This window comes from Clostridium sp. NSJ-145, assembly GCF_021044725.1.
Taxonomy (GTDB): domain Bacteria; phylum Bacillota; class Clostridia; order Clostridiales; family Clostridiaceae; genus Clostridium; species Clostridium disporicum_B.
This window is the reverse complement of record NZ_JAJNOS010000001.1, coordinates 461,370-517,957: the sequence shown is the minus strand read 5'-3', so window position 1 is coordinate 517,957 and position 56,588 is coordinate 461,370. Positions and strand designations below refer to the sequence as shown.

Genomic DNA, 56,588 nt, shown 5'->3' with positions numbered 1-56,588 from the left:
ACCTCCTATTTGTCGTGTCAAAAAACTTGTTCATTTAGAAATAATTTCATATAAATATATGAATAAAAAATAAAAAGACCGTCTACTGAAATGATTTTAAAAATCATTTCAGAGACAGCCCCTTTTTTTATTTGAATTCCGAGTATATTTAAATAAAATTATTTTTTCAATTATATAAAGCATAAAATTTGTAAAATAGATAGTTAATAACTAGAAAATAGTAACAATTAGTAGATATTTAGGCATACAATGTAGTAAATAATGTTTGAAAAACAATAAATATATAACAAGGAGAAAGATAGTGGGATCAGATAAAAATAGGATACAAGAATCTAAAGGTTACGGAAGAGAATGTGATGAAGAATACTATATGAAAGAGTGTTATCATCAAGACTATGATTGTAAATGTGATGATAAAGAATATGATAGAGACTGCTATGATTATGATAAGAAGTATGACCATAAGGAATATGATAAGAAGTGCGATGATCATGATTATGACAAAAAGTGCGAACATGATTACGATGATAGAAAGTGTGAACACCATGACTATGATAAAAAGCATGATGTAAAAGTAATTCAAACAAAAGTAATAAAAGGAACAGGTTGTAAGGACTTCTTTTTAGAAGCTGATTTTGATTTTCCACAAGGAACACCATTGTATTTAATTGAATCTATAGACACCTGGGTAGATGTATATGATACTAAAGTAATTTGTGAAGATAAGGTTATATTTAATGCATGGGTATATAAAAATATTATTTATAAGGTTGTAAGCGGAAGTCCAGTACAAGATGATGGAGTAACTGTAACAGGAGGCGTAGATCATATTACTAAAGCCATTCCATTAGCAGGATGTATTAATATAGATACAAAAAAATGTGGAAAGCTTGATCCATGTAGAGATTTTGCGGAAGTAATAAAAGCTAAAGTTATAGGACATGTAGAAGATAAGCTAGAGAAAGTAGAAATTAAGCAAGGTAATGGTGAATCATTTAACCCACCAGTATTTGTTTATGGAAGTCTTCATGAAAAAATGTGTGTAAGAATTGATTTAAAGGTTGTAAGATGGGAACACGTATCTGTTGAAATTGAAGATAAATGTTAGTACCATTTAATAAGGGGGGAATTGATTATTCCCCCCTTGAATTATATATAAATATTTACAGTTCTTGTAACTAAAACAGTAACTTGTACGATAAATTGTCCTTTAAACTCATTATAAATAGTTTCATTATCAAGAGTAGTAGGCCTACTTAAGTTATGAACTTCAGATACATAAATGCTGCTTACTTTACAGTCATCAGAGTCTTTAATTTTATCATTATACTCTGTAACTAAGTCGATACATAGTGAAAATGGAATTGATAAGTGAATATATTGAATAGTTCCATTAATAGCATCCATATCTAATGAAAGATAAGTTTTATAATTAATATCTATATAAACAAATCCATTGGCAAAGGCTTTTTCACCACTTATGTCTATTTTAGTAATATCAGCTTTAGCCATTACTTTAGTAATCTTCCAAATTGGTTTTATTGGATCTGATAAATCTATGATTTTTTCTAAGAAAAGTTCAGAATGACCTTTTCCTAAAATAACGTCTGTTTCTATTAATTTTCTCATAGAAAGCTTACTTATATTATGATAAAGATTAATAGATGATGATGGATGGTCTTCAGCATTATTATTTATAATTAATGGATTACCTTTAGGTACAAATATATTATTATCTAAATAGTTATGGTTATTTGATGGAGATGAAGTTATGTTTAAGCATTTATCATAGTTTAAAGATGAATTATCACTGTTTAAATTTATATTATTATTATTATTATTATTATTAGCACTTGAGTAATCATTAGCGATATTAGAATTAATATCATTATAATTGAAAAGATGGTTATCATTATATGTTGCTATTGAAATAGATAGAAATAATGTTACTTCACATAAGTTAACGTCTAAGAAAAGAGGACAAGGAAATTTTTTAAGAGAGTATATTGGAAGCGGCCTAGATAATAAATTTATTTTAGTATTTAAGGAGTTAACTAAACCTAATTTAGAAATATTACAATATAATGGTTTATGGAAAAATACTTTCTTATATTTAATTAATTGTTTACTAGTATAGTGGCTATATATTATATTTTTATAATTTATAACTATATCATAATTCCCATAGACTAAAATATTATTTTTAGATATAATTTTTGAAAATATCTTTAAGTTAGTGATTTTAATGCCATTAATAATTGAGTATTTAGGATATTTAAAACTATTAACATCATATATCTTAAATTTAATTTCTTTTAAAGAACTTTCAGACAAAAGGTGTACCTCCAATGGAAGGATTAGTATTAATACTAGTTTATGATTTTAAATGTTAAGAGTTACAATTTAGAAAATTTAATAGATATTATATAGATGGAGTACAACTTATTATTAAATAAAGTTTCTGTAGAAATTGTTAAATAAAAAAGCTTGTTTTATATAATACTAATGTTATACAAAAGACAAAATAGTATAACTGGAGGTTAAGTTATGGAAGAGCGCATTAATAATCAAGAAGAGCATAACAATAAAAAGAAGAAGAGCATTGTACACTCCGAAGCATTTCCGGGAATTCTTTTAGTTATTGCAACGGTATTAGCTTTAATTTTAGCAAATACTCCATTAGATAAATATTATGAATACATTTTAAAGGATATAGGCTTTGGTGAGTTTAATCTTCATGTATTGATTAATGATTTTCTAATGGCGATATTCTTCTTAGTTGTAGGTTGCGAGATTAAGAGAGAGGCAGTATTTGGAAAGTTATCAAATATAAAAGCGGCATCTTTTCCTATTATTGCAGCTATAGGAGGAATGGTTGCACCGGCTATAATATTTACTTTATTTAATTATAATAGTGGATTTGAAATTGGTGCAGGAATACCATTATCTACAGATATAGCTTTTGCTATAGGTATCTTTACAATTTTAAGTAAGAGGTTGAATCCATCATTAAAAGTATTTTTACTTACTTTAGCAGTTGTAGATGACCTGCTTTCTATAGTTATTATAGGTATATTTTACTCTTCAAAGTTTAATATAACAGCAATTATTGCAGCTATAGTTCTTATAGTAATATTATTTTTAATAAAGACTTTAAATAAGAAAAATAGACTTTGGCCATATATGATAGTAGGTTTTTGTTTATGGCTAGCAACATACTTTAGTGGAATACATGCAACTATAGCAGGAGTTATCCTAGCTTTAAGCTTACCATTAACTAAAGATGGTAATAAGTCAAATGATTTAAGTCTTAGAGTACAGCATGGACTTGAACCTTTAACAAATTACTTTATATTACCTTTATTTGCATTTGCTAATACAGGTGTAAATTTAAGCGGTTCAATAAACCTATTTAAGGAATATCCTCTTATGACAGGCATAGTTTTAGGATTAGTTATAGGAAAGCCTATTGGTATTATGACATTTACATATATAGCAAGTTTGTTTGGAATAACTAAAAAACCAAACAATGCTAGCTGGTTTGATGTATTTGCGGTCTCTGTTCTTGCAGGTATAGGATTCACAATGTCTATATTTGTGTCAGAGCTTGCTTTTAAAGGATCTTTAGAAGAGTTAAATGCATCAAAGGTATCTATTTTATCAGCATCTGTTATATCTATAATCTTTGCTTTTATAGTATCGCTTTTTAATAAGAAAAAGGTAAAATAGACTATATTAAATAATAATTATTATTGATTAACTTATCAAATGAATATATAATGTATTTAAATAAGATAGTTGAGAGGAGTTGGGGATACTTGACTAAACCAATTAAGAAAAAAGATTTGATAATCATTGGTGGTGGACCCGCAGGATTAACAGCGGCTATTTATGCAGCAAGAGCTAATTTGGATATGCTGCTTTTAGAAGATAAAATCCTAGGAGGACAGGTGCGTAACAGCTATACTATAGAAAATTATCCAGGGTTTAAGAAGATAAGTGGAGCTGAACTTGCAGATTTCATGCAAAGCCAAGCAGAAGAAGTAGGCGCTGTTATAGACGAGTTTGATGTAATTGAAAGAGTTGACTTTAGTGGAGAAGATAAAATAATTGAAACTGGAGATTATATTTATCATGCTGATGCAGTAATTATAGCTACAGGAGCAAATCCAAAGAAGCTACCTATTCCTAATGAGAAAAAATTTGAAGGCAAAGGCGTGCATTATTGTGCTGTATGTGATGGCGCAATGTATAAGGATAAAGTTGTAGCTGTAGTTGGTGGAGGAAATGCTGCTTTAGAAGAGGCAACATTCTTAAGCAGATTCGCTGAAAAAGTATATATTATAAGAAGATACGATTACTTTAAAGGTGAAAAAGCTACTCTTGATGATGTTATGAACAACCATAAGATAGAAGTATTATTTAATGAAGACTTAGTTAATGTAGAAGGTAGCAATTTTGTTGAAAAAGCTATAATAAGAAATACTAAGGATAATACAGAAAGAGAAATAGCGCTTGAGGCTGTATTTGGATATATAGGAACTGAACCTAAGACAGATTTAGTTAGAGATTTTATTAAGATGACTAGAACTGGATATATTGTTACAGATGAGAGTATGATGACTAATATCAAAGGTGTATTTGCTGCAGGCGATGTAAGAGAAAAAGAATTTAGACAAATAACTACTGCAGTAGCTGATGGAACAATAGCTGCATTAGCGGCAGAAAAGTATATAGTAGATAAGAGGAGAGAAAAATAATGATAAAAATATATTCAACATCATGGTGCCCATCTTGTGTAAAGGCAAAGAGATTCTTTGAGATGAAGGGTTGGGAGTACGAAGAAATAAATGTTGCTGATAAACATGAAGATAGAGAAGAAGTAATGAGAGTTTCAGGACAAAGAACAGTTCCAGTTATAGATATTGATGGAGAAATAATTGTAGGTTTCGATAAGAAAAAGATTGAAGAAGCAATGGAATAATAATCTTTGCTGAATGAAAAGATAAGGGATTTAGTCAGATTTATAAATCTGACTAAATCTTTTTTTCTTTAGGAAATTATATATTTAGAGATATAATATACGGAATAATTTTAATATTAGGTGAGTTAAATTATAGACTAATAAAAATAGGAATTTTTAATAGAATTTAATAAAGATAATAGTTTGTAAAATAAGTATGGTAGTTACTTGATATATAGAAGACACTTTATAAGAGATTTAAGGAAAGGCTAGTTTATGGAGATAATAAAAGTTAATTAGAAAGGGTTTAAAGTTATTAATTTATTAGGTAAAGGAAAAGGTGGGTATTCATATTTAGTAACTGATGATAAAGAAAAATATGTTGTAAAACAAATTCATCATGAGCCTTGTGAATATTATCAATTTGGAAATAAAATAGAAATAGAGTTAATTGATTATTATAACAAAAATAAATGATAATACTTAGTACAATTTTTTTTACTGAGATTGTACTTTTTCTATGTAAAAATTAATAATTATATAGGAACATTACATACAAAAAGTTAATAAGAAAATAAGATTATAAGTTTAATTAAAAAGAGCATCTAAAAAGAGAGATGCTCCTTTTTTATGTGAATTATATTTAAGTAAGTATATCGTTAATCAGTAGCTAGAGTATCATAAGTCTTCCAAAGCTGATAGCCATTTTTGCCTTCAAGCTTTACGTATATAGTGTCTGTGTCATCTTTATTATAGTAAGCTGTTGTTGAATTTGTGAATTTATATATGTCGCTTTCACCTATAAGCTTTTCACTGTTTCCACTGAAAAAAGAGATTCTAGCCTTTTTATAACCGTCAGGTAGAGCAGTTTCAACTTCTTTATAATCAAAGTAATAAGGAGTATTCTTAACTATTACTAACGGCATTAAAACTCCATCATCAGTTAATAGAGGCTTATAAGTACTATTATAAGCTGCAAGGAACTTTTGACCTTCTGAGTCAACCATAAGAGCATCACCACTTTTAGTATATTCCTGAAATGTAGCACCTTTCTCTAGATATTCATCAATAGGATATTTATTAGGGATATTATCTTGATTAACTTCTGTAGTACCACAAGAAACCAATGATGATACTGATATTCCTAATATGCAGATTATTAAAAATTTCTTCATACCTTTTCCATCCCCTTTATTATTGTGAACAAATATATTTATCTTAATATGATTATATGAGAGTTATTTAGTAAATATCTTTGTTAAATTTTAAAAACTAATTATATGATGAAAAGTTTTAGGAGATATTACTTTACTCTTAAAAATAGAAAAAATAGCATATGTATGTAATTAAATGGTATAATTAACAAAGTTATTAAAATAATTAGCTGAAGGGGGCAAAGGCTATGAATGAAAAAACATTAACTAAAAATAAACTATGGACAAGGGATTTCACCATTATTACTATTGGATCAATTATATCAATGCTAGGGAATGCAGTATCAGGATTTGCTATTGGTTTAGTAGTTCTTGACTACACAAATTCTACTTTCTTATACGCATTATTTATGGTTGTATATAATCTACCTAAAATTGTAGTACCGTTATTTGCAGGACCATATTTAGATAGATTTTCCAGGAAAAAGGTGATTTATACTTTAGATTTTTTATCTGCAGCAATTTATACGGGAATATTTTTCTTTATTAATAGTGGTAATTTCAGCTATGGAATATTAATAATTGTAAGTCTTTTTATAGGTTTAATAGATGGAATTTATATGGTGGCTTATGACAGTTTTTATCCTAATTTAATTTCTGAAGGAAATTTCTCAAAGGCATATTCTATTTCAAGTATGATTTATCCATTATCAGCATTTATGGTTCCAGTTGCGTCATTTATATATAATTCTATGGGTACAGCAGCATACCTTTTCTTATTTAATGCTATATCATTTTTTATTGCAGCATGCTTTGAGGCTACTATCAAATATAAAGAAACTCATATGTCAAAAGAAGAGCAAAAAGGCTTCGATTTTAAAGGATATAGGGATGACTTTAAGGAAGGTTTATCTTATATATGGGCCGAAAAAGGGCTTCTTGTTATAACTGTCTATTTCTGTTTAACAATGTTTGCAGGCAATGCAACACAAACAGTTTTATTACCTTTCTTTAAGAATAACCCTCAGTTGTTTACAAAAAGTACTATAGATGTTGTTACTTTATTTACTTTTGTAACAGGTTGTGGGGTAATAGGTAGGCTTATTGGAGGAATGATACATTATAAGTTTAAATATCCTACAAGTAAAAAGTTTATGATAGCTATTACAGTATATATGTCTATTTCTATAATCGAAGCAATTCAGTTATTCTTACCAGTAAAGATTATGATGTTATGTTTCTTTATAACTGGAATAATGGGAGTTACTTCATATAATATAAGAATTTCAGCAACACAAAGTTATGTTCGAGATGACAAGAGAGGAAGATTTAATGGAATATTTAATATGATATGTGCAGCTGGAGGAATATTAGGACAACTTTTAGGTGGAGGAATGGCAGAGTTTATTAGTGAAAGATCTGTAACTGTAATTTTTTCTATATTCAACATATTTGCAGTAATTTTTGTAATGTATAGAGGAAGAGAGTACGTTAAGAAGATATATAATCGTAAGGTATAAGATAGTAATATCACTGATGTAGTGGTCAAAAGGTGTTTTTATGGGATAAGTAAAGAGGGGATAGAAGATGAGATTAATAGATAATATATATATAGCAGAAATGATATTAATGCTTAGCAGCACTGTGATTAATGTTTTATTTCTGGCAGGTTTTATATCAGATGCATACGTTCAATATGGATTTATCTTAGTAATTTTATGCGGGATAGGAATAAACTATTTACTTATGAAAGAGAAAAATAATAAGAAAGAGAAGGTAGTTAAGCTAAGGACTAAGAAAAATATTTTATCAATTATTATTGTAGTAGTAATTTGTTTAAGTTGGATAACAACTTATTATTTAGCAATATTTAATAGGTGATTATAGTTGAATTTAAATCTTAATTAATAATTAAGATTATGTAATTTTACTATTATAAATTGGAAAATTAATATATAATAGTTAAGGGGTTAATTAGATATTTCTTATTTGGAGGTAATTAAATGGAATTTTTAGAAATTATAAAAGCCATAATACTAGGAATTGTAGAAGGTATTACAGAATGGCTACCTGTTAGTAGTACAGGACATATGATATTAGTAGATGAGTTTTTAAAACTAAATGTATCACCAGAGTTTATGGAGATGTTTTTAGTAGTTATCCAGCTTGGTGCTATTATGGCAGTTGTTATTTTATATTGGAAGAAGATTTTCCCGTTTACATTTGATAAAAAGGGGATGCATATAGAAAAAGAAACTTTCTCTATGTGGTTTAAAATAATAGTTGCTTGTTTACCAGCTGCAGTAGTTGGACTTTTATTTGATGACTACCTTAATGCATTATTCTATAATCCAACAACAGTTGCAATAATGTTAATTTTATTTGGTATTTTATTTATAGTTGTTGAAAACTATAATAAAGGTAAGAGACCAACAATTAACAGTTTAGCAGATATTACGTATACTACAGCTATAATTATTGGAATATGGCAACTTATAGCGGCAGTATTTCCAGGAACTTCACGTTCAGGAGCAACTATAGTAGGAGCATTATTAATTGGGGTATCTAGAACTGTAGCAGCTGAATTTACATTCTTCCTTGCTATACCAGTTATGTTTGGTGCAAGTGCATTAAAGCTACTTAAGTTTGGATTTAGCTTCACAGGAAATGAACTTATGTTATTAGTTGTAGGGTTAGTTGTTGCTTTTGTAGTATCAGTATTAGCAATTAAATTCTTAATGACATATATCAAGAAGCATGATTTTAAAGTATTTGGATGGTATAGAATCGTACTTGGTATAATAGTTCTTGCATATTTCTACATAATTAAATAATTGTATTTAAAGGATTGTCTATTAGTGACAATCCTTTTTTTATAGAGATTTTTAGATAGTTTCAAAAATATTCATATAAAGCTTGGATTATATTAGATATAATTATAGAGAGATTTAATTAAAAGGTAGAATATTGTATAGTAATTTACACTGTATTTTTGTATTGGCGGTGTATAAACAATTTTAGACTACTTTAAGGAGAGGGAAGTATAGATATGGTAGAATTTTTAAGGGCTAGTGAGAAAGATTTAGACAAGCTTTATAAGGTTATAAGGAATGCTTTTGATGAGGATAAGAAAAATTACGGCAGTGGACCTGAATATTATGAAGATAAAAATAAATTAAAATATTATTTAAGCAATTTAACATGTTACAAGGCTGTTATTGATAATGAGATAATTGGTGGAATGATTATATTTAATCTAGGTGGAGGACGATATAGACTTGGAGCTATTTTTATTGATACAGAGCATCAAAATAAGGGGATAGGCACAAAGGCCATAGAGTTTTTAGAGGAAACTCATAAGGATGCAGAAGTATGGGAATTAGATACTCCCTATAAAAATTATAGAGATCAGCATTTTTATGAAAAATTAGGTTATAAAAAGGTAGCAGAAACAGTTGCTGAGAAAAATGGTTTTTACCTTTTTATATATGAAAAGATAATTCGTAGAAGTGTATTTAAGTAAAGATGGGATAAACTCTTTATTTCTTTATTAACGTATCATTAATATATATATATTATACCAATTGAGGCATTAATTGTAGCGTATTATGTTCCTGAATTTCCATAAGATAAAGGTATCATATAATTAAGGAGAAAAATTTATGAACAAATATGCAAATCAAAGTAAACAACAAGGACAACAAAATTCTATGCAGAGCAATGCTATGGGAAATCAAAACCAAGGACAAATGCAAAGCAGTGCACAAATAGACCAAAATATTGAAAATTACAAAAAACAACAACAAAAAAATTCACTTCAATAGTGAAAAGCTAAAGCTTAACCTAAATGTCACGGGTTATTTAGTGATTTAGATAAAAGAGTTCATTAAAAAAATAGGCTGTATCTAAAATTGCACAGCCTATTTTTATTGCTTATTATTTAGAAAAGTTATCTATGAAAGAAATCATATTCTATTATGGAAAACTTATTTCTTTTGAGAAAAGAAATAAAATTACTAGTTAAGATAATTTACAAATTCCTTATGAAGGTCACCTTTAAGGTTGAATTCTAGCTCTTTAAGAACTGTATTTATAGCTTTTAGAGTTATATAAAGCTTTTCTTCATAGCAATTTTCACCCATATGACCTATTCTAAAGATTTTATCTTGTAAGAAGTCAAATCCTCCAGCAATTATAATGTTATGTTCAGAATATAATTTATTAAATAAATCTTTATAGTTAATTCCTTCAGGAACTAATACTGTAGAAACTGTATTAGAGTGACAGTCTTTAGATAATAATTCTAAGCCACATTCTTTAACAGCATATCTACAAGCTTCAGCATAACGTTTATGTCTTTGAAGTACATCTTTATCTCCTAGGAAATTATCTAGTGCTTTATCAAAGGCATAAATATCGCTTATAGGTTGAGTATATGGAAACCATTTATTTTCATACCAATCATTCCAAATTGTAAGGTTAGCATAGAAACTTCTTATAGGTGTTTCACGGCTATTCATAGCCTCTATAGCATCTTCGCTAATGCTTAGGAAAGTTAATCCAGGAGGAGCTGAAAGACATTTTTGAGAGCCTCCTAGAGCTATATCGATATTCCATTCATCAACTTGTATTTCTTCTCCGCCGATACTTGAAACTGAATCAACTATTGATAATATATTATATTTCTTTAATAGAGGACAGATATCTTTTATTGGATTTGTTATACCAGATGGAGTCTCACAGTGAACTACAGTTGCAACTTTAAAGTCATGATTTTCTTTTAAGAATTCTTCTAATTTTCCTATGTCTATTCCACGATCTCTTTCACCACTGAAAAATGTTACTGTTCCACCATACATTTCTGCAAAATCTTTAAAACCATATCCAAAGATACCATTTTCAATACAAAGGACTTTATCACCTTCTTCTATTAGTGAAGCACAAGCAGCTTCAAGGCCAAGTATTCCTTCACCATCTAAGATTAGAACTTGGTTTTTTGTATGCATTATATTTTGAAGTTTTTCACAGGTGTTTTTATAAAAATCATAAAATTCAATATCTAAGTCAGGATTTGTTATCGGTTTTCCCATAGCTTCTCTGACATTTTCTCTTATAAACGTTGGTCCTGGTGTCATTATTAATTTATCCATAGCTTTTAACCTCCCTAAATCTCTGTTTTGATATGTCTTACTTTAAATCCAGCTTTAAGAGCGACTGAAACTGGCACTGCAATTACTGTTCCTACGATACATTGCATTGTATTGCCCCATATTGATTGAAGAGGAACTATCCAGTTACCATATAAGATTCCTTCAGTTATATAGTAACCTAAAATCATAGTAATAAAGGCTAGTGCTAGTCCTATACCAGTGTAAAAAATACTTTGTTTTTTGCTATTAGCTTCTTTAAAAGACCAAGTACCAATAGCGTACCCCATAATAAATCTAATAATTAATGTAAATGGTGCCCAAACTACCCAAGCACTTGTTAAATCAAATAATGCCATTCCTATACCACCAGAAATTGCCCCGGCCTTTTTACCAAAAACCATTGCTATAGTAAAGAACATAACATTTCCTAAATGAAATAAACCTCCACTTGTAGGTCCAGGAATATTAATAAATCTAGTAGCTACATAAACCAAGGCGATAAACAATCCGTACATAGCTATTTCTTTTGCATTAAATTTTTGTTTAGAATTAGTAGTCATAAAATTAAATCCCCCTTATTTATTACGTATAATTTAAATCATAATACTATCATAGGATAAAGATGGAATAATGCAAGTGTATCGATACAATGTTAGTTTAATTATATGTAAAGATGAAAGATATGCTTAGGTGAAATTAAAAATTGACTTTGTAAATGGGAAGAAGTAATTAGAGGATAAATAGCTGGAAAAGTGTTTTTATTTTATAGGTAAAATGCATAACAAATTTTTATGAAAATACTTGATAAAAATGATATTTTAATGTCGTAAAATCATAGGAAGTTTAATAAATGACTGTAAGTTAGTGAAATAGAGCGTTTATCTATATGTTGTATATCTGATGATAAAAAAACATATATATAGTGTATAAAACGAAGATTTTAGATAGGAAATTAAAGATTTTTAATGAAAAATTCGTTGAAATTGGGATTGGACAAATATGCAGAAATTTAGTAGTTGGAGTATAATAATTTAAGTGATAATTATTAAATTTTTAAAAAGTAAGAAGATGAGAAAATGGGTTTAGGGGGATACATAAAGCATGGATATAATGAAAAGAGATGGTAGCATCGTTGAGTTCGATAAATCTAAGATTCGTGAAGCTATAATGAAATCTATGAAAAATGGTAGTGGTATTGTTATGCCAGATATAGCTAGACTAATAGCAAATGATGCAGAGAAGCACTTTAGCAAAGAAAAGGAAATGGCTACTATTTATAAGATAGAAACTTATGTTTATGATAGATTAGTACATTATGGACAATCAGTAACTGCTAGAGCTTATGAAGGATATAGAGCAGTTCAGGAATTTAAGAGAAATACAAATACTACAGATGAAAGTATTTTAAATCTTCTAGATAGAAACAATGAAGATGTAATGAAGGAGAATTCAAATAAAAATCCTGTTGTAGCAGCTACACAAAGAGATTTAATAGCTGGTGAGGTATCTAAAGATATTTCAAGAAGAAAGCTTATACCAGCACATTTAGTTCAAGCGCATGATGAAGGGGCAATTCACTGGCATGATATGGACTATACATTATCTCCTATATTTAACTGTTGTTTAGTCAATTTAGAGGATATGTTTGAAAATGGTACTGTAATAAATGATAAGTTAGTTGAAACGCCAAAATCTTTTGGAACAGCTTGTACAGTAGCTACACAAATAATAGCTCAAGTTTCATCTAATCAATATGGTGGTCAAAGTATTACAATAAAGCATTTAGCTAAGTATTTAAAAGTTACAGAAGATAAAGCTTATAAGTTTTATATAGATAAATATAAAAATGAAGAGTTAGCAAAATCTCTTGCTAAAGATATGAAGATGAAGGATTTAAGAGATGGTGTTCAAACAATAAGATATCAATTAAGTACACTTCAAACTACTAATGGGCAAGCACCGTTTAGTACAATTTATTTAGAGATCGAAGTAGGTCATCCATATGAAGAGGAAATGGCTTTAATATGCGAAGAAATGATAAAACAAAGATTAGAAGGGATGAAGAATTACAAAGGTCAAGTAATTGGAGAAGCATTCCCTAAGTTAGTTTATCTTCTAGATGATCATAATTGTCTTGAAGGTGGTAAATATGATTACATAACAAAGCTTGCAGCGGAATGTACTGCTAAAAGATTAGTTCCAGATTATCAATCTGCAAAGATAATGAGAGAGAACTATGAAGGGAATACTTTCCCACCAATGGGTTGTAGATCACATTTAAGTCCATGGAAAGATGAGAATGGAAATTACAAATGGTATGGCAGATTTAACCAAGGTGTTATTTCTTTAAATTTACCACAAATAGCTATAGTTGCTGAAAAAGATATGGAGTTATTCTGGGAGATGTTAGATCAAAGATTAGAGATGTGTAAAGAAGCTCTAATGATTAGACATAATATGTTACTTGGAACTTCGTCTGATACATCACCTATCCACTGGCAACATGGAGCTATTGGAAGACTTGAAAAAGGGGAAAAAATAGACAAGCTTCTTAAAAATGGCTATTCAACATTATCATTAGGTTATGTTGGAATTCATGAAATGGTTCAAGCAATGATAGGAGTTTCTCATACTACACCAGAAGGTGAAAAGTTTGCCCTTGAGGTTATGACTCACATGAAGAATAAGTGTGATGAATGGAAGAAAGAAACAGGACTAGGATTTGGGTTATATGGAACTCCAGCAGAAAGTTTAATTTATAGATTCTGTAGATTAGATAGAGCGAGATATGGAGAAATTCCTAATGTAACTGATAGATTATATTATACAAACTCATATCATGTTCATGTTTGTGAGAATATAGATGCATTTAGTAAATTAAAATTTGAATCTCAATTCCATTCAATAAGTAATGGTGGATGTATTTCATATGTTGAAGTACCAGATATGAGTAAGAATTTAGAAGCAGTTGAGGCTGTAATTAATTTTATTTATCATAATATTCAATATGCTGAAATAAATACTAAACCTGATGTATGCTATGAATGTGGATATACTGGTGAAATTCAATTAGATAAAGAAAGCTTAACTTGGTTCTGTCCTTCTTGTGGAAACAAGGATGAAGAAAAAATGCAAGTTATGAGAAGAACTTGTGGATATATAGGAACAAATTTCTGGAATAAGGGAAGAACGGCAGAAATTGGAGATAGAGTTCTTCATTTATAATAGTTAAAATTTAATAATTAAAAGTTAATAATTAATGAAAAAAGCCAGCATAAAGCTGGCTTTTAAACAATTTTTTTGAGGAGTGATACAGGTGAATTATTCTCAAATTAGAAAATTTGATGTTACAAATGGTCCTGGAATTCGTACAACTCTTTTTGTAAGTGGATGTACTAATAACTGTCCAGAATGTTTTAATAAAGAGCAACAAGATTTTAATTATGGTCAAAAGTGGGATAGAGAAACTGAAGAAAGTTTTTTATCTTATGTAAAAAGTCCCAATGTTGTTGGGGTAAGCATATTAGGTGGTGAGCCTATGGAGCAGACAATGGATTCTTCTTTAGTAGATTTATTAAGAAGAATTAAAAAAGAAACAGGAAAGAGTATTTGGCTTTGGTCTGGTTTTACATATGAAAGTATAATTCAAGATGAAAAAAAGAAAGAGATTTTAGAATGTATCGATGTGCTTGTAGATGGTAGATTTATAGTAGCTCAGAGAAATCTTAATCTTAAATATAGAGGTTCAGAAAATCAAAGAGTTATTAATGTACCTAAGTCTTTAGAAGAGGGAAAAGTAATAAGTGAAATTTAATCGAAAATAATTTATCGTTTTTAGAATAAATCCATAAATATTCCAAACAATACTAAGTGAAAATAAAAGTTTGCTAACTTGAATTGATACAGGGTATATAAATTTGAGAGCATATGAAGAAATTTTACTAGGAGAGATATTTATGGATTTATTATTATATTTTTTATTTAATTTTTTTATTTATGGTTTTATTGGATGGATACTAGAAAATGGATTTTGTTACTTTAAAACTGGTCATGTACAAAAGGATGGGTTTTTATATAGTCCTTTTAAACCTATGTACGCAATAGCTATGTCAGTTTTAGTTTTATGTTCAAAGTCTAAAAGTATTGATACTTATACTCTTGCTACCTTATGTTTGATAATTCCAACATTTGTAGAATTTGTTACTGGTCTTATAATGAGAGAATATTTTAAAAAGGATTATTGGGATTATTCAGAGGTGAAGTATAATTATAAAGGAATAATCTGTTTAGAATTTTCTCTTATTTGGACAGTTTTATCATTTATAGCAGTTAGATATATTCAAATTGGAATAGTAGATAGGGTGTATAGTTCTATAAAGGGTTATTGGGGCAATACGTGGTATTTATTTGTTATTGCATTAGTTCTAGATGCTATTAAGACTATAAAAGTGATGCAGATAAAAAATAAAGCTGTAAATTAGAAGTTTTTAATGAAAATAAATTCTGTTATACTATAAATTACATTTTACAAAGATATTTAAAAAAAGTATAATAGCATAGAAAGATGTGAAGCATATTATTTAATTATTGTTGTGAAATGAATATAACATAATGATTAAATTAATTGTTGACAAGATAAGTAATAAATGATAGAATAACTTGTGTCAAGAAGAAACCGCCGTTTCTCACCTTACGGCAAAGCTTAGTAGGGTTAGATTATTCGAATTATATCTAGATTTGCATATCTAGAATGTGATAGATAATAGAGGACGGCATTATGCCGTCCTTTTATTATATGTGTTTTTTTCATCGAAACTTATTGGAGGTGAATGATATAAGTAAAAACTACATTTGTAACGAAAGCATAAGAGAGAAAGAAGTTAGAGTTATCGCCGCTGATGGAAGTCAGTTAGGAGTTATCTCAACTCAAGAAGCTCAAAGAATCGCAGACGAGAAGGAATTAGATTTAGTAATGATTTCTCCTACTGCTAACCCACCGGTTTGTAAGATAATGGACTTAGGGAAATACATCTATGAGCAATCTAAAAAAGAAAAAGAAGCTAAGAAAAAGCAAAAGGTTACTGTTTTAAAGGAAGTAAGATGTAGTCTTACAATAGAAGACAATGACATTGCAATAAAAGCTAAAAATGCTAGAAAATTCTTATTAGATGGGGACAAAGTTAAAATTACTATCAGATTCAAAGGTAGAGAAGCAACACTTGCTCATTTAGGAAATAGAATCCTTGATAAGTTTGTTGCATTACTTGAAGATGTTTGTGTGGTTGAAAAGCCAGCTAAAAACGAAGGTAGAAATATGACTATGGTTTTAGCCCCAAAAAAAGCATAGACTGAGAGGAGTATTTGTTATGCCAAAAATGAAAACGCACAAAGGTGCAGCTAAGAGATTCAGAAAGACTGGAACAGGAAAATTAAAAAGAGCTAAGGCTTTCAAGAGCCATATATTAACTAAGAAGAGCGCTAAGAGAAAGAGAAACTTAAGAAAAGCTTCTTATGTTTCAACTACTCAAGAAAAAGCAATGAAGAAATTATTACCATACCTATAAGATAGAGGTTTAGGAGGATTTAAACAATGGCTAGAGTTAAAAGAGCGGTAAATTCGCGTAAAAATCATAAAAAAGTATTAAAGCTTGCTAAAGGTTACTACGGTGGAAAGAGCAGATTATTCAAGACTGCTAACGAATCAGTAATCAGAGCATTAAGAAATGCTTACGTTGGAAGAAGATTAAAGAAGAGAGATTACAGAAGACTTTGGATCGTAAGAATCAATGCAGCTGCTAGAATGAACGGAATGTCTTATTCTAGATTCATGAACGGATTAAAAGTTGCTGGTGTTGATATGAACAGAAAGATGTTATCTGAAATAGCTATCAACGATGCAAAAGCATTCGCTGATTTAGTAGTATTATCTAAGAACGCTTTAAACGCATAATATACATAAAAGAGTTGTCTAGCAGACAACTCTTTTTTGTATACTATTAAAATTAAATTTGAAAGAAATAAGATAATTAATAAATAATATTAGTAAAAGAAGAGCATTTAATAAGAAATTAGAGGGAAATTTCAAAAATATATTGTTAAATTAAAAACAATGTGTTAATATTTAATTAGCTAATAATTTAACAAAATAAATATTGATTTATTTTATAATAACTTTAAAAAGTATATTATAAGGTAAATTAATATCCCCTAAAAGGAGATACAGAAATAGTTTGATATTTCTGTATCTTTATTTTATATATAAATTTTATAAGAAAGAAATTTAAACACACAAGTTGTATATAAATTAACAAAAATAAGTGGGAATAATATAAAAATCACATGTGGATTTACAAAAGTTACACATGTGATTTTTATAAATTAATGTTTAGTTAACTATAAATTCATTTGAAGAACTTAAACTGGTGCCACCTTTTGTAACTTGATGAACTGTTACAGAATCATTGGATTCTAAAGATAAATCATCTACTCTAAGAAGAGTTGGGCTGATATAGATAGTTTCATATTTACGATCATTTATATATACTTTACTAAATATGGTAAAATTTTCTCCGCATACAAAAACTTGTTCATTTTCGTCAAAAACGTTGCTAACTGAGATTGTATCTATACCCATTTTAAGCTCAGTTGCTATAAATGGATTATTACCATTGTAGATGTATTTTTCACCATATAGCATGTCGTATTGAAGTAATTCAAGATCTTCCATATAATTTGATAAATTACTAGAATTGTTATGATATCTATTTAAAATTCCATTATCTATACCAACTCTATTTAATACAGATGAAGTTAATTGGAAGGCTTCTAATGTTTTATCTTCTTTTGCCATATTGAAATTATCCCATATTACATATTCAGTTTGAAATACTGAATTATTTAGTAAATCTTCATCTTCAAGACCTAATGTTGGAAGATGATCCCCGTACATTACTAAAACAACCTTTTCGTCTAGCTTTGATAATTCATCTATTAAATTCTGTATAAAATTGTCCATTTCATAAAGTTGATTTACATAGTAAGTAAAAGCATTTGTATCTTCTTCACTTTCAAGTCCAGTTACAGTAATTTTAGGATTTTCTAGTAAAGGTTCACTTGGATAGTGACCATGACCTTGAACAGATATTGTGTAGATGAAATCCTTATTATCTGTAGAGTTTAAGGTCTTTAATATTTCATTAGTTAAAACATAATCTTTAGACCAACCGGTAGGGGTAGTATCTAATTTCTCCATATACTCTAAAGAGGTAAAGGTATCGAATCCTAGTTGTGAAAAAACAAAGTCTCTATCGTAAAATGTACCAGTATTATTATGAATAGCATGAGTACTATAGTTGTTGTCTTTTAAGGTATAATTAACGCTTTCGCAAGTTGTATCTTTTAAAATAGTTTTATAAGGATATTCACCAGGTCCAAAGAAATCTAAACTCATACCTGAAATTACTTCAAATTCAGTATTTGCAGTTCCAGCCCCTACAGAGGGTACATTTAAATAACCTGAGGAATAATTGTTACTTAACTCTCTAAAATAAGGAATAGGATCTTGTGAAAAATTCAAGCCTTTTACTAATGTTGGATCAAAAAAAGATTCTAATTGTATCATTATAATATTAGGTAAATCTACATTAGATTTAGGAGTAAGTACAGTGTTATTTGATGCTAATAAAATTGAATCTTTTTCTGTTATTTCTGTATTTAGAATATTAGCTATAGTTTCTTTAGAGTAATTAGTGGGTTTCTTTATGCCTGTATTTAACAAAGTATTTGAGAAGCAATAAGGAAAACCATAGTCTAAATAAGCAAAGGCTATATTACCAAAATAGTCAGCTAGTATATTAGTGGAAATTAGTGTTTTAGTACTTATAAAAAGTAATAAGCCAAGACTAATTACAGCTAGTACATTTTTTTTGTAGTTAATTGATGATTTTATTTTTTGTCCACGAATGTATATCAATGTTAATGCTATGGCTAAAGCCATTAAACCAATACCGATTACTACCATAAAAAATGGAGATATATATGACGAAGCAATTTCTAGCCCATTTTTTATCATTCTAAAATCGGTAGCAGTAAAAGGGGTGACTCTACAATTTAATATAATTCCATTTGTAATACCGAAACCAAGCCAAACTACTGATATTATTAAAAATACAAATTTACGCCTTCTAAATAGAAAACTAAAAGACAGGGTAAACATTATAATTAAAGCGTTATAAAGAAATACTATAGGAGTTTTAAATACATAGCTAAAAAAATCTGAAAAAGTTTTCCTACTTAAAATTTCAATTATGAGGTTAATAAATATTGCAGTAAAAATACAACTATAAATTGGGTGCGAAAATATTTTTTTAAATAAATCCTTCATATTAACATCTCCATGACAATTATTAGAAATTCTATAAAATATTATACAGTTATTGTAAAAAAATTCAATCAAAAAATAATATATGATTTTAATTAAATTTTGATATAAGCAAAATAGGTATAAGTTAAAAATTAGAGCATTACTTATTTGGGGCAAATAACTATATATAATATATTAATAAATAATTATGATTTATAACTTATTATCCATGTAAATTTTGAGAAAAGTTTACAAAAACTATACAATTAAATACATAAAAATAGAACATATTAATTAATACGTTCTATTTTTTATTATTTAGAAAAGTTATATAAAAACGGTCTGATATATATTTTACAATTTACAGTTATAAAATCATTTGTCGCTTGGCAATTGAAACTTGTAATTGTTCCTACCAATTTCCGGAGGAACCACCACCATTAGAAGAACCACCACCAAAGTTACCAAAACCACCACCGCCTGATGAACCACCACCAAAGCCACCTGGGCCACCACGACCATTTCCATTAAAAAAGTTATTCCAAAATAGTAAATGTAAAATAGAAGAAGATACTCTACCTCTATTAAGAAAAATATCTGCAAAGATTAAAATTAAAAATAGACTTACAGCTATTTTTACCTCTTTTTCTCCAGATTGTGTACCTTCATTGGGTAAGGTAATATTTAAAGATTTTTCTAATGTAACGTCGTATTCTGAAGCGATATAGTCAGAAAAAATACTATAAGAATTTAGTAAACCTTCACTATAATTACCATTAATAAAGCAAGGTTTTGCAGTGGTCTGCATAATTCTGTTAGTTAAAGCATCTGGTATAGCACCTTCTAGACCTCGTCCAACTTCGATACGCCAAGATTTATCATTAATAGCTAAAAGGATTAAAAGACCATTATCTTTAGTTTTTTTACCAATTCCCCAAGTTCTAAATAGTTTGTTTGCATAATCTTCTATAGGAGCACCATTTGTAGAATTGATAACTACTATAATGGCTTGCGCAGAAGTTTTATCTTCTAGCTCTTTTCCTATAGAAACTATTTGTTTAGCTGTAGAATAATCTATTGTATTTGTATAGTCATTAAAATACTTTAGGTTAGTGGGATCAGGAAAAGTCTCACTACAAAATACATTAAGACTAAATAATAAGCTAAATATTAAAAGAGAAAAAGTAAATTTAATAAAAAAATTTAATTTTCTATTCATATTAACTAGAGAAATCTACTGAAGGGACTTCTTGGGCACCTTCACTAGCCTTATAAAGAGATTTTTCTTGAAATCCAAATATGGAAGCTACTATATTAGCAGGAAAGCTCTTTCTCTTTGTATTATATGTCGTTGCAGCAGTATTATAATCTTGTCTAGCTATAGCAATTCTATTTTCTGTTCCTTCTAGTTGGATAGAAAGATCCTGAAAATTTTGATTAGATTTTAAATCAGGATAGTTTTCAACAACTACTAATAATCTAGAAAGTGCACTTGATAATTCATTATCAGCATTAGCTTGTTCAGTTACATTGGTAGCACCTGCAAGCTTGCTTCTTGCATTAGCAATATCAGAAAAAATATCTTTTTCTTGAGAAGCATATCCCTTAACTGTATTTACTAAATTAGGAATTAAATCAGATCTTCTTTGGAGCTGTGTATCGATATTGGATTCAGCAATATTTACATTTTGCTCTAAGGAAACTAGATCATTATAGGTAGTTACTATAGGTACAATAAGTATTGCTAATACAACAACTATAGCAATGACAATGGTCCAAGTTTTTTTCATAAAATCGCTCCTTTCATATTCTCTTAGGGAATTGATTTTTATTAATCAATACCTCTTATTTATTATTAACTTAATTTAAATTTTTAATCTTTATAGTTTATTTGTAGTTGGATAAATGGGAAAAGGTTGGGCAAATTAAGTATAAATAAAAAAAGAATTTCTAATTAAAAAATAGAGAGTTTTGAATACTTAGACTTGATGTGATTTTATTAGATAAATTCTTAACTTTAATTTGTAAAGGGTGTATTTATGGAAAATAAGAATTTGAAAAAGGATATAGGATTATTTATGGCCACAATGTTGGTATGTGGTAATATGATAGGTTCAGGGGTATTTATGATACCAGCTACATTAGCTGAGGTTTCAGGTCCTCTTGCAACAATTTTAGCATGGATATTGACTACTATAGGATCTATATTAGTAGCTATATCTTTTGCAAATTTAGGTTCAAAGTTTCCTGAAACAGGAGGTGCATATCAATATGTGAAAGAAGCATTTGGAGAGTTTGCAGGATTTTTAAGTGCATGGTTATATTGGAATGGATCATGGATTGGAAATACAGCTATTTTAGTAACACTAACAAGCTATTCAGCGGCTATATTTCCAGTTTTAAATAAGCCTCTTTATTCAATAATTTATTCTAGTTTAGTACTTTGGGCAGTTACTATATTAAATATAGTTGGCGTAAAGCAAGCAGGGAAAATCCAAAGCTTTACAACCGTATTTAAAATAGTTTTTTTTGCTTTATTTATAATAATTGCTTTTTTAAATTTTGATAAAAATAATTTGCTTCCGTTACTACCTAAAAATAAAGGGTTAGAAACAATATCGTTAGCAGCTACTACTACGCTTTGGGCATTTATAGGTTTAGAGAGTGCTACGGTAGCAGCTGGAGAGATAAGAAATCCTGAAAAGAATGTAAAAAGAAGCACTATATATGGGTTAATAATTTCGGCAGTAATTTATTTATTAATTAGTATTGCAAGTATGGGAGCTATGCCAAATGAAGTATTGGCAAAAAGCACAGCACCATTAACAGATATCTTAACTAGATATTTAGGAAATTCAGTAGGCATAATTATATCAGCTATAGTAGTAGTATCAATTTTAGGAACAACTATAGGATGGATTTTAGCTACAGCAAGAGTGGCTTATGCAGCAGGACAGGATGGAGTATTTCCTAAAATATTTGGTAAGGTAAGTAGTAAATACAATACGCCTGTTTACTCATTAATTATAAGTGGTATTTTAGTAAATATTTTGTTATTAACAAACTATCAAAAAAGTATGGTTTCAGCATTTTCTTTTATAACAATATTAGCAACTCTTTCATATTTACCTGTATATTTATTATCTGTATCTGCTGAGATTATGATAATGTTTAGAGATGAAAAGGAGATAAGTATAGGAAAGTTTATAGGTAAGTCCATAATACCTTTATTAGCATTTATATACACTCTTTGGACTATATATGGATCAGGTGCAGAAACCGTTATGTGGGGATTTATTTTAATGCTATTAGGAATTCCTTTTTATATATATAATTACCACAAGAATGGAACTAAATAGAAGAAATATAAAATTTATGTTGCTTGTATTTGCATATATATAATGATAAAATTATATTTAGTGTAAAAAAAAGTATAATTTTAAATTCAAGAATTAACAATTAAGCATATAATTACAAAATAGTGCCTTAGTTGTTAATTCTTAATTATTAAAGGAAGAGAAATATGAGAAAGAATAGATTACTGAAGACGGCTTTCTTAATAATTACCATTAATTTGATATTATTAAATTATAATTATGAAGTAAAAGCAAAAGAACAGATGAATTTTAAGAATATAACCATAGAAGAAGGGTTAACACAAGGGACAGTAGAAGCACTATTTCAAGACAGTAAAGGATATATATGGATTGGTACCAACGATGGACTAAATAGATATAATGGATATCAATTTAAAGTTTATAGAGTAGAAGAAGATAATAAAAATAGTTTGGTAAACAATTATATTTTAGATATAAAAGAGGACAAGTACGGAAACATATGGGTAGCTACTGCAAATGGATTGAGTAAAATACATAATGATGGACAAAAGATAACTAATTATTTAGATGATGCAGAAAAAGGGAATTTATCGCATGCAAATGTTGCATCAATACTTATAACTAGTGATGATAAAATATTAATAGGAACTGCAGATGGATTAAATATATATGATGAAGATACAGATAGCTTTAAAAGAATATTTGAAGGTGATAAGTTAACTGAACAGTATATAAATTCATTAGTTGAAGATAGTCAAAAGAATATATGGATAGCTACAGAAAATGGTATAAGTAAAATTAATTTAGAAACTGGTAGCTCAAAGAATTTTCTATATGACAGTAATGATGAAAATACTATAAGTGAAAATAATATATATAAAGTTTACTATGATACTGATGGATATATATGGGCAGGAACATATGATAGTGGGGCATGTAAGATAGATATTAATACTGATGAAATAACTAGATATTATTGTAAACAAGATGATAAATCAATAGGTGGGAATTTTGTTAAAAACTTTTTGAAGGATTCTAAAGGCCATATATGGGTATGTACTGATGGAGGCTTATCAAAGTTAAATAATGATGGAAGTTTTACTACATATAAGAATAAACTATACGACAAAGACTCTTTAATAGATGATAATATATTTTCTATAATACAAGATAGGACAGGCCTTATATGGTTAGGTACTTATTCAGGAATTAGTATTTTTAACCCTGATAGAAAGATATCACATTATAAGAATGATCCTTTTGATAGTAAAACTATAAGTGATAATATGGTTACTGCTCTTTATGAGGATGAACAAGGATTATTATGGATTGGAAGCAAAAATAAGGGGATAGACTTACTTAACAGGGAAACTGATAGAATTGATAATTTAAGAAAAAATGATCTTATTGATATAATACCAAGTGATTGTATATACGATATAACTGGGAATGGAAATAAAATATGCATAGCTACTGATAAAGGAGTTGCTATAATTGATAAAGAATCTAAAACTAGTAAGATGTATGACGAAAATAATGGGTTGACTAATAATGTAGTAAAAAGCATTTATTATGATAGTTTAGGATATCTTTGGATAGGAACACCAACAGGCCTATCTATTTTAAATTTAGAGACAGATGAGATAATAGATATTACAGAAATTATAAAAGAATATTCTCCATCAGACCAGTATATTGGAGATATATATAAAGATAGTGATGGTGAGTATTTTATAGCAACTTTTGTTCAAGGTGGATTAATTAGAATAAACCCTAGAACAAAAGAAATAAAGGCTTATAGGAATGAAGAAAAAAATAAGAACTCTTTAAGCAATAACTCAGTGAGAACAATAGCAGAAGGGTTTAGAGGAGAAATTTGGATAGGAACTAGCTTAGGGCTAAATAAATTTAATAAGGATACTGAGGAATTTGAGAGATACACAACTAAAGATGGTATAGCAAATGCTAATATTTATGGTATATTAGTTGATAAATATGGTAACCCTTGGGTGAGTACTAATATGGGAATATCCAAGATAAATAGAAGCAATGGAAAAGTTATTAACTTAGACATAACTGATGGACTTCAAAGTAATGAATTTAACGGAAAAGCTTATTTTAAAAATAAAAAAGATGAATTTATTTTTGGGGGAATAAATGGATTTAATATATTTAATCCAGAAGATATTAAAGAAACTCAATATACATATGGTATAACATTTGATGAATTTAAGGTAAATGGAGTAAATATAGATAGCCTTGATTCAAAAAAATTAAAATATGATGAAAATAATATATTTATAGAAGCATTTTTACCTAATTACATAAATCCAAAGGCAATACAATATTATTATTTATTAGAAGGTGCTAATGATGACTGGACAGCGATGGAAACAAATTCAATTACTTTAAGTAATCTTTCTCCTGGCGATTATGTATTTAATATTAGAGCAAGAAATAATAATGGAGTTATTAGTGAAAGTACAAGTGTAGCATTTACAATATCGCCACCATTTTGGGCTAGCAAATACTCTGTGTTTCTGTACATTTTTATAGTAATAATTACTTTTTTAAATCATAAATATAAAGTTAAAAAACTAGATGAACTAGTAGACCAAAGAACTAATGCTTTAAGCGAAGAAATGAAAAGAAATAATGACTTATTTAAGAAGGTAATTGATTTAGAAAAAAGCAAAAATAATTATTTGATAAATATGTCTCATGAACTAAGAACACCATTAAATGTTATTTATTCAACGGAACAATTAATAAGAGAGTTAAACAAAGGTGATTTAGGGATAGAAAAAGATAAGTTAAATAAGTATATGGGAATTATGAGAAATAATACTAAGAGATTATTGAAAATAATTAATGATTTAATAGACTCTTCAAAGATTGAACATGGAAGCTATAGAATAGACATAAAAGAAGTGGATATAGTTTATTTAGTAGAAGAAGCAGCACTTTCTTTAAGGGAGTATATTGAAGATAAAGGTATTAATTTAATTATAGATCCTGAAATAGAAGAAAAGATAATTGAAGTAGATGAGAATGAGATAGAACGCTGTATAGTTAATATAGTGAGCAATGCAGCAAAGTTTACTAATATAGGGGGGAATATTGAGGTCACTATAAAGGATCTTAATAACCATGTAAAAATAGAAATTATAGATGATGGAATAGGAATAGATAAAGATCATCATGAGTTAATATTTAATAGATTTAATCAAGTTGTAGATAAAAATGCTGAAGTTAAAGGTGGAAGCGGATTAGGCTTAACTATAACTAAAAAGATTATAGAACTTCATGAAGGTGAAATATATGTAGAAAGCGAAGTAGGTAAGGGAAGTAAGTTTGTTATCATATTACCTATAAAACAAAAAAGAAATAAAATTGATTAATAATAAAAAAATTCCCAGTTAGAATAATCTATCTGAGAATTTTTTTTATATTTTCTGATTATATATTACCATAAAATTACGAAAATTTCAAGTCTTGTACTGCTCTGAGGTAAGGAGTAAAGTGTATTGAGAGGTGATCGAAATGAATGAAAAATTTAGTTTAGTTCTTCAGGATATGCAGAAAAAACAAGCTATAGCAGAGATTAAAAAGTGTAATGAGCTTACAATTAAATATGGTTTGCATTTAAATGATGATGAAGTTAAGGCATTAGTTGAAAGACGTTTTGATGCGTTGAAAAATACAGGAAGAATAGAATTTTCTGAAGGTATTTTAACAAAGATAATTGAAGCCTTTTGTGATTCACCTTATATTATGCAGCAAAATTATGAAGATACCTTATTAGAGCTTCAAGATGCATTTTACTTTTTTAAAAGTGAAGCTATGGATCAAATTTCAGATGATGAGCTAATTGAGTTTATGAAAAGACATTTTGATGGGAAATGCCAAGGCTCTTTAGAGTATTTAAGTGGAACAACTTTAGAGGAGCTTTGTAGAAATACAAGATACGGATTTAAAGTTGATGATACTGATATATATGGACATCAATTTTAGGAGGTATTATGGAGAATAACAACAGTTTGTTGAAGTTTTCAGATGAGATACAATTAGAGAATAATATTAGTAATGAAAATAGAGAGCTAATTGAAATTAAGATGTGGAACCTATTAGGAAAGTGGACTGAACGATATACAATGGGGGATAGTACTTCTGTTCCTATTGAAATAGCAGAAGAGTTACTTAAGTCGATTTCTTTTTCGATAGGTATAGAGTTAAGGGATTCTAGTGATTTTGTAGAAAGATTAATAAATGATGATATGATGAAGCTACTTAAAGAATCATGGGCTAAAATAGAGGCTATGATAGATGAAGGAAAAGTTTTGTTAAAGGAAGTAATAGAAACATCAATTCATATAGGAAATATCTCTTATGAAGATACTATTAGGGAAATAGAACAATTCTTTAAGAGGTATGATTATAGATTTTTTGCACATCAGATAGACTGTAGTATAGATTATCAGCTTTCAAATCCAATATCAGAAGAATTGCAAGGAATAGAGTATATTAATAAGTATTTAAAGACAATTTTAATTGAAAATAAGTTTTGTAGTAAATTTAGTAGAGAAAATATAATTAATATTTTAAATAGCCATTGTTCTGATTATAAAGGTTTATTAATTAATATATTTGAGCCAGTTGTTATTAATACTTTAGGACTTTCTATTTTAGAAGAAGATATATTAGGATTAGATATTTCAAAATTTCAGAGAGAAAGGTTATTACTCTTTTTCAAAGGGTTATCAAAAAAGCAGACTAAAGAAGCACTTGCTGATGGAGCAAAAAAAGTTTGTGATAAATTAAATATAAAGAGTAATGAAGTGATAGAGTATATTAAAAAAACTTGTATAGATATATATCCTAGGCTTGAAGAGGCATTAGCAGAAGGAAATATAGAAAATATATTTTTAAGTTTTGAAATACAGGATGATTTTATAGAAAATGTATTTATAGATAATGAGCCAATGAATGATGAAAAATTAAGAGATTTGATAGATGAAATAAAAAGCTGTAGATTTATTTCAGATAAAATAGCTATAGTAAAACAAGAAATACACAGCTTAGAAGATTTGATAGAAGTTTTAGGACAATGTTTCTGGGGAGATGAGCCTATAGAATTATTTAAGGCGCTTTCCAAAGATGAGATTGAATTAATAAGATATTATCTAGAAAATAATCCAGAGTATTATTCAGACTCAGGATGGGAAAAAAAGTGTGAGCAATAGCTCACACTTTATATATTTGGTGTTAATTCATATAAAACTTTCTCTGCAGAATCTTTTGAAACAGTTGTTAGCAATGAATCATTAGTATCTAATGCTTTTTCTAATAATTCAATAGCTTTTTCAGTTTCACCTTTTTGTTTAAGTATTAATGCGTAGAAGTAGTAAGGTTCAATAAATAAAATATTCTCTTCTAATAATGAGGCAAAAGTTTCTTCAGCAACTTCAGTATTTCCAAGCTTAAAGTTAGCTTCACCAAAATTTGATTTTAATATATTATTGCTGTCATCATACTCTAGGCCTTCTTTTAGTAATTCAAGAGATTCCTCAACACGGCCAGCTATAAGTAATAAAGACGTTAAAGTCTCGTAAATATAAGAACTTTTTTCTTTTGATAATAAATCTTTAAGCTTATTAATAGCAACTTCAAGATTACCAGTTTTCCAGAGTATTAAAGCTTTAGATACATTTAAATTAAGCATTTCATGGTCTTTGAATTTTCTTTCTGCTAAAAGTTTATCTAAAACTTCTTTAGCTCTATCAGGATTCCCATGTTTTAGCTCGATTAAGATGTAGCCTCTAATAATTCCTGCATTTGCATACTTAGAAGAAACAGCTTTTTTATATTCCTCAATTGCTGTAGCGTAATCCTTAGCTGTATAAGCTCTATTACCTTTTATAACATTAATAAGGTATTTTTGCTTTAAAATATTAAATAGTATTATTGCAGTAATTAATACTATTCCAACAGCTTTGCTTACAGTCATAATAAAAAAAGAAATAATTATTAAAATAATACTTATCGATGGAATTTTATTTTTTTCTTTACTCATAAATTTTCTCCGTTCACCTAATTAAATTTATATTACTTATTATGTAAAATATTATATAACGAAAGAGAATAAAAGTTAAGGTTAATAGATTAAATTTAATTTATATTAACAATTAATATTTGACTATGAAAATGTTTAGATGATAGGATAGAAGTAGTACTATAGAAATGATGTAAAAATATCATGTTAGGAAATGATAAAATGTTTGACTAGGATAAATGTGAAACACTTGTAGTACGTAAGAAAGAGTTAATAAAAAATAGGGAGTAGAAAGTGAGAGGAAAATATTATGAAAAATATAATTTTAGGTACAACTGATATTAAAGCTTCTAGCATAGGCTTAGGATGTATGAGAATTGCAGATATGGAAAAGGAAGATGTAAATAAGTTAATTAATATAGCGTTAGAGGAAGGGATTAATTTCTTTGATCATGCAGATATTTATGGCAAAGGAAGATCAGAGGAGATTTTTTCAGAAGCTATAGGAATGAATTCAAGCTTAAGAGAAAAAATGATAATTCAAAGTAAGTGTTCAATAAGACCAGGATTTTACGATTACTCAAAAGAGCATATAATAAGTTCTGTTGATGGAATATTAAAGAGGTTAAAAACAGATTATCTTGATATATTATTATTACACCGTCCAGATACTTTGATGGAACCTGAAGAAGTTTCAGAAGCATTTGAAGAATTATTTAAAGCAGGAAAGGTAAGAGAGTTTGGTGTAAGCAATCATAATCCAATGCAGATTGAGCTTTTAAATAAGTATTTGAAAAATAAGATAATGATAAATCAATTACAATTTAGCTTAATGCATACTGGAATAATAGATTCCGGAATAAACGTAAATATGAAGGTAGAGCCTTCAATAGATAGAGATGGAAGTATATTAGAATATTGCAGACTTAAGGATATAACTATCCAGGCTTGGTCTCCATTCCAATATGGATTCTTTGAAGGTGTATTCTTAAATAATGATAAGTTCCCAGAGTTAAATGCAAAGATAAATGAAATTGCAGAAAAGAAAAATGTGACAAATTCAGCTATAGCTACTGCTTGGATATTAAGACATCCAGCAAAAATACAAACAATAGTTGGTACTACTAATACTGAACGTTTAAGAGATATATGTAAAGCCTCAGAAGTTGAATTAACAAGACAAGAATGGTATGAATTATATAGAGCAGCAGGTAATCAACTGCCATAATATTAAGATTAAATTTGAAATAGAAATTTTACATTAATAGATAGCGACTTGCTATCTATTTTTTTTTGTAATAAGAACTCTTGAGTATTTTTATTGCTGAGATGGAAAAACTAATATAATGACTGTGCAAATTTAATGAATTTATTTTGTTAGATTTATAATATGAATAAAAATTTGCGAATAAAAATAATTATTACACGAAGAAAATAGATTAATTTATTTAAGATACTTTATCATAGATTAAGCGAAAATGTAAAAAAACATAAATTTATGACGGATGTATTTTAAATTAATATCAATGATATAGAAAAATTTTATTTTTAACTGAAGGGGTCTGGTATGATAAAATTTGCAATTTGTGAAGATGAAATAATTCAGGCAGAGATTAATCAAGATTATATAAAAAGATGGGCAGATAAGAATAATATTGAATATAAAATAGATATATTTGAATCTGCAGAAAAATTTCTATTTAGTTGGCAATATGAAGAGGTATACGATGTTATCATTCTAGATATTCGAATGAAAAGTATGTCTGGCATGGAGTTAGCTAGAAATATAAGATTAAAGGATAGTGATGTAATAATTATTTTTATTAGTGGAATAGATGATTATGTGTTTGATGGATATAACGTAGCAGCATTTAACTATCTACTAAAACCAATTAATGATGAGAAAATTTTTAATGTTTTAGATAGAGTAAAAGAAAAATTAGAAAAAGATAAAAATGCTAAACAATTTTTACTTTTATCAAAAGGTAAAAATATATTTAAGATAGACTATGATGATATATTCTATATTATCGCTTTTGATCATTACATTGATATTCATAGTAAGAATGAAATATATACTTTTAATAGGAAAATTAGTCAATTAGAGGAGCTATTGCCTAAAGAAAATTTTGTTAGATGTCATAGGTCTTATATTGTAAATATTAAGTATGTTAAAAATATAAACAAGAACAGCTTGCTATTAGAGGATGATATTAAAATTCCTATAAGTAAAACAAGAATGGATAATACATATAATACCTTTATTAATTACTTTGCAAAAACTGAGTGATTGGTTTTAAAGGAGAAATTGCAATGACGTTTAATAGTAATTATGCTTCGGATTTATTCAAATTATTAATTTATTCAATCGTAATGAATTGGTTTTTAGGAAGAAAATTAGAGTTTAAGAAAAAAATTAGTAAAATAAACATAATTATAGGAACTTTAATAGTTATTATACTAACTACAGTTCTAATGTCAGTATGGCTAGAAAAATATAACACAATAATGGTCACTGAACTGATTACTTTAGTACCAAGTATTATTTATTTGTTTATTTATAAAAAAGGCTCAATTTGGGAGAAGTTATACTTAGTATCTACATATATAATCTTAATAGCAACTATGAATATATTATTTTTTTATATATATTTAACAGTGAAAGGTATACCTACTACATTAGCGATAAATATAGATTTTGTTAAAAAATATATCGTAACTGCAAAAATTATTATATATCTTATTAGTTTAATCATTTTCTCTAGAATATTTAAATATATAAAGCTTAAGGACAATAGTGTGTTACCTGTAATAACAATAAGTAATATTATTATGGCTAGCGCGGATAACATATTAATGAACAGATTTATCTATGTTGGGAAAAGTATAGGGAATGAAAGTGCTTTTGTAGCAATAGCAATATTAATTTCTCATTTTTTATTAATAAGAATTTTAAATTTATCTTACGAAAAATCTAAAAAGCTAATTATTACTGAATGCAACTTGAATAAGCTTGAAGCTGATAGTAAATATAACAAAGAAATCAGAACAATATATAACGAAATGACTCAATGGAAGCATGATTGGCAGAATCATATAAATGTAGCTATGTATATGTTAAAAGAAAAAAGATACGAGGAAGCAGGCAAATACTTAGGTGAAATATCAAATAGTATTAATTATGATAGAAAATACAAGAGCTTTATAACAACTAATAATAATGTTTTAAATGCAATAATTAATTCTAAAATAATTGTTGCAGTTGATAAAAATATAGATGTAAAAACAAGTGTTAACATAACAGAGCCTATACATATAGATGATATAGATTTATGTGGATTATTAGGTAATCTTTTAGATAATGCTATTGAAGCTTGTGAGAGAACTAAATCAAATAGGTTTATAAATATAAAAATTATTACTGTAAAAAAAAATTTAATAATATTAATTAAAAATTCTATGAGTGGAAATATAGAGTTAATAGATAACGAATATTTTAGTAGTAAAAGAAAAGGATTGTTAGGCAGAGGTATTGCACAGATAAATAAAATTGTTGATGAATATAATGGTGTAGTTACTAGAAAGCATGATAATTATATATTTGAAACAAAGATAGTAATGGAAAATACTGAAAAAACCATTAAGTAAGATTTAAAACTATTTAGCAATGTAAGTAGTAATCATAATATTTGAAGGTGGCGATTTAATGAATAATTTAAGTGAAATTAAAATTGTACAAATTATTAAGACTGCTATAAGAAATAATAGTTTTACGTTTGTATATCAGCCAATTTATAATATAGAAACAGGAATAATGGAAAAGATAGAATTATTAATAAGATTAAAAGATAATAAATTTGGAATAATACAGCCCAATATATTTATTCCAATAGCAGAAGAGTATAATTTATTATATAGGATTAGTGATATAGTCTTTGAAGAAGCTTGTAAAGCTGTGAAAATGTTGACTGATGATAATATTAACTTTGGGAAAGTATGCATTAATGTATCTTTACTGCACTTAAAAAGATGTAACTTTGTAAAAAATACAAAGGCGATATTAGATAAATATAATATTTCACCTAATAGGATATGTATAGAGGTTATAGAAAACTCAAATGTTAAAGATTTAGAAGAATCAAAGAAAGTATTAAATGAATTATCTAAGATAGGAATAGAAATAGCTATTGACGACTTTGGAAGAGAATATTCAAATATAGATAGAATAATTGAATTTAATGCAGATTGTGTAAAAATTGATAGATGTATAACATCACAATTAGAGGATAGCAGCAGAGCGAGAGTTATTCTTAAACATATATTGAATTTATCAAAAGAACTAAATATTGGTATAGTAGTAGAAGGCGTAGAAAATAAAAGCCAGTTAGATATGTTAAAAGAATATGGGTATAAGCTTATACAAGGATTTTATTTAAGTGAACCGGTTGAACTTGAATATTTAAAGAATAGAGATATGACTAGTTTAAATTTAGACAAATCAAATATAGTATAGAAAAGTATAAAAAATTTAAAAACTCATTACATAGTAATTTCTAATAAAAATAGAAATGCTAAGTAATGAGTTTTTTATATTAGTATTAAGAACTAGTTAAAGTACCCTTTAATAATTAAATTATTGTTCTACCATTTTTCGGCCAACAAAATCAGCATATTGAGGAGTTCCTAAATGATATCCCCCTGAAACTTCCATTATATGACCTGTAACATATGATGACATATCACTTGCAAAGAATAATACAGCATTAGCCATATCTTCAGGAGTTCCCATTCTGTTTAAAGGAACATGTGATAAGAATGATTTTCTAAAGTCTTCAGGCATATTGTCTATGGCAGCATCTGTAGCCGTTAATCCAGGTAATACAGCATTACATCTTATATTATTTCTTGCGTATTGCATAGCTATTTGTTGAGTTATATTGTTTACAGCAGCTTTAGATACACCATAACCTATTCTAGAAATATCAGGAACACTTCCTCCAATAGAAGATATATTAACAATACTTCCACCACCAGTATTAATCATATGAGGTACTACTAATTTAGATATTCTATAAACACTTCCTAGGTTACTTTCGATTATTTCAAAGAAGGCATCCTCGTCACCATTAACAAGATCGAAATCTTTTTCAGGTCTTCCAGTTCCAAAGTTATTTACTAATATATCAATTTTACCTTCTTTTTCAATAACGGTTTGAACCATTTCTTTATAGCTTTCAACTTTATAAGCATCAAAGAATACAGGAATCATTTTAAGATTAGGGTATTTATCTACAATCTCTTGAGTTGCTTCTAATCTTCTTACTCCCATATAAACTGTAGCACCATTTTCAGCTAGTTTTAAAGCACTTGCAAAACCTATACCTCTCGTTGCAGAAGTAACTAAAGCTACTTTATCATTTAAATTCATATTAATACATCCTTTCATTAATTAAGTTTTCTTATGTTTATTTAATTATAGATAAATAAAATGTTTTTGTCTTTAGTTAAATTTATAATTTAAATTAGAAATGTGTAGTAATGGAGGTAAATATATTTTGTTGATAAAACCTACGTGAATAATGCTTTGATTTTATCTAGATTTTCAATAGCCATATTATAACCATGGTTATAAGCAGCGCGAAGTTTAGTTGTATCTTTTTCAAAGCTATCTATTGCACCTTCAGCAGTGGGTCTTATTATTATAGCTTTTCCTTGATGTTCTAATTCTTCACAGAATCTAACTGTCTCATTATATAAATCATGTCTAGTCAGTAGAATATGTTCAAGGTTAGGATATTTTTTACGCAACATTCGTGCAACTATTCTATTATTTTTACTAAGCTTCTTAATATATCCTTTTGGTCTTGTAAGAATAATTAGATGTTTCTCATTACCATCTTCAATAGCTTTTTTAATAGGAATAGGGTCACAGAGACCGCCATCATAATATTCCTTATCATTAATTTTTATTACAGGAAAGAATATTGGAATAGCACAAGTGGCTCTAAGCATTTGAGCTGTATTATCAAGTTCTTTACCATCTAAATATTCCGCTTTACCTGTTTTAGCATTAGTAACTCCTACTAGGACTTTACCTTCATAACTTTTGTATGTATCCATATCAAAAATATTAAGTTTATTAGGAACTTCGTCAAAGGTGAAATCTAATCCAAATATACTTTTGCATTTAAAAAAGTTACTTACTCCAAAATACCTTTTATCATTACGATAATTTTCTATTACTTCTAAATTTCTTCCTTTTTGTTTGGAGATATAAGAAACACCATTAGTAATTCCAGCAGAAACACCAATGCAATAAGGAAACATAATATCGTTATCTAAAAGAGCATCCATAACTCCAGCACTAAAAATTGGTCTAAAGGTACCACCCTCTAAAACTAAACTAGGCATAAGAATCTCCTTTCATATTAAATCTTAATAGAAATTATAGACTAAGAAAGTCTAAATTTCAATATTTAGCCAAAGATATAAATTATTTGATAATAATAGAATATAGTTAAATTTATTAAGAAAGCTTTTTGAGGTGTTTTTGAAAAAAGTGATTGTGGGAGCTTTAGACGAGATTTAAAAAAGTGCGAAGGAGGCTTCGCACTTTATTTTAGGGTATCGAATTCATAACCATTATCTTTAAAAATTTTAATAATTTCAGGCAACGCTTGAACTGTAGTTTTTTTAGTTAGACAATCATGCATAAGCACTATTGCGGGGTTTTTGAAATTTCCTTCCTTATCTTTCATTTCTTTTAAAATGTTATTGCAAATAGTACCTACAGGAACGCTACTCGCATGAGAGTCACCTGAATCAACATTCCAATCATAACAGTGAAAACCTTCTTGTTCTAATTTAATAATTATATTTTTTGTAAAGTCTTTTCCATGAGCATTTCTAACTAATGTGTTTTTAGAACCGCCTGGAAATCTGAAGATTCTACATTCAGAACCAGTTAATGATTTTATAAATTCTTGTTGTTTATTAAAACTTTTCATAAAAGCTTCTTCAGAAGTATATATTTTATTAAATTCATGATCAGCAGTATGATTACCTAAAGAGTGACCTTCATCATAAATCCTTTTAACTATTTCATTATGACTAGGTATATAAGGTGATATTATAAAAAATGTAGCTTTAACATCATTTTCCTTTAATATGTCTAATATTTTAGTTGTATTTTCACTAGGACCATCATCAAAAGTTAAATATACAATTTTTTTGGTGGAATCTTCTGTAATATCTGGGGGATTGTCCATAGATGCAGAAGCAAAAATAGATGCAGTAAAAAATAGTGATATAGCTAATAATGTTATTTTTAAAATATATTTTCTAGTTAAATTGTTCAAAATGATTACCTCCAAACATATTGATATAATAGTATTTTTATCATAACTGTTTTAATTATTCGCTTAAGTTTAGTTAACTAAATAAAAGAGTTAGAAACTTTTAAAGGAAATTCAATACTCACCTAGGTTCGTAGGAGTAAATTCAGATAACTAAATCAAAGATTTAGAGCTTCACTTACTATACATAATAAAATTATTGATATATAATATAGATGAAAAATTAAGATAAGAATTAACAAGGAGTTATTATGAGAAAAGTTTATAGAAATCCTAGAGAATTAGCTACATGTTTAAAGGATATAGTTGATGTATATTTAGAGGATCTTATGACATATGAAACTATGGAAAGCAAGATACTTGCAATAGTTGAAGCTAATAGAGATAGAGTATATAAAGAAAAAAATATGAATGTTAATATATCTAAATATTTAGGTGATGAAAGAGTAGAGATTATAGATAAAATAGTTAAAAATGATATGAAATAGTAGAGCTGATATATCAGCTCTTATTTTTTTATTAAGTAACTTAATTTTTTGTAAATATTAATGTAATTATAGAATATCATGCTATAATTAAAGAAAAGTACTAAAGTCGGGGGTTAAAATGAAAGTAGAATGGAATAAAAGATATACGACTATAGCAATATATTCTTTTGTTGTTATAGCCTGTAGCATACTTCTATACATGATTATGTCTAATATAGACGAGTTTTCAAGTAAGGTTGATGGGATGATAGTAACGCTTAGACCGTTTATAATAGGTGGGGCTATTGCTTACTTACTAAACTTTATGTTAAAGTTTTATGAAAATCTCTTATCTAAATGGGATAAATTTAATAAGCAGTCAAAAAAGGTTAAAAGATCAGTTGGATTAATACTTACATATTTATCTGCAATGATTATGGTATACTTATTTTTACAATTTGTATTGCCGCAATTAGTTGATAGTATATTAGGATTGGCAAATAGTATTCCTCAATATGTAAAAGATCTTAGCAATTTTACTAATGATTTACTAAGTAAAGTAGACTTAGAGCCACAGTTTATAGAGTTATTAATGAAGCAGTGGAATGACTTAATAAATGCTATAATTGCGTTTATAACTAACATGGTGCCTGTTATAGGAAATATGCTATTAGGACTTAGCTCAAGTTTATTCTCAATATTCATTGGAGTTATCGTATCTATCTATATGCTAATTGATAAAGAAAAACTTTTGGCTTTATCTAGAAAAATAATTTTTGCATTTTCTCCAAATGAAAGAGCTAAATTTATTTTAAGAATCGCTAGAATAAGTAATGATACTTTTGGTAAATTTCTTGTAGGGAAAATTATAGATTCTCTTATAATAGGAGTATTAACTTTCTGTATTTTATCTATATGTAAAATGCCGTATACATTACTGATATCAGTAATTATAGGGATAACTAATATAATACCATTTTTCGGACCGTTTTTTGGAGCGATACCATCAGTAATTATAGTATTATTTGTGTCACCAACTAAAGCTTTATGGCTTATACTTATAGTATTTATAATTCAACAAATTGATGGAAATATTATAGGACCAAAGATACTTGGAGACTCAATAGGAATATCAGCATTTTGGATACTATTCTCACTTTTAATATTCTCAAAATTATTAGGTTTTGTAGGAATGATAGTAGGAGTACCAATATTTGCAGTAGTATATTCGCTAATTAAAGAAACTGTAGAATTAAGATTGAAGAGTAAGGGATTACCAACTTCTACTGATGAGTACAAATAATTAATTAAATATGGTAAAATTTAATTGTATTTAAAATTTATAAAAGTATATAATGTATTTATATACTTTTTTTCTATAAGGAGGATTTTATGAGAATTTATGGGTGTGATTCTGAAAAAGATGAAAAAAACGAAAAAACAAAGGAAACTCCTAATGTAGTTATGGAGAAATTACTAAAATCTAGAACTATAATTATTTCAGGAGAGATAAATCAAGCTTTAGCTGAAAGAGTTATTGCACAATTATTAATTCTCGAAGAAATGGGAGATGAACCAATTAAGATATTCATAAATAGTCAAGGTGGTCATGTTGAAGCAGGTGATACAATACATGATATGATAAAGTTTGTAAAGCCAAAGGTTATAATAATAGGAACAGGATGGGTAGCAAGTGCTGGTATAACAATTTATCTTGCTGCTGATAAAGAAAATAGATATTCTCTTCCAAATACTAGATATATGATCCACCAACCATTAGGAGGATTTAATGGGCAGGCTACAGATATAGGAATAGAAGCAGAAGAAATATTAAGAATGCGTAAAAGAATTAATACAATAATTAGTGAAGCTACTGGTCAAAGTTTAGAAAAGGTTGAAAGAGATACAGATAGAAACTATTGGCTAAGTGCTAATGATGCTATTAATTATGGAATAGTTAATAAGATAATAACTGAAAGTTCTGAATTAGCTAACTAGCAAAAAATAAGTCGTAAACAATTGGAGTTACGACTTATTTTTATTATTGAGTAAATAAGTTAGCCGTATCTTGATACTTTATTAAACTTAGCTGTATATTCATATGCATCAATCCAGTAAGAGAGTAAATCAGGTTTATAGGATGTTAGATCCTCTAAAAATTTATCAAATAGGTGAAGCTTAAGAAATATTTTAACTATATCTTTTGGGTAGGGTGTGTTTTTGGAAAAAGATTTTCTAGGATCAATAACCATTAGTTCTTCTTTTTCATTTATAAAAATATGTGCATTTCTAATATTTAATCTTTTAAATTTAAGTATTTTTAAATCTTCTATGAAATCAATAATTTCTGTAGAAACTTTATAAGATAAGCCATGGACTGATAGATACTCGTAAAGATTTTCTCCACCGACATAATCTCTAATTATTAATGTACTTACTTGAAGGATTACATTAGGAAAAAATCTACTGTTTTTAGCACAGTTAAGTATAAAAGCTTCTTTATCAGCTGCTTTTTTACTTTTAAAGCTTTTAAGTACATAGCCTTCAGGACTTAAGTATACGGAACCTTCAGCACCACTTCCAAGAAGTTTACAACTTTCTAATTCAATATATATTCGCATATCATCACTTTAAATAATACTATATATAATAGTATATTAATCTAACTTAGAATTTGACAATAATTAATGAGATAATTATTGATTTATCTGTGTCATAAAATACTTTCTAAAATCATTAATAATATTAAGGGAATATTATTAGGGGGAGTAGTTATGATTAAGGTTTTTGGTTTGGGAGATGTACATCTTTGTGATGAAGGAATAGGAATTAGAGTGGCAGAAGTTCTAAAGGAGAAGATAGAAGCTTTAGGAGATAATATAGAAGTAATCATTGGAGAAACAGATTTATCATATTGTATAAGTAAAATAGAAGATAATGATGAGGTTATAATAATAGATTCAACATATTTCATGACCAGGCCAGGCACAATAACTATTAAAAAATTAGATGAATGTGATGAGTATATAACTTATGATAATTTGCCACAGGAGGAAAGTTTATTAAGTCTAGTAAGAGAGAAAAAAAGAGATGTTTTAGGATATTTTATAGGAATAGAAATATCTAGTATAGATGCTTCAGAAAAAATATCTAAAATCTTAACTAAAAAGTTTAAAGATATATGTGATAGGGTTTATGATGAAATAGTAAAAATAGTGGCTTAATCGATAAGATTAGGCTATTATTTTTTATAAAATTAGCATCTAAATATTACGGAAAATGTAAAATTTATTATAATATTTCAATATTTAAATGAAGTAAAGATAACTACCTAATATTTAATATGAATATTTATTAAGTAAAATAGTAAATTGAAAAGTGTCAGTGTATTTTATAGAATATTAAGTAACAATAATATATTAAAGGTAATATAAATATAGTAGATATAAAATATGTTAGGAATACTAAAGGTGTATTATGTAATAGAAAGTTGGTGCGCAATGAGTGAGTTAATAAGTGAATTAGGAATAGTAGATACCTTTTTTAAATTGTTATTAGCATTAATATGTGGAGGAATTCTTGGAATAGATAGGGGAAGAAAAAATAGGCCTGCAGGATTTCGAACTTATATGCTTGTATGCGTAGCATCAGCTATTGTTATGATTACAAATGAATATATAACAACAAAATATGGTGGAGATCCATCAAGAATGGGTGCACAAGTTATTAGTGGAATTGGTTTTTTAGGTGCTGGTACAATAATAGTTACAGGTAGAAATAGAGTTAAAGGACTTACTACAGCAGCTGGATTATGGGCATCTGCTTGTATCGGGTTAACTATAGGAATAGGTTATTATTCAGGAGCTATAGTTGGATGCTTAATGATTTTTGTTGCTATGGAACTTTTACATGGATTGGAAAAGAATTTAATGTATAAAACAAAGGAGATAACTTTGTATGTTGAATTTTCATCTATTACTGATATTGGAAAGTTTATAAAGTCTATTAAAATTAATGGTCTTAAGGTAAGTGATATGGAACTCATAAAGTCAAACAATATAAATGAACCGATTGTAGGTGGTATATTTACGATAACATCTCCAAAGATGACATCATATGATCATGTTATTGAAATATTAAGAAAATCAGAAGGTATATGTACGATTGAAGAAGTGTAGAGCGTATATCGAATATAAAGAGTTATATAAAAGTAATAGACAATTTTAGGAAAAGTAATATAATAATATAAGTAAGTTAAATTATAGAAAGGTAAAGGTATTAAGCTGATGAGAATGTAATGTATTTTCGATTTATATGACAACTAAATTTTAAAATAGGCCGAATAGTAAAAAATTATTTTTACTGAGGTTTTATTTGTGTTGTTTAAAGTTGAGAGATACATTACTGTTAAATTGATATACCTTTAATTAAAGTTTATCTGAATGTCAGATATAAATTTAGCTATTTTAATTAACTCATTAATAGAAGATAGTGGTTTTATTTAACTATGCTTTTGTATAGTTTGATTAGTTATATAAAAAAGGTTATTAAGTAAGTGATTATCTCTCCAAAAAAGAAGGAGGGATTTTTTTATGATTTTAATTAAAGTTGATAAGTTAAAAGAAGAAAGATTAATTATAGTAAGAAATAAAATAGCAGAGATTATTTCATTAATATCTATAGAAAGTAATAGTGAAAAAAAGAGTATGTATGAAAAACAATATGAAGAATTATTAAAGGAACTTAAAGTATTATCATAGTTAGCAAAAATAGTTTAGTATTCAAAAGATATATGTTAAATAATTGATAAAATATATTTTATTGGATATATAAATGGTGTATAATCATAGTGGCCATGATAGATAGTATTTTTTGAGAAAGTAACGTAGTTACACATTTATTTAGTAGAGAGTAAGCTCGATAATAAAAAAGGAGTGATGTTTTATGATGAATAAAAGAACTTATTTAGATATTGTATTAAATGGTGAGGCTGGTATTAAATAACCTTACGCATATGTAAAACTTAATACCTCCTCACATAGGATTTTTATTTGTATTTATGTAGGAGGAAAAGAAAATTGAATAAAATAAATTTATATAATATAGGATTAACAGAAAGATTTAAGCAAGAAGCTACTATGTATGAGAACTTATATTTAGCAAGAGTATCAGTTCAGCATAAGGATAAGTATAAAGTAATTACCGAAGAAGGAGAAGTATGGGCTGAAGTTTCAGGAAGGTTTAAATATGAAGCTTTAGGTACAGAAAGTTTTCCAGCTGTTGGCGATTGGGTAATGGTTGATAGATTAAATGATTTAACTGGCAATGCTATAATTCATAAGGTGTTAAGAAGAAAGAGCGCATTTGAAAGAAAGGTTGCAGGTTTTAGAAGAGATGTACAGGTGGTAGCAGCTAATATAGATACTGTTTTTATATGTATGGCTCTTAATAATGATTTTAATATTCGTAGACTAGAAAGATATATTTCAGTAGCTTGGGATAGTATGGCTACTCCTGTAATTGTATTAACTAAGTCAGACCTTTGCGATGATATATTAGAGAAGCAATTAGAAGTTGAATCAGTTGCCATAGGTATAGAAGTTATTGTAACAAGCTCAATGAGTGGAGAAGGTTATGAATTAATAAAGCGATATATAGGAAGAGATAAAACAGTAGCATTTATAGGAGCATCAGGAGTAGGAAAATCAACTCTTATTAATAAATTAATGGGAGAAGAACTTCTTGAAACTGGAGGAATAAGCAATTATGATAAAGGAAGACATACTACTACATTTAGGCAGCTTTTAATTTTACCAGATGGTGGAGTAGTTATAGATACTCCAGGAATGAGGGAACTACAATTGATTACAGCAGATTTAGATAAATCATTTGCTGATATTGATAGTTTAGCAAGAGATTGTAAATTTTCAGACTGTAAGCATGAAAGTGAACCAGGATGTGCAGTAAGAAAAGCTATAGAAAATGGTGAGCTTGATGAAGAAAGATTACAAAGCTATAAAAAAATTAATAAAGAACTTAAATATCAAGAGCTAAATTCAAAATCTTTAGAAAAAGAAAAAATCAATAATATGTTTGGTAGCATATCAAAGATGAAAAAAGCAAGAAGAGAAGTTAAAGCAAAGAACAAACGAAGATAAGTGTATTTTAAAATAGAGTGATTTTATATCACTCTATTTTTTATTTGTTTTTATAAAGATTTGTTAAGAATTTCTTTATATTATATGAAATTAAATTATCAATAAAGGTTTTGTATGATTCTATAATTATTTGAGCATTATAATATTTAATTAATAAATGCTAATAAAATTTTGGGAGAAAATAATGAGGTACATAATAAAATTATTATTAATTATAACAATAGTAATTATGATAAATATTACTTTAGAATCTATGATTGATTTAGATATGAGCAGATGTGTAAATGTAGAGTATAAAGAAAATGAGAAGACAAATGGAGATGAAAAACAGCTATTATTAAATAAGTATTTTGAAAAAGAAGTTGATTTAGATACTATAATCAGAAATAGTTCTTATAGAATAATAGCTCATAGGGGATACTCAAATATAGCTCCAGAAAATACTATACCTGCTTATAAAATGGCAGGTGAATATGGATTCTATGGAGCAGAAGCTGATGTATATGAGACAAAAGATGGTTACTATATATTAATGCATGATGAAACTGTTGATAGAACTACAACAGGTACAGGATTAGTATCAGAGTTGACATTAACTCAGATAAAAGAACTAACAGTTGATTTTGGAGCTAATATATCAGAATATCCAATGTTAAGGGTTCCGACATTAGAGGAATTTTTTATTGTATGTAATGAATATAATATGATACCTGTTATAGAGATAAAAAGTATTAGTAATCCGCGTACATTTATTGATTTAATAAAGAAATATGGATTAGAAGATAAATGTATTATTATATCATTTAATAGAAAGTTATTAGAAAATATAAGAAGCATAAATAAAAAGATTAATATACAAGCTATATTAGATATAACGATAGATAACATTAATTACTGTAAAAAAAATAATTTTGATATTGACACATCATATAAAGCTTTAAGAAGACAATTAGTTAGTTATGCACATTCAAAGGGGGTAAAAGTTAACACGTGGACTATTGATGATATTAAAACAAAATCAAAGGTAATAAAATATGGTGTTGATTTTATTACTACAGATTTGTTCATTAACTAAAGAAAGGTGATAGATAATTAATTAAAATTAAATTTATAGTAATAAGAGTAATTGTTATTTATGTAATTCTTTTGTGATATTTAATTATATATTAGTGAAGTATTTTATAAAATAATAGATAAGGGGGGGAAGTGTTCCTCCTTATCTATATTTATTATTTTAAAGATTTTATCTTTTTATTAAGCTTATTATAAATATTGTTAATTATATATTCTTCAGTACAGAAATCTGAAAGTTTATCTATTGGTAACCATTTAACTCCTTCGGTTTCTTCTTCGTTAACTACCAATTCTTCGTTTTCATCAGCTTCTAGAAGATAAGTAACATTAAGATGAAGGTGACTTGATACATAAGAGCCTCTTTTAATATGTCCATTAACAGTTATTACATCTAAAGAAAAAATATCATTAATAACTGGAACTACATTTTTAATACCGGTTTCCTCTTTAGCTTCCTTTATAGCAACATAAAGTAAATCACTATCACCATCAGCGTGCCCGCCAGTCCAAGCCCATGAATTATATATTTTATGATAAATCATAAGGACTTTATCTCTATTTTTGTTTATAACATAACCAGAGCTAGTTATATGCATTACTACATTTTCTCTAGTTAGTAAGTTGTTAAAATTAGAAATAGCTCCTAAAATAAGTTCTTTATCTTTAGCTTCTTGTTCGTTGTATGGAACATACTTTTTTATATCCTCAATCCAACTCATTATAAAAACCTCCCTATAAATAATTTAAGAGTTATAAATTATTTATTTAAATTATAGTGTAAAAAATAACCTACAGCAATAATGTACTGTAGGTATAAATCAAGTGTTTTGTAAAGCAGTAGTTATTTATCTTTGATAAAGTTAAACTATTCTATTAACATAAGACTATTAAATATCTAAAAGATTTTTCTTATAGTTAGAGTAAAGATTTCTTAAAAGGCTCATCTTTTCATCTAATTCTAGAGAAAGGTCTGATGCAACTTGAAGATTATTTGTAGCAAGTGCAGTTTTAATTCTTGTAAATAAACTTTTTGTTGTATAAGTATCTTTCATTATATAATGTCTTAAATCATTTATTTTCATCCAGTTAGAAACATCTAAGTCAAGAGCTCTATCTAAAGAATGTAGGCACTTACACGCTCTAACTTCATCCATGTATCTGTTTATAGTTCTATTTCCAATTTCAGTCATCCATCTTTCAGTCATAGCTATTCTAAAGCTGTTTATAAGCTTATCGTTCATAACATCATTTCTTTTTAAGATGTTTAACTTTTCTGGATATAAATCTAAAGCAGAAATATTTTCAATAACTGTTCTTGGTGGATTACCAAAGAATTTAACTATTTCTTCGTCAGAGAAATGTTCAAATACATCCTCTTCAGTTCTATAAGCTCTATCTTTTTCTAAGTAGTCAGCTTCATCACCAGCATTTTTTGATAATTCAGCTAATAATTCATCTTGAGTTTTATTATTATTAACTGCATAAAGTATACCATCAAGCATAGCCATATAAGAAACAGCCATAGTTATATAAGTATTTGAGTGTGGATTTGGTGAACGAAGCTCAAATCTTGTTGCAAGTGGGTTTGCTAAATCTCTTATTAATCCAATAAGTATAGTTCTATTTCTTGATGGATTATCAGGACTTAAACCTAATGAAGTAACTATACACACTGGTGCTTCAAAGCCTGGTTTTAATCTCTTAAATGAAGTATTAGTTGAAGATATAAATGGATTCATAACTTCATAATTCTTAAGAACTCCCATTAAAGCCCCATATCCTATAATAGATAAGAAGTGATTTTCATCAGTGTGGAATAGGTTAACTCTTTTGCCACTCTTAAGCTTTAAGCTTACTCCTAAGTGAGTGTGCATACCAGATCCAGCAACACCTTCAAGTGGTTTAGCAGAAAAAGTAACTTCTAATCCATTTCTTCTAAATGTCTCTTGTATTAATATTCTTATGAATAATTCGTTATCTGCAGCTTGTACAGCATCTGAAAATTTCCAGTCTATTTCAAGTTGTTCCATTATATGATTAAAGTTACCAGAAGCATCAAGTTTTGCTTTAACTCCACCAACTTCTTTATGACCCATTTCAGGTTCAAAACCATATTCATCCATTAAAAGTAAGCATTCTTCCATAGCAGTACGAACAGCACCTTTAGTTCTTGTCCAATATTGTTCGTGAAGAGCTTGAGATGTATGTAATTCTTCAATTTCAGCTATGTTGTTTGGAGTCTTAACCCAGAATTCTAATTCAGTAGCAGAAGTTATAACAATATCTTCGATATCATCTTTTGAGATTTTATAACTAGTTAATATTTCAGGAGTAGAATTAAAGATAGTCCATAAATTTTCTTTAAAAGTAGTAATTGCTGATTTTAGGATATTTCTTGAATCAACAGCAACGTCATTGTGTAATAAGAAGCAAGGAATTCTTAAAGTTCCTACAGGTTTATTTGAGATTGGATCAATAAAATCATAGTTATAATCAACAAACCAATTACAGTTTAAATCGGCAACCATATCTACCTTTGCGTTGTTTAAAGTTGCTATACCAGGAAGTACAACTGAAGAACCATCAGTTTGAACAGCTACTCCATTTAAAAAAGTATTAATATCTTCTAAGAAAAGACTTACAGGAATTTTTTCATCAGTATCATTTCCAGAAAGATCTACTCCTACAAGTGATACAAATTTTATTTGTGGATTAAGATTTAAGATATTTTTTAAATCTTCAACAGAGTGTTTAGTTTTAGGTATTGTATAAAGTAAATCTTTAATCATAATATTATTATTCAATAAACATTCGTAAAACTGAAATATTATTGAAAAATCTTCACATCCTTTCGATAATAAGTCGTATAAAATAAATAAAAACAAAATTATTATTCGTAAAATTGTATAATGAAATTTTATTATAAGTAAATAATACTGTCAATGAAAAATGTAATTTTTTGATGAAATAGTAAATTATTAAATATTATGAGTTATTATATTGATAATTATTAAAGTATGAAGTAATAAATGAAGAAAGTATAGGAGTAAATAAAAATCGCGTTTCTAATCTAAAGCTATCCTAATATATGTTTATATAAATAAATGGTATAATATGGATGGTGATAAAGGGATAGAAAGGAGAGAAAGAGATGGAATTTCCGATGCATATTGTAGCTGCAGGGGCTTTGGTTACTAATGAGAGAGGAGAAGTTTTACTTGTAAAGAATCCTTATAGAGGATGGGAGTTTCCAGGAGGACAAATTGAAAATGGAGAAGATTTAATAGAAGGTGTTACTAGAGAGGTTTTTGAGGAATCAGGAATTATTATTAAGGTAGATAATCTTGTAGGGGTATATTCTAATACTAAATCGTATCTAGGGTGGGATAATGAGACAATAGTGCCTACTAAAGTTATTTTTGACTTTTTAGCAACTGCAGAAGGTGGAGCTTTAAAGTGTAGCGAAGAGAGTGTTGAAGTAGGTTGGTTTGAAAAAGATAAGGTTTTAAATATGATAACTGAACCGTGGTTACTTGATAGAGCTGAAGATATGTTAAAGTTTAATGGCGAAATAGTTTATAGGGTATATTCAAGTAGACCATATGAAATATTTAGAGAAACGAAGCTTTAGATAAAAATGATATGAATATTTCAGAAAAATATTTACAAAAGTGAATTGACAGTATATTACAAGGTATGTAATATAGATTATAAAGTAAATAGAAAATTGCTAGGGGTGCCTTTTGGCTGAGAGATAGCTTGCTATTAACCCTTGTACCTGATCTGGATAATACCAGCGGAGGAAAGCATCGTAATGTATTTAAATAACTAATAGTATTTTTATATATAAGCATAGCCATATTCTGTTGGAATATGGCTATTTTTTTATTCAAAGAATCCATTATGGTATCAGGGAAGTTTGATATTTACAATATTAAAACTAGGAGGAACAAAAATGAGAAATTACAAAATACCTACACTAACTATTGCAGGTTCAGATTCATCAGGAGGTGCAGGTGTACAAGCTGATTTAAAGACATTTAGTGCAATAGGGACTTATGGAATGAGCGTTATAACAGCAATAACTGCTCAAAATACACAAGGAGTATTTCTTGTGGAGGATTTAAGTGAAGAAGTTATAAGAAAGCAGATAGAAGTTGTGTTTGAAGATATTGAGCCAGCTGCTGTAAAAATAGGAATGGTATCTAGTCCAGTGATAATCTCTTCTATAGTAGAAACTTTAAAGAGGTATAATCCGAAATATTTAGTAGTTGACCCAGTTATGATATCTAAGAGTGGATATTATTTACTTAAACCAGAGGCTAAAAAGAGCTTAATAGAAGAGCTTATTCCAATGGCATATATAATAACACCAAATACCCTTGAGGCTGAAGAAATATCTGGGATGAATATAGAAACAGTAGATGATATGAGAGAAGTAGGAGAAAAAATATTAGAACTAGGACCTAAGTATGTTCTTATGAAAGGTGGACACTTAGAAGGAGATGCTGTTGATGTACTAATAGGTAAAGACACTTTTGAAATTTTTAAGCAAGAGAGATTAGATAGAAAAAATACTCATGGTACAGGTTGTACTTTATCATCTGCAATAACATCTCACTTAGCCTTAGGATATGACATAAAAGAAGCTGTTAGATTAAGCAAGGAGTATATAACTGAAGCAATAAGACACAGCTTTGATATAGGCAAAGGAGTAGGGCCAGTAAATCATTTTTATAAATTTGAGGATTAGTGAGGAATAGGCAATGTATGAATTAATTAATAAAGTAAAAGAAGTAAATCCGTTAGTATTACACTACACAAATGAAGTAACTATAAATGATTGTGCCAATATAACTTTAGCAATAGGGGCAAGTCCGTTAATGAGTTATTCGGATGAAGAGGTAGAAGAGATAGTAAGTATTGCAAGTGCTGTAGTAATAAATATTGGAACAATGAATTCATCTAGATTAGATTTGTTTATAAAGGCTGGAAAGGCTGCTAATAAATATAATAAGCCAGTAGTTTTAGATCCAGTAGGAGTGTTTGCTACAAAAACACGAACAGATTTTACAAATAATCTTTTAAATGAAATAAAGTTTGATGTAGTTAAAGGGAATATCGCTGAAATTAAATCTATTGGTGGACTTGATGTAAGAGGGCAAGGGGTAGATTCTTTTGATGACGGCGAGGATATCTCAGAGGTTATAAAAAAGGTTGCTAAAAAATTAGATACTATTGTTGTTGCAACAGGCAAGGTTGATTTTATAAGCGATGGATATAGAGTTATAAAAATAAATAATGGTACTACAAAGCTTAAAAGTATTACAGGTACTGGCTGTATGACAGGAAGCTTAATAGGTAGTTACTTAGGTACATTTGATACTTTAATGAAATTAGGACAAGTACTTAAAGATAAGAAAGTTGAAGCTGTAGCTATGGGGGTACTTACTATGGGATTAAGTGGAGAACTTGCGGACGTAAACAACATAGCTATAGGAAGTTTCAAGGAAAAATTAATGAATAATGTATATGAACTAAATGTAGATAAACTAAAGGAATTTGGGAGAGTTGAATAATATGAAGTTTACGGATGAATTATTTGAAGAAGTTAAGGAGCTATGGGATAGGTATTTAGAGCATCCTTTTGTAAAAGGAATTGGAGAAGGAACCTTGGATAAAGAGAAATTTAAAAAGTATCTTATACAAGATTATTTATATTTAAAGGATTATGCAAAAGTTTTTGCTCTTGGATTAGTTAAAGCAAAGACTATGAAAGAAATGAAGTTTTATAGTGATTCAATTAGAGGTACTTTAGAAGATGAAACACAAGTGCACACTAACTACTTAAGATATTTCGGATTAAGTGATGAAGCAGTAGAAAAGTATAGATGTGAACTTACAACAGCAAGCTATACAAGTTATATGTTAGCTATTGCATCTAAAGGAGGTTCAAAGGAGATAGCTATGACTATAATGCCCTGTACTTGGAGCTATTATTATATAGGAAAAAACCTTTATGATAGATATAAAGATACATTAGAAGATAATTTCTATAAGCCGTGGATTGAAGAATATTCATCTGAAGAATTTAAAGGATGTGCTGATGCATGGATAAATTATATTGATTATTTATGTGAAAATATATCTGAAAGTGAGAAGGAAGATTTAAAGGATATATTTATAAAATCAAGCCTTTATGAGATGGAATTTTGGAATATGGCTTATGAAGGATAATTTATTTATGGAGGAATAAATATGACAATTATTATAGGAATAGCAGCAGTTATTACATTTATACTATATTTTTTAGATTTAAAAAAGAATCCTATTAATACTAAGCAGATGGTTATAATTGCAATGGTAAGTGCAATATCATTTATCTTAAGTTTAATACAGTTTATTAAATATCCTCAAGATGGTGGAATATCACTATGCTCAATGATGCCTGTCATGGTTCTTTCATTGCTTTATGGAAGAACTGCAGGGCTTACAGGAGGAATTATATTTGGATTATTATCAATGCTTAATGGTGTATATGTAGTTCATCCAGTTCAATTTTTATTAGATTATATTTTGGCAAGGATGGTACTTGGACTAGCAGGTATCTTTGGAAATGATAATAAAGTTAAAGTTATATTAGGATCAGCATTTGCTGTTACTGTTTCAGTGTTTATAAGCTTTTTATCTGGGGTAGTATTCTTTGGGGAATTTGCACCAGCCGGTATGGGGGTAGTTTTATATTCATTCTTGTACAACTTTACAACAGCAGGAATAGAAGGAATATTATCGATAGTTGTAATTGCACTTATTCCGCTAGAAAGATTTAAGAAGCAGATTGCAAAAGATAGTAAGGCTGCGTAATAGAAGGAGCAATATATAATACCGGGGAGGAGTAAATTAATGAAAGAATTAAAATTATATCTTGTAACAGATTCAGATATCTTAAGAGATAGAGATTTTTACAAATCTATAGAAGCTGCACTTAAAGGCGGAGTTACCATGCTTCAGCTTAGAGAGAAAAATGCTTCTGGAAAAGAGTTTTTAAAGAAAGCTGTAAGGCTTAGAGAATTAACTAGAAAATATGATGTTAAATTTATTATTAATGATAGAGTCGATATAGCAATGCTTTGTGATGCAGATGGAGTACATGTTGGACAAAGTGATATTCCAGCAGATAAAGTAAGGCAGCTTTTAGGTCCTAATAAAATCATTGGAGTTTCAGCAAGAACGGTAGAGGAAGCAAGAACAGCAAAAGAAAATGGGGCTGATTATTTAGGGGTAGGTGCAATGTTTACTACAACAACTAAACTTGATGCAAAGGCTGTTTCTATAGAAAAATTAATGGAGATAAAAGAAAATGTTAATCTACCTATAGTTGCAATAGGTGGCTTAAACTTAAATAATATAGAAATGCTTAAGCAATGTAATATCGATGGCTATGCAGTTGTATCTGCAATTCTTAAAGCAGAAGATATAAACACTGAATGTGAAAAATGGATAGATGCAATTAGTACTTAGAGTTAAATTAGGGATGAAAGATATAAGACATAAGATAGGAGAAGTGTGTATGGAGATAACAAAATCAAGTTTAAGTACAACTAAAAAGATTGTTTTAAGTGGAATATTAGTTTCTTTAGCTACAGTTCTTGGAACTTTTTCCATACCAATTTTGGGAGCTAAAGCATCACCGGTGCAGCACTTTATAAATGTAGTTACTGGAATAACATTAGGACCTGCATATGGAATGGGATGTGCTTTTATTTCATCACTATTAAGAAATATATTAGGTACAGGAAGTGTTCTGGCTTTTCCTGGAAGTATGATAGGTGCATTTTTAGCTGGAACTTTATATAAAAAATATCACAAAAGTGAGTTGGCAGTAATTGGAGAGGTTATTGGTACAGGAGTAATTGGTGCATTAGTAGCATATCCTTTAGCAGCTTTTGTACTTGGTAAGGAAGTAGCTATGTTTGTATATATAGTTCCATTTACTACAAGTTCCTTACTAGGAAGTATAATTGCATATATAGTTTTAAAACTGAAAGTAATAAGAAACTTCTTATAGATTAAATAAAAATCAAAATGTCATAAGTGCAGAGGAATATATAAATTTGCTACTGTAAAAGTATGGTTTATAATAGTAGGTTATAAGTGCCTGAATAGATATAAGATTCAGGCACTGATTTTAACTATTATAAAAGTGAATTTAAAAAATTAATATCATAGATAAATATAAATTACATATTTATACTCACATAGACTAAGAATCTATATGAGGTATATTTTTTTCAATTAATCTCATAAAAACGTCAGGGGTAACAATTCTCACTTTAGGATTTTTGTTTAATTTGGTTATTACATCATTAACATTATCCATAGTATTACTCCAAACATGTACGTAAACAAAAGTATATGAATTAGGGTTTTTAATATCGGTATATCCTAAATTTACTCGTGTATTAATGTTATTAATAAGTTCAGTTTCATCTTCTAAACCTCCCCAAAGTAAATCACGACAAGAGACTACAGGTTTATTATTTGACCAGACTATTTTTCCTTCATAACTATTGTTCTTATAATAATTAAGGTATAAAAGTCCATTTATATTAGAGTTATTTGTATATTTATCCCATAAATCTTTCTTGTAAAAAGCGTCATCATCAAGTATTAGAATATAATGTTGATCGACTATAGCCATATACTCGTTTAATCTTTTTGTATAATCACCAAGTTTTTCAAAAGGAAATTTACTAGGGTACATGTAGCCATTACCAGAAGCAGGAACAACAAAATTATCGGAATACTTTGAATGACTAGCAGATTTATAATATTTATCAAAAACTGTAGGAGCTAAATAATAAATTGAAGGACTAATTGACCATCCTAAATTGAAATTACCTCTATATGGAGAGCCGAACCAATTCTTTACACTATAATTGCTACCAAGTAGCCATTGTTGATTATCACCATCAGACATAATGAATGTAACATAGTGAACACCATCTTCATCAATAAACTCAGTATTTGATTTTTGAGTTTTAGGAGTGGAAGGATAAGAACTTAGAACAGAAAGGTTGTAAGACCAGTCTGCAGCTATAATATCTACTCCATACTTTGATGCAATTGATACATTGGTGTATTCATCAGGGCCCCATCCTAAGATATGACCACCATCATCCATAGAATTAAAGATAGTTTCTCTTAATGATGTATCACTTAAATTATCCTCATAAAAAATGAGGGATTTTGACATAATAGCATAATCTCTTAAAGATGTAAATTTATCGGATGGAAGTTCTATTACGATAGAATGATTTAAACCTGAATTCCATAAATTATTATATGCCCAATACTTATCTGTATTTATACAATCTTGTATTAAATTGGTTATTCCGTGTTTATTAATAATAGACTCAATAGATTCTTCAATAGCAACAGAATTTTTTAGCGAGGCTAGTGTACAAGCGTTATTTATTGATGGGGATTTTACATTACTATAAAGTACATATCCATCAATATAAGAGTTAAATATATCTATTAATTTCCATGGATCCTTGATAGTTTTATATTTTACATTATATATAGTCTTTAAATCTTTTAGCCAAATTTCGTAATCAGGTTCACTTGGACTAAGAATGTAAATTTGTTTTTCAGATTTATTGGATATAAGACCTTGAAGTGTTGCAATCATGGTCTTTTCTTCATTCGTCATATTATCTTCAGATATAACATAAAGGTATTTAGGCATTTTATAATTTTTAATATAAGTATCAGTAATTGAATCATTAAAAAAATTATTACCAGAAATATTTAAATTACTTAAGCTATCTAAATTTAAATATTTAATATTTTCAATATAACTTATATCACTAGTTTTACGGAAGTTTCTTGGAAGTATTTTTGTATTTACCGAATCTTCTATAATATTGACATCTGACATAACAGTAGGAGAATATGTAAATAGTGTAAAAGAAAATAGAAAAGATATGAAGAGTAAAAAAGTTTTTTTAAACGACTTTATCATTTGTAAGGCCTCCATATTAATATGTTAACAATTATTATCGTTAATCAATATAGGATAATTTATTCAAAAACTTATAAATAAGTAATAGATACTTCGTGGTTATGCTAAATAGAATGTTTTGATATAAAATAAATATAGTACTCTAAGTAGAGAGATAGTCATATTATATAATGATAATATTTTTAGAAAGAGTTGGAGTATATGGATAAAGAGCATGAAGCAAATCTAAGTTATACTATATGTTATGCTTTGCGACATGAGCCGTGGAGATTTAACTTAGAATTAGATGAAAATGGTTTTTGCGAAGTGAATGATTTATTAAATAGTCTAAAGCTTTATTATGATGACATTACTATTTTAGATATTAAATATGTTGTTGAAAATGATCCTAAGGGAAGATTTGAATTAATAGAAAATAAAATAAGAGCTGTTTATGGACATTCATTTGAAAGAAAAATTATTTATAATGAGATTATTCCACCAGATATTTTATATCATGGAACAACTTTAGAAGTATATAATGAATTTATTTCAAAAGAAGGATTAAAGCATCAAAAAAGACAATACGTACACTTATCATCTACAGTAGAAACAGCTATTATGGTAGCGAGACGTAGAAAGAATAAAACTCATATAGTTTTAGAAATAAATGCTAGGGAAGCATATAAAGATGGAGTGAAATTTTATAAAGCAAGTGATGATATATATCTTTCAAATGATATTCCAGCTATATATTTAAAAATTAAAAATATATAAAATGAAGCCAATAGAATTTTTAGGAGTTTTATTGGCTTTAATTATAATATAATTTTATCATTATACTGTGGTTTAGGATTGCAATAAAAACAAAATAATATAAAACACATATAATATATAAGATTAATTATTTTAGGAACTATTATATGAAAAAGTCTAAAAGAGTTAAAAATAATTGTAAAGATAGTAGAAATTTAAATAGAAAATTAGCTAATGAAAAGAATGATTACAGTAAAGAAAAATCTTCTAGTAGTGACACCACATCAAGTTCTACAGAAAGTAAAGTGAATTATGAAGAGTTAATTGCACAAATAAATCAATTAAACTTATCATTTGATACATTATTAATTATATTAACAGCTATATTGTTAAATATATATTATGTTTATTATACTAGAACACAAGCTTTAGATACGCTTAATAATACTAAATACGCAGATTTGTTGATAGATGGTACAAAGTTACCAAGAATAACTAATGCGATGTTTCTGTATGCAACAGCAATTTTTTTAGAAATTAATTATAGTAATTATGAAAACTTAAATTCAGTACAAGGTGAAGAAAGAAATTGCAAGGAAATAAATAAAGCATATAGAGCATTTTTTTCGACACTTCTAGTTCTTATAGCAACAGCAATGAGCAGAAGTAATTTAGAGGTTTAAAAAACCTCTATTTTTAATTTATATACGTAATGTAAATAATGTTAAAGAATATTTAAGATATTTACTACACTTAAGCTCATTAATTTAGATTAATATGATTTAATTTGATGTTTTAAGGAATAATTATTATAGAGAGGATTTACTTGGAGGTTTTATATGGAATGGAATAATATTAAGACAAAGGATGATATATATAAGTTAATGAATGTGTTTGGAAACTTTCATGATAGCTGTATAAAGGAAATACATTATGTTAGTGGAGCTTATGTAAATGAAAATTTAGAGATGAATCCTATAAATAAAAGGCGCAATGTTACTGTAGTATTTCAGAGACAATTAAGTAACCCATCAGAAATTGAGGTTGTTTTTGAGAAAATAAGCAAGCTAAATTTGGCACCTGTAAATGAAAGATATGATTGTATAATTTTAGATTCATTCATGGATATTTTTGAAGGGGAAATATATTGGGCTGATAGTAAAAGTTTTGATATACATGATATAAGAGATTATGATGATTTTACATGGATATGTTCAGAAAATGTTAAATGGAGATGTATAAATTAGAGTATTTATATTAAAGAATTAATTTATATAAATAAATAAGTTTTTTATGAATAAGATTACTACAAAGAAATATGACTTATGCAAAGATTACGAATAAATGCAGAAGTCATATTTTTTATTTTTATGAAGGAATATTTTAAAATAAACTAAGTCTATAGACTAAAAATCTTTCTCTAGAGTCCTTAATAAAAAGTTCATCTATTTTAACTTCTTTAATAAGTGTGAAAGCTGTACAGCTTTCTAAGTAATATATGTAATCATCAGAAGGATAATATAAAACTATATCTACTACTCTATTACATTTTTCAATAGACTCTAAAATATTATCAACTATTTTCATAAATATTTGTATTGAAAAAGGGTTAAAGAAGTAAAATTTATTATCTTTTTCAGACACTATATAGTTTTCAGCAAAATCATTTACAAAATTAATTTTACCTATAGATTTTTTGTGATTAAGTAAATAAGAGTTTGTATTTGATAAACAATCATTATAGAAATTCTTA

Annotated in this window: 57 protein-coding genes and 1 riboswitch (1 of these 58 only partly in view); of the genes, 41 read left to right on the top strand and 16 right to left on the bottom strand. The window is 27.8% G+C overall.

All coding sequences use genetic code 11. From position 1 onward, the window contains the following. Nucleotides 1–301: 301 nt before the first annotated feature. Nucleotides 302–1,108, top strand: coding sequence for a hypothetical protein (locus LQE93_RS02620; protein WP_055264629.1), 807 nt, complete (start codon nucleotides 302–304; stop codon nucleotides 1,106–1,108). A 41-nt stretch (nucleotides 1,109–1,149) separates the two neighbouring features. Here the strand turns inward: LQE93_RS02620 and LQE93_RS02615 are convergent, their stop codons facing one another. Continuing rightward, a complete protein-coding gene (locus tag LQE93_RS02615; protein ID WP_231071842.1) occupies nucleotides 1,150–2,334 on the bottom strand; it encodes an SPOCS domain-containing protein in 1,185 nt (394 codons plus the stop codon). 213 nt (nucleotides 2,335–2,547) lie between these two features. On the opposite strand from LQE93_RS02615, the gene nhaA reads away from it, so the two are divergent. The 3 genes from nhaA (at nucleotide 2,548) to LQE93_RS02600 (ending at nucleotide 4,984) form a co-directional block, all read left to right on the top strand. Continuing rightward, nucleotides 2,548–3,729 carry a Na+/H+ antiporter NhaA gene (gene nhaA, locus LQE93_RS02610; RefSeq protein WP_186839566.1) on the top strand — a complete coding sequence of 394 codons (1,182 nt, stop codon included), beginning with the start codon at nucleotides 2,548–2,550 and terminating at the stop codon, nucleotides 3,727–3,729. 89 nt (nucleotides 3,730–3,818) lie between these two features. After that, complete coding sequence (gene trxB, locus LQE93_RS02605) at nucleotides 3,819–4,760, top strand: thioredoxin-disulfide reductase (protein ID WP_231071841.1); 942 nt, start codon at nucleotides 3,819–3,821, stop codon at nucleotides 4,758–4,760. Then, the gene (locus LQE93_RS02600) at nucleotides 4,760–4,984 is read left to right on the top strand and encodes a glutaredoxin domain-containing protein (RefSeq protein ID WP_055264633.1); all 225 of its coding nucleotides are present in this window, start codon (nucleotides 4,760–4,762) and stop codon (nucleotides 4,982–4,984) included. The genes trxB and LQE93_RS02600 overlap by 1 nt, the downstream gene beginning before the upstream one ends. 638 nt (nucleotides 4,985–5,622) lie before the next feature. Here the strand turns inward: LQE93_RS02600 and LQE93_RS02595 are convergent. Continuing rightward, nucleotides 5,623–6,138 carry a hypothetical protein gene (locus LQE93_RS02595; protein ID WP_231071839.1) on the bottom strand — a complete coding sequence of 172 codons (516 nt, stop codon included), beginning with the start codon at nucleotides 6,136–6,138 and terminating at the stop codon, nucleotides 5,623–5,625. Between the two features lie 227 nt (nucleotides 6,139–6,365). Between LQE93_RS02595 and LQE93_RS02590 the strand changes: the two genes are divergently transcribed. The 5 genes from LQE93_RS02590 (at nucleotide 6,366) to LQE93_RS02570 (ending at nucleotide 9,941) form a co-directional block, all read left to right on the top strand. Next, on the top strand, nucleotides 6,366–7,637 hold the full coding sequence (locus LQE93_RS02590; RefSeq protein ID WP_186839569.1) for an MFS transporter: 1,272 nt from the start codon (nucleotides 6,366–6,368) through the stop codon (nucleotides 7,635–7,637). A 67-nt stretch (nucleotides 7,638–7,704) separates the two neighbouring features. Then, on the top strand, nucleotides 7,705–7,998 hold the full coding sequence (locus tag LQE93_RS02585; RefSeq protein ID WP_055264636.1) for a hypothetical protein: 294 nt from the start codon (nucleotides 7,705–7,707) through the stop codon (nucleotides 7,996–7,998). A 122-nt stretch (nucleotides 7,999–8,120) separates the two neighbouring features. Next, nucleotides 8,121–8,951 (top strand): undecaprenyl-diphosphate phosphatase, encoded by an 831-nt coding sequence (locus LQE93_RS02580; protein ID WP_055264637.1) that lies wholly within the window; start codon nucleotides 8,121–8,123, stop codon nucleotides 8,949–8,951. A 215-nt stretch (nucleotides 8,952–9,166) separates the two neighbouring features. After that, the gene (locus LQE93_RS02575; RefSeq protein WP_055264638.1) at nucleotides 9,167–9,640 is read left to right on the top strand and encodes a GNAT family N-acetyltransferase; all 474 of its coding nucleotides are present in this window, start codon (nucleotides 9,167–9,169) and stop codon (nucleotides 9,638–9,640) included. Nucleotides 9,641–9,779: 139 nt separating this feature from the next. Beyond that, the gene (locus LQE93_RS02570; RefSeq protein WP_156334255.1) at nucleotides 9,780–9,941 is read left to right on the top strand and encodes a hypothetical protein; all 162 of its coding nucleotides are present in this window, start codon (nucleotides 9,780–9,782) and stop codon (nucleotides 9,939–9,941) included. Nucleotides 9,942–10,133: 192 nt separating this feature from the next. Here the strand turns inward: LQE93_RS02570 and LQE93_RS02565 are convergent, their stop codons facing one another. Continuing rightward, nucleotides 10,134–11,267: a pyridoxal-phosphate-dependent aminotransferase family protein gene (locus LQE93_RS02565; RefSeq protein ID WP_055264639.1), complete on the bottom strand. Its 1,134-nt coding sequence runs from the start codon at nucleotides 11,265–11,267 to the stop codon at nucleotides 10,134–10,136. A gap of 14 nt (nucleotides 11,268–11,281) precedes the next feature. Continuing rightward, complete coding sequence (locus tag LQE93_RS02560; RefSeq protein ID WP_055264640.1) at nucleotides 11,282–11,827, bottom strand: ECF transporter S component; 546 nt, start codon at nucleotides 11,825–11,827, stop codon at nucleotides 11,282–11,284. A 541-nt stretch (nucleotides 11,828–12,368) separates the two neighbouring features. Here LQE93_RS02560 and nrdD point away from each other — a divergent pair. The 6 genes from nrdD (at nucleotide 12,369) to rplT (ending at nucleotide 17,217) form a co-directional block, all read left to right on the top strand. After that, on the top strand, nucleotides 12,369–14,492 hold the full coding sequence (gene nrdD, locus LQE93_RS02555) for an anaerobic ribonucleoside-triphosphate reductase (protein WP_055264641.1): 2,124 nt from the start codon (nucleotides 12,369–12,371) through the stop codon (nucleotides 14,490–14,492). A gap of 91 nt (nucleotides 14,493–14,583) precedes the next feature. Continuing rightward, a complete protein-coding gene (nrdG, locus tag LQE93_RS02550) occupies nucleotides 14,584–15,081 on the top strand; it encodes an anaerobic ribonucleoside-triphosphate reductase activating protein (protein WP_055264642.1) in 498 nt (165 codons plus the stop codon). A 142-nt stretch (nucleotides 15,082–15,223) separates the two neighbouring features. After that, nucleotides 15,224–15,748, top strand: coding sequence for a putative ABC transporter permease (locus LQE93_RS02545; protein WP_055264643.1), 525 nt, complete (start codon nucleotides 15,224–15,226; stop codon nucleotides 15,746–15,748). A 314-nt stretch (nucleotides 15,749–16,062) separates the two neighbouring features. Next, complete coding sequence (gene infC / locus LQE93_RS02540; RefSeq protein WP_084758974.1) at nucleotides 16,063–16,614, top strand: translation initiation factor IF-3; 552 nt, start codon at nucleotides 16,063–16,065, stop codon at nucleotides 16,612–16,614. A gap of 19 nt (nucleotides 16,615–16,633) precedes the next feature. Continuing rightward, nucleotides 16,634–16,831 (top strand): 50S ribosomal protein L35, encoded by a 198-nt coding sequence (gene rpmI, locus LQE93_RS02535; protein ID WP_055264645.1) that lies wholly within the window; start codon nucleotides 16,634–16,636, stop codon nucleotides 16,829–16,831. Between the two features lie 26 nt (nucleotides 16,832–16,857). Continuing rightward, nucleotides 16,858–17,217 (top strand): 50S ribosomal protein L20, encoded by a 360-nt coding sequence (gene rplT, locus LQE93_RS02530; RefSeq protein WP_055264646.1) that lies wholly within the window; start codon nucleotides 16,858–16,860, stop codon nucleotides 17,215–17,217. A 435-nt stretch (nucleotides 17,218–17,652) separates the two neighbouring features. Here rplT and LQE93_RS02525 read toward each other — a convergent pair whose 3' ends face one another. The 3 genes from LQE93_RS02525 to LQE93_RS02515 form a co-directional block, all read right to left on the bottom strand. Continuing rightward, complete coding sequence (locus LQE93_RS02525; RefSeq protein WP_231071838.1) at nucleotides 17,653–19,650, bottom strand: LTA synthase family protein; 1,998 nt, start codon at nucleotides 19,648–19,650, stop codon at nucleotides 17,653–17,655. 391 nt (nucleotides 19,651–20,041) lie between these two features. After that, nucleotides 20,042–20,848, bottom strand: a complete 807-nt coding sequence (locus LQE93_RS02520; protein ID WP_231071837.1) for a TPM domain-containing protein — start codon at nucleotides 20,846–20,848, stop codon at nucleotides 20,042–20,044. Between the two features lies 1 nt (nucleotide 20,849). Continuing rightward, entirely contained in the window at nucleotides 20,850–21,419 is a 570-nt protein-coding gene (locus LQE93_RS02515) for a LemA family protein (RefSeq protein ID WP_055264649.1), read from the bottom strand. A 249-nt stretch (nucleotides 21,420–21,668) separates the two neighbouring features. On the opposite strand from LQE93_RS02515, the gene LQE93_RS02510 reads away from it, so the two are divergent. The 4 genes from LQE93_RS02510 (at nucleotide 21,669) to LQE93_RS02495 (ending at nucleotide 28,210) form a co-directional block, all read left to right on the top strand. Further along, on the top strand, nucleotides 21,669–22,988 hold the full coding sequence (locus LQE93_RS02510) for an APC family permease (protein WP_055264650.1): 1,320 nt from the start codon (nucleotides 21,669–21,671) through the stop codon (nucleotides 22,986–22,988). A gap of 164 nt (nucleotides 22,989–23,152) precedes the next feature. Continuing rightward, nucleotides 23,153–26,368: a ligand-binding sensor domain-containing protein gene (locus LQE93_RS02505; protein ID WP_055264651.1), complete on the top strand. Its 3,216-nt coding sequence runs from the start codon at nucleotides 23,153–23,155 to the stop codon at nucleotides 26,366–26,368. A gap of 142 nt (nucleotides 26,369–26,510) precedes the next feature. Then, a complete protein-coding gene (locus tag LQE93_RS02500; protein ID WP_055264652.1) occupies nucleotides 26,511–26,981 on the top strand; it encodes a DUF6323 family protein in 471 nt (156 codons plus the stop codon). 8 nt (nucleotides 26,982–26,989) lie between these two features. Continuing rightward, nucleotides 26,990–28,210: a DUF6179 domain-containing protein gene (locus LQE93_RS02495; RefSeq protein WP_231071835.1), complete on the top strand. Its 1,221-nt coding sequence runs from the start codon at nucleotides 26,990–26,992 to the stop codon at nucleotides 28,208–28,210. A gap of 8 nt (nucleotides 28,211–28,218) precedes the next feature. Here LQE93_RS02495 and LQE93_RS02490 read toward each other — a convergent pair whose 3' ends face one another. Beyond that, nucleotides 28,219–29,040 carry a tetratricopeptide repeat protein gene (locus tag LQE93_RS02490; RefSeq protein WP_055264654.1) on the bottom strand — a complete coding sequence of 274 codons (822 nt, stop codon included), beginning with the start codon at nucleotides 29,038–29,040 and terminating at the stop codon, nucleotides 28,219–28,221. A 289-nt stretch (nucleotides 29,041–29,329) separates the two neighbouring features. On the opposite strand from LQE93_RS02490, the gene LQE93_RS02485 reads away from it, so the two are divergent. The 4 genes from LQE93_RS02485 (at nucleotide 29,330) to LQE93_RS02470 (ending at nucleotide 33,532) form a co-directional block, all read left to right on the top strand. Then, nucleotides 29,330–30,247 (top strand): aldo/keto reductase, encoded by a 918-nt coding sequence (locus tag LQE93_RS02485; RefSeq protein WP_055264655.1) that lies wholly within the window; start codon nucleotides 29,330–29,332, stop codon nucleotides 30,245–30,247. Nucleotides 30,248–30,586: 339 nt separating this feature from the next. Beyond that, entirely contained in the window at nucleotides 30,587–31,309 is a 723-nt protein-coding gene (locus LQE93_RS02480; protein ID WP_055264656.1) for a LytR/AlgR family response regulator transcription factor, read from the top strand. A gap of 23 nt (nucleotides 31,310–31,332) precedes the next feature. Then, the gene (locus LQE93_RS02475; protein ID WP_055264657.1) at nucleotides 31,333–32,667 is read left to right on the top strand and encodes a sensor histidine kinase; all 1,335 of its coding nucleotides are present in this window, start codon (nucleotides 31,333–31,335) and stop codon (nucleotides 32,665–32,667) included. Between the two features lie 58 nt (nucleotides 32,668–32,725). Then, nucleotides 32,726–33,532, top strand: a complete 807-nt coding sequence (locus LQE93_RS02470; protein ID WP_055264658.1) for an EAL domain-containing protein — start codon at nucleotides 32,726–32,728, stop codon at nucleotides 33,530–33,532. Nucleotides 33,533–33,652: 120 nt separating this feature from the next. On the opposite strand, the gene hdhA is transcribed toward LQE93_RS02470, so the two are convergent. From hdhA to LQE93_RS02455, 3 genes are all read right to left on the bottom strand, one after another. Next, the gene (gene hdhA, locus LQE93_RS02465; RefSeq protein ID WP_055264659.1) at nucleotides 33,653–34,447 is read right to left on the bottom strand and encodes a 7alpha-hydroxysteroid dehydrogenase; all 795 of its coding nucleotides are present in this window, start codon (nucleotides 34,445–34,447) and stop codon (nucleotides 33,653–33,655) included. A 140-nt stretch (nucleotides 34,448–34,587) separates the two neighbouring features. Further along, on the bottom strand, nucleotides 34,588–35,430 hold the full coding sequence (locus LQE93_RS02460) for a patatin-like phospholipase family protein (RefSeq protein WP_055264660.1): 843 nt from the start codon (nucleotides 35,428–35,430) through the stop codon (nucleotides 34,588–34,590). Between the two features lie 203 nt (nucleotides 35,431–35,633). Then, nucleotides 35,634–36,377 (bottom strand): polysaccharide deacetylase family protein, encoded by a 744-nt coding sequence (locus LQE93_RS02455; RefSeq protein WP_231071834.1) that lies wholly within the window; start codon nucleotides 36,375–36,377, stop codon nucleotides 35,634–35,636. Nucleotides 36,378–36,625: 248 nt separating this feature from the next. Here LQE93_RS02455 and LQE93_RS02450 point away from each other — a divergent pair, with 248 nt between their 5' ends. The 3 genes from LQE93_RS02450 to LQE93_RS02440 all read left to right on the top strand — a co-directional run bounded on the left by LQE93_RS02450 (nucleotide 36,626) and on the right by LQE93_RS02440 (nucleotide 38,839). After that, nucleotides 36,626–36,862: a TIGR04540 family protein gene (locus tag LQE93_RS02450; protein ID WP_055264661.1), complete on the top strand. Its 237-nt coding sequence runs from the start codon at nucleotides 36,626–36,628 to the stop codon at nucleotides 36,860–36,862. A gap of 118 nt (nucleotides 36,863–36,980) precedes the next feature. Then, nucleotides 36,981–38,144: an AI-2E family transporter gene (locus LQE93_RS02445; RefSeq protein ID WP_055264662.1), complete on the top strand. Its 1,164-nt coding sequence runs from the start codon at nucleotides 36,981–36,983 to the stop codon at nucleotides 38,142–38,144. Between the two features lie 89 nt (nucleotides 38,145–38,233). After that, nucleotides 38,234–38,839 (top strand): ATP-dependent Clp protease proteolytic subunit, encoded by a 606-nt coding sequence (locus LQE93_RS02440; RefSeq protein WP_055264663.1) that lies wholly within the window; start codon nucleotides 38,234–38,236, stop codon nucleotides 38,837–38,839. A 59-nt stretch (nucleotides 38,840–38,898) separates the two neighbouring features. On the opposite strand, the gene LQE93_RS02435 is transcribed toward LQE93_RS02440, so the two are convergent. After that, entirely contained in the window at nucleotides 38,899–39,462 is a 564-nt protein-coding gene (locus LQE93_RS02435) for a hypothetical protein (protein ID WP_055264664.1), read from the bottom strand. A 153-nt stretch (nucleotides 39,463–39,615) separates the two neighbouring features. On the opposite strand from LQE93_RS02435, the gene LQE93_RS02430 reads away from it, so the two are divergent. The 5 genes from LQE93_RS02430 (at nucleotide 39,616) to LQE93_RS02410 (ending at nucleotide 44,074) form a co-directional block, all read left to right on the top strand. Continuing rightward, on the top strand, nucleotides 39,616–40,065 hold the full coding sequence (locus tag LQE93_RS02430; RefSeq protein ID WP_055264665.1) for a hydrogenase maturation protease: 450 nt from the start codon (nucleotides 39,616–39,618) through the stop codon (nucleotides 40,063–40,065). Between the two features lie 228 nt (nucleotides 40,066–40,293). Next, nucleotides 40,294–41,019, top strand: a complete 726-nt coding sequence (locus tag LQE93_RS02425) for an MgtC/SapB family protein (RefSeq protein ID WP_055264666.1) — start codon at nucleotides 40,294–40,296, stop codon at nucleotides 41,017–41,019. A gap of 414 nt (nucleotides 41,020–41,433) precedes the next feature. Next, on the top strand, nucleotides 41,434–41,601 hold the full coding sequence (locus LQE93_RS02420; protein ID WP_156334256.1) for a hypothetical protein: 168 nt from the start codon (nucleotides 41,434–41,436) through the stop codon (nucleotides 41,599–41,601). 318 nt (nucleotides 41,602–41,919) lie between these two features. Further along, nucleotides 41,920–42,999 carry a ribosome small subunit-dependent GTPase A gene (gene rsgA / locus LQE93_RS02415; RefSeq protein ID WP_231071833.1) on the top strand — a complete coding sequence of 360 codons (1,080 nt, stop codon included), beginning with the start codon at nucleotides 41,920–41,922 and terminating at the stop codon, nucleotides 42,997–42,999. A gap of 184 nt (nucleotides 43,000–43,183) precedes the next feature. Next, the gene (locus LQE93_RS02410) at nucleotides 43,184–44,074 is read left to right on the top strand and encodes a glycerophosphodiester phosphodiesterase (protein WP_231071831.1); all 891 of its coding nucleotides are present in this window, start codon (nucleotides 43,184–43,186) and stop codon (nucleotides 44,072–44,074) included. 154 nt (nucleotides 44,075–44,228) lie between these two features. Here the strand turns inward: LQE93_RS02410 and LQE93_RS02405 are convergent, their stop codons facing one another. Together LQE93_RS02405 and LQE93_RS02400 are read right to left on the bottom strand one after the other, a co-directional pair. After that, complete coding sequence (locus LQE93_RS02405) at nucleotides 44,229–44,792, bottom strand: NUDIX hydrolase (protein WP_055264668.1); 564 nt, start codon at nucleotides 44,790–44,792, stop codon at nucleotides 44,229–44,231. 168 nt (nucleotides 44,793–44,960) lie between these two features. After that, complete coding sequence (locus LQE93_RS02400) at nucleotides 44,961–46,862, bottom strand: glutamine synthetase (protein WP_231071830.1); 1,902 nt, start codon at nucleotides 46,860–46,862, stop codon at nucleotides 44,961–44,963. Nucleotides 46,863–47,224: 362 nt separating this feature from the next. Here LQE93_RS02400 and LQE93_RS02395 point away from each other — a divergent pair, with 362 nt between their 5' ends. The 7 genes from LQE93_RS02395 to thiW all read left to right on the top strand — a co-directional run bounded on the left by LQE93_RS02395 (nucleotide 47,225) and on the right by thiW (nucleotide 52,141). Then, complete coding sequence (locus LQE93_RS02395; protein WP_055264670.1) at nucleotides 47,225–47,704, top strand: NUDIX hydrolase; 480 nt, start codon at nucleotides 47,225–47,227, stop codon at nucleotides 47,702–47,704. Between the two features lie 91 nt (nucleotides 47,705–47,795). Beyond that, nucleotides 47,796–47,895, top strand: a riboswitch (TPP riboswitch). A gap of 133 nt (nucleotides 47,896–48,028) precedes the next feature. Then, nucleotides 48,029–48,826 (top strand): bifunctional hydroxymethylpyrimidine kinase/phosphomethylpyrimidine kinase, encoded by a 798-nt coding sequence (gene thiD / locus LQE93_RS02390; protein WP_055264671.1) that lies wholly within the window; start codon nucleotides 48,029–48,031, stop codon nucleotides 48,824–48,826. Nucleotides 48,827–48,839: 13 nt separating this feature from the next. Beyond that, nucleotides 48,840–49,652, top strand: a complete 813-nt coding sequence (gene thiM / locus LQE93_RS02385; protein WP_231071828.1) for a hydroxyethylthiazole kinase — start codon at nucleotides 48,840–48,842, stop codon at nucleotides 49,650–49,652. 1 nt (nucleotide 49,653) lies between these two features. Continuing rightward, entirely contained in the window at nucleotides 49,654–50,310 is a 657-nt protein-coding gene (gene tenA, locus LQE93_RS02380; protein WP_055264673.1) for a thiaminase II, read from the top strand. A gap of 21 nt (nucleotides 50,311–50,331) precedes the next feature. Further along, nucleotides 50,332–50,937 (top strand): energy-coupled thiamine transporter ThiT, encoded by a 606-nt coding sequence (gene thiT, locus LQE93_RS02375; RefSeq protein ID WP_186838161.1) that lies wholly within the window; start codon nucleotides 50,332–50,334, stop codon nucleotides 50,935–50,937. 39 nt (nucleotides 50,938–50,976) lie between these two features. Beyond that, nucleotides 50,977–51,594, top strand: a complete 618-nt coding sequence (gene thiE / locus LQE93_RS02370) for a thiamine phosphate synthase (RefSeq protein WP_231071827.1) — start codon at nucleotides 50,977–50,979, stop codon at nucleotides 51,592–51,594. 49 nt (nucleotides 51,595–51,643) lie between these two features. Then, a complete protein-coding gene (gene thiW / locus LQE93_RS02365; RefSeq protein WP_055264718.1) occupies nucleotides 51,644–52,141 on the top strand; it encodes an energy coupling factor transporter S component ThiW in 498 nt (165 codons plus the stop codon). Nucleotides 52,142–52,336: 195 nt separating this feature from the next. Here thiW and LQE93_RS02360 read toward each other — a convergent pair whose 3' ends face one another. Beyond that, nucleotides 52,337–54,100, bottom strand: coding sequence for a GxGYxYP domain-containing protein (locus LQE93_RS02360; RefSeq protein WP_231071825.1), 1,764 nt, complete (start codon nucleotides 54,098–54,100; stop codon nucleotides 52,337–52,339). A 201-nt stretch (nucleotides 54,101–54,301) separates the two neighbouring features. On the opposite strand from LQE93_RS02360, the gene LQE93_RS02355 reads away from it, so the two are divergent. From LQE93_RS02355 to LQE93_RS02345, 3 genes are all read left to right on the top strand, one after another. Continuing rightward, nucleotides 54,302–54,856: an RNA 2'-phosphotransferase gene (locus LQE93_RS02355; RefSeq protein ID WP_055264677.1), complete on the top strand. Its 555-nt coding sequence runs from the start codon at nucleotides 54,302–54,304 to the stop codon at nucleotides 54,854–54,856. A gap of 146 nt (nucleotides 54,857–55,002) precedes the next feature. Further along, nucleotides 55,003–55,518, top strand: a complete 516-nt coding sequence (locus LQE93_RS02350; protein WP_231071824.1) for a hypothetical protein — start codon at nucleotides 55,003–55,005, stop codon at nucleotides 55,516–55,518. 156 nt (nucleotides 55,519–55,674) lie between these two features. After that, the gene (locus LQE93_RS02345) at nucleotides 55,675–56,082 is read left to right on the top strand and encodes a hypothetical protein (RefSeq protein ID WP_055264679.1); all 408 of its coding nucleotides are present in this window, start codon (nucleotides 55,675–55,677) and stop codon (nucleotides 56,080–56,082) included. Between the two features lie 136 nt (nucleotides 56,083–56,218). Here LQE93_RS02345 and LQE93_RS02340 read toward each other — a convergent pair whose 3' ends face one another. Then, nucleotides 56,219–56,588: the 3' portion of a class I SAM-dependent methyltransferase gene (locus LQE93_RS02340; protein WP_055264680.1), read on the bottom strand. It continues 242 nt past the right edge of the window; only the last 370 of its 612 coding nucleotides appear in the window; its start codon lies beyond the right edge, outside the window; the stop codon is at nucleotides 56,219–56,221.

What these genes read in the sequence shown, in the direction of transcription:
- nhaA (WP_186839566.1), top strand. Translation starts at nt 2,548, where the DNA reads ATGGAAGAGCGCATTAATAATCAAGAAGAGCATAACAATAAAAAGAAG.
- LQE93_RS02600 (WP_055264633.1), top strand. Translation starts at nt 4,760, where the DNA reads ATGATAAAAATATATTCAACATCATGGTGCCCATCTTGTGTAAAGGCA.
- LQE93_RS02595 (WP_231071839.1), bottom strand. Translation starts at nt 6,138, where the DNA reads ATGAAGAAATTTTTAATAATCTGCATATTAGGAATATCAGTATCATCA.
- LQE93_RS02590 (WP_186839569.1), top strand. Translation starts at nt 6,366, where the DNA reads ATGAATGAAAAAACATTAACTAAAAATAAACTATGGACAAGGGATTTC.
- LQE93_RS02585 (WP_055264636.1), top strand. Translation starts at nt 7,705, where the DNA reads ATGAGATTAATAGATAATATATATATAGCAGAAATGATATTAATGCTT.
- LQE93_RS02580 (WP_055264637.1), top strand. Translation starts at nt 8,121, where the DNA reads ATGGAATTTTTAGAAATTATAAAAGCCATAATACTAGGAATTGTAGAA.
- LQE93_RS02575 (WP_055264638.1), top strand. Translation starts at nt 9,167, where the DNA reads ATGGTAGAATTTTTAAGGGCTAGTGAGAAAGATTTAGACAAGCTTTAT.
- LQE93_RS02570 (WP_156334255.1), top strand. Translation starts at nt 9,780, where the DNA reads ATGAACAAATATGCAAATCAAAGTAAACAACAAGGACAACAAAATTCT.
- LQE93_RS02565 (WP_055264639.1), bottom strand. Translation starts at nt 11,267, where the DNA reads ATGGATAAATTAATAATGACACCAGGACCAACGTTTATAAGAGAAAAT.
- LQE93_RS02560 (WP_055264640.1), bottom strand. Translation starts at nt 11,827, where the DNA reads ATGACTACTAATTCTAAACAAAAATTTAATGCAAAAGAAATAGCTATG.
- nrdD (WP_055264641.1), top strand. Translation starts at nt 12,369, where the DNA reads ATGGATATAATGAAAAGAGATGGTAGCATCGTTGAGTTCGATAAATCT.
- LQE93_RS02545 (WP_055264643.1), top strand. Translation starts at nt 15,224, where the DNA reads ATGGATTTATTATTATATTTTTTATTTAATTTTTTTATTTATGGTTTT.
- infC (WP_084758974.1), top strand. Translation starts at nt 16,063, where the DNA reads ATGTGTTTTTTTCATCGAAACTTATTGGAGGTGAATGATATAAGTAAA.
- rpmI (WP_055264645.1), top strand. Translation starts at nt 16,634, where the DNA reads ATGCCAAAAATGAAAACGCACAAAGGTGCAGCTAAGAGATTCAGAAAG.
- rplT (WP_055264646.1), top strand. Translation starts at nt 16,858, where the DNA reads ATGGCTAGAGTTAAAAGAGCGGTAAATTCGCGTAAAAATCATAAAAAA.
- LQE93_RS02525 (WP_231071838.1), bottom strand. Translation starts at nt 19,650, where the DNA reads ATGAAGGATTTATTTAAAAAAATATTTTCGCACCCAATTTATAGTTGT.
- LQE93_RS02520 (WP_231071837.1), bottom strand. Translation starts at nt 20,848, where the DNA reads ATGAATAGAAAATTAAATTTTTTTATTAAATTTACTTTTTCTCTTTTA.
- LQE93_RS02515 (WP_055264649.1), bottom strand. Translation starts at nt 21,419, where the DNA reads ATGAAAAAAACTTGGACCATTGTCATTGCTATAGTTGTTGTATTAGCA.
- LQE93_RS02510 (WP_055264650.1), top strand. Translation starts at nt 21,669, where the DNA reads ATGGAAAATAAGAATTTGAAAAAGGATATAGGATTATTTATGGCCACA.
- LQE93_RS02505 (WP_055264651.1), top strand. Translation starts at nt 23,153, where the DNA reads ATGAGAAAGAATAGATTACTGAAGACGGCTTTCTTAATAATTACCATT.
- LQE93_RS02500 (WP_055264652.1), top strand. Translation starts at nt 26,511, where the DNA reads ATGAATGAAAAATTTAGTTTAGTTCTTCAGGATATGCAGAAAAAACAA.
- LQE93_RS02495 (WP_231071835.1), top strand. Translation starts at nt 26,990, where the DNA reads ATGGAGAATAACAACAGTTTGTTGAAGTTTTCAGATGAGATACAATTA.
- LQE93_RS02490 (WP_055264654.1), bottom strand. Translation starts at nt 29,040, where the DNA reads ATGAGTAAAGAAAAAAATAAAATTCCATCGATAAGTATTATTTTAATA.
- LQE93_RS02485 (WP_055264655.1), top strand. Translation starts at nt 29,330, where the DNA reads ATGAAAAATATAATTTTAGGTACAACTGATATTAAAGCTTCTAGCATA.
- LQE93_RS02480 (WP_055264656.1), top strand. Translation starts at nt 30,587, where the DNA reads ATGATAAAATTTGCAATTTGTGAAGATGAAATAATTCAGGCAGAGATT.
- LQE93_RS02475 (WP_055264657.1), top strand. Translation starts at nt 31,333, where the DNA reads ATGACGTTTAATAGTAATTATGCTTCGGATTTATTCAAATTATTAATT.
- LQE93_RS02470 (WP_055264658.1), top strand. Translation starts at nt 32,726, where the DNA reads ATGAATAATTTAAGTGAAATTAAAATTGTACAAATTATTAAGACTGCT.
- hdhA (WP_055264659.1), bottom strand. Translation starts at nt 34,447, where the DNA reads ATGAATTTAAATGATAAAGTAGCTTTAGTTACTTCTGCAACGAGAGGT.
- LQE93_RS02460 (WP_055264660.1), bottom strand. Translation starts at nt 35,430, where the DNA reads ATGCCTAGTTTAGTTTTAGAGGGTGGTACCTTTAGACCAATTTTTAGT.
- LQE93_RS02450 (WP_055264661.1), top strand. Translation starts at nt 36,626, where the DNA reads ATGAGAAAAGTTTATAGAAATCCTAGAGAATTAGCTACATGTTTAAAG.
- LQE93_RS02445 (WP_055264662.1), top strand. Translation starts at nt 36,981, where the DNA reads ATGAAAGTAGAATGGAATAAAAGATATACGACTATAGCAATATATTCT.
- LQE93_RS02440 (WP_055264663.1), top strand. Translation starts at nt 38,234, where the DNA reads ATGAGAATTTATGGGTGTGATTCTGAAAAAGATGAAAAAAACGAAAAA.
- LQE93_RS02435 (WP_055264664.1), bottom strand. Translation starts at nt 39,462, where the DNA reads ATGCGAATATATATTGAATTAGAAAGTTGTAAACTTCTTGGAAGTGGT.
- LQE93_RS02430 (WP_055264665.1), top strand. Translation starts at nt 39,616, where the DNA reads ATGATTAAGGTTTTTGGTTTGGGAGATGTACATCTTTGTGATGAAGGA.
- LQE93_RS02425 (WP_055264666.1), top strand. Translation starts at nt 40,294, where the DNA reads ATGTTAGGAATACTAAAGGTGTATTATGTAATAGAAAGTTGGTGCGCA.
- LQE93_RS02420 (WP_156334256.1), top strand. Translation starts at nt 41,434, where the DNA reads ATGATTTTAATTAAAGTTGATAAGTTAAAAGAAGAAAGATTAATTATA.
- LQE93_RS02410 (WP_231071831.1), top strand. Translation starts at nt 43,184, where the DNA reads ATGAGGTACATAATAAAATTATTATTAATTATAACAATAGTAATTATG.
- LQE93_RS02405 (WP_055264668.1), bottom strand. Translation starts at nt 44,792, where the DNA reads ATGAGTTGGATTGAGGATATAAAAAAGTATGTTCCATACAACGAACAA.
- LQE93_RS02400 (WP_231071830.1), bottom strand. Translation starts at nt 46,862, where the DNA reads ATGATTAAAGATTTACTTTATACAATACCTAAAACTAAACACTCTGTT.
- LQE93_RS02395 (WP_055264670.1), top strand. Translation starts at nt 47,225, where the DNA reads ATGGAATTTCCGATGCATATTGTAGCTGCAGGGGCTTTGGTTACTAAT.
- thiD (WP_055264671.1), top strand. Translation starts at nt 48,029, where the DNA reads ATGAGAAATTACAAAATACCTACACTAACTATTGCAGGTTCAGATTCA.
- thiM (WP_231071828.1), top strand. Translation starts at nt 48,840, where the DNA reads ATGTATGAATTAATTAATAAAGTAAAAGAAGTAAATCCGTTAGTATTA.
- tenA (WP_055264673.1), top strand. Translation starts at nt 49,654, where the DNA reads ATGAAGTTTACGGATGAATTATTTGAAGAAGTTAAGGAGCTATGGGAT.
- thiT (WP_186838161.1), top strand. Translation starts at nt 50,332, where the DNA reads ATGACAATTATTATAGGAATAGCAGCAGTTATTACATTTATACTATAT.
- thiE (WP_231071827.1), top strand. Translation starts at nt 50,977, where the DNA reads ATGAAAGAATTAAAATTATATCTTGTAACAGATTCAGATATCTTAAGA.
- thiW (WP_055264718.1), top strand. Translation starts at nt 51,644, where the DNA reads ATGGAGATAACAAAATCAAGTTTAAGTACAACTAAAAAGATTGTTTTA.
- LQE93_RS02360 (WP_231071825.1), bottom strand. Translation starts at nt 54,100, where the DNA reads ATGATAAAGTCGTTTAAAAAAACTTTTTTACTCTTCATATCTTTTCTA.
- LQE93_RS02355 (WP_055264677.1), top strand. Translation starts at nt 54,302, where the DNA reads ATGGATAAAGAGCATGAAGCAAATCTAAGTTATACTATATGTTATGCT.
- LQE93_RS02350 (WP_231071824.1), top strand. Translation starts at nt 55,003, where the DNA reads ATGAAAAAGTCTAAAAGAGTTAAAAATAATTGTAAAGATAGTAGAAAT.
- LQE93_RS02345 (WP_055264679.1), top strand. Translation starts at nt 55,675, where the DNA reads ATGGAATGGAATAATATTAAGACAAAGGATGATATATATAAGTTAATG.